The sequence below is a fragment of the Polaromonas sp. AET17H-212 genome (assembly GCF_002379085.1).
Lineage (GTDB): Bacteria > Pseudomonadota > Gammaproteobacteria > Burkholderiales > Burkholderiaceae_C > Polaromonas.
In genome coordinates this window covers 167,599-223,400 of sequence record NZ_NBZW01000001.1, presented here as the reverse complement: position 1 = coordinate 223,400, position 55,802 = coordinate 167,599, and the positions used below count along the sequence as shown (strand labels likewise).

Sequence of the window (55,802 nt, the reverse complement as noted above, 5' to 3'; positions counted from 1 at the left end):
CATACGCGGCGAGGGCCTGTTCGTCGAGCATGGCGACGCGGCCAAACTCCAGCGACACCAGGCCTTCTTGCTCCAGCGTCTTGAGGGCGCGGTTGACCGTCTGCCGCGACAGCCCGGCCAGGTGGCCGAGTTCTTCCTGCGACAGCACCAGCCGGCGCCGGCCCTGCCAGAACACGCGGGTCAGGTACAGGGCCACACGCTGCTCGGGGGAGCGCAGGCGTTCCGCCTCGATGATGGTCATGGCCTGGCCCAGGCGCCGGTTCAGGTGCGCCACCAGGAAGTGGTTGAAGGGCAGGCTGTGGGCCAGCAATTCATCGAACTGGGCGCGCGGCAGGCACAGCAGCAAGGTGTCGCGCAGGGCAATCACGTCATAACGGCGCGGCTCGGTTTTCAGGACCGAGCCCTCGCCAAACCACTCGCCGTCCGGCACCCCGAGAAAAGCCGACACCCGACCGGTGCAGGAGGTGCTTTGCAGCTTGACCAGCCCCGACAACACGGCATACCAGCCCTTGACCGGCGAACCCGCCGCCAGCATGACCTCGCCTTTGCGGCCCGACAGCGTGAGGGTGCGCTCCAGCAGTCGGGTCTGGGTGTCGGCGGGCAGGGCGGCAAACCATGGCTGGCCGCGCAGAAAGCGGTGGTGCGGGAAAACGGCTTCTTCAAGGGACATGGGAGCGATTGTCTCCGCAGCCGCGGGGCATGACCTGGCCGGTCTGGAATGTCCGAGCGCCACGGGGAGTGTCATGGGGTTTGTACCTAGGAACTGTCGGAGCAGCGACATCTCTTGCCGGCCCCGGGCACAGCCGTGCACAGTGCGGCATGGCAATTCGGGTTGCGGGCGCGGTACCTGGCCGACCGTGATGCACGTCAACAAAAACCAAGACACCGTCCCTGCGCTGTCGCCAAGGTGCTGATTGAGGCGCTGGTGCTTCCAGAGCTCGCTTCACGGGCGTTACCATGCGGTTACCAGGCTGCCGAACGGCACAGAATTTTTACCGGACAAAAAAGGAAACAAGACCATGTTGGGTTTGATGCAAAACCAGCCACTGCTGATTTCATCGCTGATCGATTTTGCGGAGCGCCACCATGGCGATGCCGAGATTGTTTCGCGCCGTGTGGAAGGCGACATCCACCGCTACACCTACCGGGACGTGGCGCGCCGCTCGCGCCAGGTGGCCGGCGCACTGGACGCGCTCAAGCTGCAGTTCAGCGACCGGGTCGCCACGCTGGCCTGGAACGGCTACCGCCACCTTGAGCTGTATTTCGGCGTCAGCGGCTCCGGCCGCGTGCTGCACACGTTGAACCCGCGCCTGCACCCCGACCTGGTCGCCTGGATCGCCAATCATGCGGAAGACCAGGTGCTGTTTTTTGACATGTCCTTCCTCCCGCTGGTCCAGGCCTTCCATGCGAAATGCACCACCATCAAGCACTACATCGCGCTGTGTGATGCGGACAAGCTGCCCACCGACAGCGGCATCCCCAATCTGAGCAGCTACGAAGCCTGGATCGCCCCGCATTCGGCCGATTACAAGTGGCCCAGCTTCGACGAAAACTCGGCCTCGAGCATGTGTTACACCAGCGGCACCACGGGCAACCCGAAAGCGGCGCTGTACAGCCACCGCTCGACCATCCTGCATGCTTACGCCGCGGCGCTGCCCGACGTGATGTGCCTGAGTGCACGCGATTCCATCCTGCCTGTGGTGCCCATGTTCCACGTCAACGCCTGGGGTATCCCGTACTCGGCCGCGCTGACGGGCGCCAAGCTGGTGTTTCCCGGCCCGGCACTGGACGGCAAGTCGATTTATGAACTGATCGAAGCCGAGAAGGTGTCCTATGCCGCCGGCGTGCCCACCGTCTGGCAGATGATGCTGGGCCACATGAAGCCCGCCGGCCTCAAATTCTCCACGCTCAAGCGCACGGTCATTGGCGGTTCGGCCTGTCCCCCCGCGATGATCCACGCCTTCCAGGAAGACTATGGCGTCGAGGTGCTGCATGCCTGGGGCATGACCGAGATGTCGCCGCTGGGCACGCTGTGTACGCTGAAGAACAAGCACCTGGCCATGTCCAGGGACGAGCAGATGAAGATCCGGCTCAAGCAGGGGCGGGCGATCTACGGCGTGGACATGAAAATTGTCGACCCCGAGGGCAAGGAGCTCGCCTGGGACGGCAAGGCCTTCGGCGACCTGCATGTGAAGGGCCCGTGGATCATTGCCGAGTACTTCAAGGGCGAGGGCGGCAACCCGCTGGTGGACGGCTGGTTTCCGACCGGCGACGTCGCCACCATCGACCCCGATGGCTACATGCAGATCACCGACCGCAGCAAGGACGTGATCAAGTCGGGCGGCGAGTGGATCAGCTCCATCGACATCGAAAACATCGCTGTGGCGCATCCCGCCGTGGCCATGGCGGCCTGCATTGGCGTGCGGCATCCCAAGTGGGACGAGCGCCCCATCATCGCGGTGGTGAAAAAGCCGGGCGCCGAAGTCACCCGCGAGGAATTGCTCCGTTTCTACGAAGGCAAGACGGCCAAGTGGCAGATTCCCGACGACGTCGTGTTTGTCGATGCGATTCCCCTGGGCGCGACCGGAAAAATGCTCAAGACACGCCTGCGCGAGCAGCTCAAGGACTACACCTTGCCCGGCCTGTGATGCCAACCTTGCCGTGGCCGGCAACGGGCATGGCAGCGCGGTTCATTCCGCGCTGCGGAATGCCCGGATTTTTCTGCCACGGTACTTTGTCACCTGCGCGATAGCCAGGCCGGTTTTTACGGGCAATCCCCTACGCTGCAGCGCACAAAAACTTGTACTCTGCCCTTATCAGTTAACAAGGAGACATTTGATGAAATTGACCATGAAAATTGTTGCAGCGACGGCCATGATGATGGCTGCCGGTGTGTCCTTCGCCCAGAAAGGCGAAACCGTCAAGATGGTCCGCATTGACCCTCTGACCGGCTTGCTGGGACCGGTGGGTGTCAGCCAGATCAAGGGCTACCAGTTTTTTGCCGAGAAGTTCAGCGGCGCGGGCAACCCGGCTGGCGTGAAGTTTGAAGTCACCCCTATCGACAACAAGCTCAGCCCCGCAGAAAGCCTGAACGCGCTGAAAGCAGCCATCGACCAGGGCGCGCGTTACATCATCCAGGGCAACGGTTCCTCGGTCGCCATGGCCCTGACGGATGCCGTCACCAAACACAATGAACGCAATCCCGGCAAGGAAGTGCTTTATCTCAACGACTCGGCTGTGGACCCGGACCTGACCAACAGCAAATGCAGCTACTGGCACTTCCGGTTTGATGCCGACACGTCGATGAAAATGGAAGCCATGTCCAGCTTCATGGCCGACCAGAAAGACATCAAAAAAGTCTACCTGCTGAACCAGAATTACTCCCATGGCCACCAGGTCGCCAAATACGCCAAGGAATCCCTGGCGCGCAAGCGTCCTGATATCCAGATCGTGGGCGAAGACCTGCATCCGCTGGCACAGACGCGTGACTTCGCACCGTACATCGCCAAGATCAAGGCCTCGGGCGCCGACACCGTGATCACCGGCAACTGGGGCTCCGACCTGTCGCTGCTGATCAAGGCGGCCAATGAAAACGGCTACACCGGCAAGTTCTTCACTTACTACGCGGGCGTCACGGGCACCCCCACAGCGTTGGGCACCAATGGTGCCGGCCGCGTCTACCAGATCGCCTACAACCACTACAACATGGGTGGGCAGATGGACAAGTGGATGAAAGAGTTCAACGCCAAGTACAACGACGACTTCTACACCGGCTCGACCATCCGCATCTTCGAGATGCTCGGTGCTGCCATGGCCAAGGCCAAATCCACCGATCCGGTGAAGGTGGCCGCCGCGATGGAAGGCCTGAGGGTCAAGAGCTTCAACGGTGAAGTCGAAATGCGCAAGACCGACCACCAGTTGCAGCAACCGCTGTACATGTCGGTCTGGCAGAAGGCCGATGCCAAGTATCCCTACAGCCCCGAGAAGACCGGCATGACGATGGCTCCGCTGAAGGAATACCCCAACTATGTCTCGAGCACGCCGACCAGCTGCCAGATGAAACGTCCGTAAGCGAGAAATCCTGAACCAGGAGCCCGAGCGGGTCTGCCGTATCGGGCTCTTTTATTTTTACCGATGAGGAAGGTCGACAGGAATGGAGTTTTTCATCATCTCGATGCTGAACGGGCTGAGCTACGGGCTTTTGCTGTTCATGCTGAGTTCCGGGCTCACGCTGATTTTCAGCATGATGGGCGTCCTGAATTTTGCGCACGCCAGCTTTTACATGCTGGGCGCCTATGTGGGCTACACCGTGGCCCAGTTCGTTGGCTTCTGGCCGGCACTGGTCGCCGCGCCCCTGGTCGTCGGCGCGCTGGGTGCCCTGTTTGAGCGCCAGTTTTTGCGCAAGGTGCACAAGTTCGGGCACGTTCCCGAGTTGCTGATCACCTTCGGCCTGTCGTATGTGATTGTCGAGTTGGTGCAGCTGATCTGGGGCCGCATTGCCGTCGAGTTCCACCCGCCCGCCGCGCTGCAGGGGCCGGTCTTCACCCTGATCAACGACTCCGTCAAGGGCCTGAGCATGGTCTGGGGCACCGCGCCTGCGGAGCTTTGCAGCGCGGCCGATGCCGCCGTGCGCATCGTCTGCTCGCCGTTTCCCGCGACCCGGGGCTTCATGATGCTGGTCGCGCTGGTGATGCTGGCTTCCGTCTGGCTGCTGCTGACGCGCACCCGTATCGGCATGGTGATCCAGGCCGCGCTGACTCACCCGGAAGCGGTGGAGTCCCTGGGCCACAACGTTCCCCGCGTGTTCATGATGGTGTTCGGCGCGGGCTCCGCGCTGGCAGGGCTGGCGGGCGTGATCGGCGGCAGCACCTTTCTCACGGAACCGGCCATGGCTGCCACCGTGGGCTCCGTCATCTTCGTGGTCGTCGTGGTCGGCGGCATGGGTTCCCTGTCGGGGGCGTTCGTGGCGTCCCTGCTGATCGGTGTCATCCAGACCTTCGCCGTGGCGTTTGACTATTCGCTGGCGACCCTGGCGCAACAGATCGGCTTGCCGCTCAGTGCGGGCATGGCCAACAACTCCTACATCAAGCTCACGCTGTCGCAGGTGGCGCCCATTCTTCCCTACCTGTTCCTGGTGCTCATCCTGATCTTCAGGCCCCGCGGCCTGCTGGGCAAGCGGGAGGGCTGATTCATGAAAAAACACTACCAATTTGCGCCGCTCAACATCGGTCGCTGGCTCACCTGGGGGCTGTTCGCCCTGGTACTGGCCGTCGCGCCGCTGATGTTTGGCAGCGGGCTGGCCATGACCGTGCTGTCCCAGATGGGCATTGCCATCATCGCCTGCCTGTCCTACAACATGTTGCTGGGGCAGGGCGGCATGCTGAGTTTCGGCCATGCGGTGTACACCGGCCTCGGCTCGTTCCTGGCCATTCATGCGCTCAACAGCGTCGGCGCCGGCTCCCTGTCGCTGCCGGTGTCGCTGGTGCCCATGGTGGGCGGACTGGCCGGCGTGGGTTTTGCGGTGCTGTTCGGTTATGTCACCACCCGCAAGTCCGGCACCACCTTTGCCATGATCACGCTGGGACTGGGTGAACTTGTCTTTGCGCTGTCGCTGATGATCCCGGAATTTTTTGGCGGGGAGGGTGGCGTGGCGGGCAATCGGGTGACCGGCAGTGCCAGGATGGGCATCACCTTCGGTCCGCAGATCCAGGTGTATTACCTGATCGCCGCCTACACCTTCGTCGCGGTCGCGGCCATGTTCGCCTTCACCCGAACGCCGCTGGGCCGCATGCTCAATGCCGTGCGCGACAACCCGGAACGCGTGGAGTTTGTGGGCTACGACACCCAGAAGGTCCGCTATATCGCCTTTATCATTGCCGGCTTTTTTGCCGGCATCTCGGGCGGGCTGGCAGCGCTCAATTTCGAGATCGTCACCGCGGAAGTGGTCGGCGCCGCCCGCTCGGGGGCCTACCTGCTGTTCACCTTCCTGGGCGGCGCCACCTTCTTCTTCGGGCCCATCATTGGGGCCATCCTGATGGTGCTGGCCTTTGTGCTGCTGTCCGAGTTCACCAAGGCCTGGCTGCTTTACCTGGGCCTGATTTTCCTGTTCATGGTCATGTACGCCCCCGGCGGCATTGCCAGCCTGATCATGATGAACCTGCGCGTGGCGCTGTACGGCAAGCTCAGGCAGCTGTGGGTCAGCTACCTGGCGCTGGCGGTCACCGCGCTGGTCCTGCTGCTGGGCGCCGGCGCCATGATCGAAATGGTCTACCACCTGCAACTCAACACCACGCTGGGGTCCAAGCTGGAGTTCCTGGGCGTGGCGCTGGACGCCAAGAGCGTCAACAGCTGGTTCGGCGCGGGACTTGTCATGCTGACCGGACTGGGCCTGTTCGAGGTCACGCGCCGGCAGTTCCTGCATGAGTGGGGCGAGATCCAGGAATACATTGAAAAAGAAATCAAGCGCAGGGAGGCCATGTGATGTCGAGCTACGCTTTAGAGCTCAAAGACCTGCGCAAGAGTTTCGGCAAGACCGAAATCATCCGCGGCGTCAACCTTGCAGTGACCGCCGGCGAGCGGGTCGGCATCATCGGCCCCAACGGTGCCGGTAAATCCACGTTGTTCAACCTGATCAGCGGACGCTTCGCGCCCACCAGCGGCGAGGTGTTGCTCAACGGCCAGCGCATTGACGGCAAGAAGCCGTTCGAGATCAACCGGGCCGGCCTGTCGCGCAGCTTCCAGATCACCAACATCTTCCCCAAGCTCAGTGTCTTCGAGAACCTGCGCTGCGGCGTGCTGTGGAGCCTGGGCTACAAGTACACCTTCCTGAAGTTCCTGGCCGACCTCGATGATGCGAACCAGCGCGCCGACGAACTCATGCAGATGATCAAGCTCGACAAAAAGCGCGACGTGCTGGCCATCAACCTGACCTACGCGGAGCAGAGGGCGCTGGAGATCGGCATCACCATTGCCGGCGGTGCCAACGTCATCCTGCTCGACGAGCCGACCGCCGGCATGAGCCGCAGCGAAACCAGCCGCTTCATCAGCCTGATCAAGGAGGTCACGACGGGCAAGACCTTGCTCACGGTGGAGCACGACATGGGGGTGGTGTTCGGACTGGCCGACAAGATCGCGGTGGTGGTCTACGGCGAAGTGCTGGCCTTTGACGTGCCCGAAGCGGTACGCGCGAACCCGCGTGTGCAGGAGGCCTACCTGGGCTCTGCTGTGGCCGATTCCCAGGCGGGAGGACACTGAACATGCTGAAAATAGAAAACCTCCACGCCTACTACGGCAAGAGCCACGTTCTGCACGGGGTCCACTTTGAGGTCCAGCCCGGGGAAATCGTCGCCCTGCTGGGACGCAACGGCTCGGGTCGGTCGACCACGGCCAAGGCCATCATGGGCCTGGTGGAATGCGAGGGCGACATCCAGTGGAAAGGCCGGCGCATCACCGGGCAGAAGGCCTACGAGATCGCGCACCTGGGCATTGGTTATGTGCCGGAAAACCGCGACATCTTCCCGACGCTCACCGTGCACCAGAACCTCATGCTCGGGCAAAAAGGCAAGGGCAAAGGCAGCCGCTGGTCGTTTGAAGACATGTACCAGATGTTTCCACGCCTGAGGGAAAGGCAGCACACCGAAGCCGGCGTGCTGTCCGGCGGCGAGCAGCAAATGCTTACGCTGTGCCGCGCACTGATGGGCGACCCGGACCTGATCATCATCGACGAGCCGACCGAAGGGCTGGCGCCCAAGATCGTCGAACTGGTGGGCCAGTACCTGCAGACCCTGAAGGCCAAGGGAATCTCGGTGCTGCTGATCGAGCAGAAACTGACCATTGCCATGGCAATTTCTGACCGGGCACTGGTCATGGGTCATGGCAGCATCGTGTTTGAGGGGACGCCGGAGAGCCTGCGCGCCGACGCCTACACCCGCAAGGAGTGGCTGGAAGTCTGAGGCAGACTTTGTCACGACAGGGACAAGGGCGGCGCCGGTCAGGCTTGCAGTGCCCCGCCAGCCTTCTACAATGGCAAATAGAACGGTCGTACTATTTTTGGACGCCCAGCCGTTTGAGAATCATCACCTGATCCCGCCGATGGCCGGGTAACACGCAACAAAGGAAAAGCAAATGACAGCCAAATACGAAGTCCACGGCAGTGTCGCGGTGATCACACTGGACAACCCCCCGGTCAACGGCCTGGGTCATGCCACCCGGGTCGGCATCACCGACAGCCTGCAAAAAGCCAATGCCGATGCGGCCGTCAAATCCATTGTGCTCACCGGTGCCGGCAGGGCCTTTTCCGGCGGTGCCGACATCAAGGAATTCGGCACACCGAAAGCGCTGGCCGAGCCCAACCTGCTGAGCGTGATTCTTGCGCTTGAGAACTCTTCCAAGCCTGTGGTTGCGGCGGTTCATTCGGTCTGCATGGGCGGTGGGCTGGAGCTCGCGCTGGGCTGCCACTACCGCATTGCAGCGCCTGGCTGCAGCGTGGCCCTGCCTGAAGTCAAGCTCGGCCTGATCCCCGGTGCCGGCGGCACGCAGCGGCTGCCGCGCGCGCTCGGTGTCGAACCCGCACTGAACATGATCGTGAGCGGAGAGCCCGTCAAGAGCGAATTGCTGGCGCAGATCCCGGGCCAGAAGCTGTTTGACAAGATGGCCGCGTCCGCAGAATCACTGGCCCAGGAGGCGCTGGCCTTTGCCCAGGCCGTGTCCGACACGCGCCCCTTGCCGCTGGTGCGCAACCTGCCTTGCAAACACCCGAATGGCGACGCCTACTTCCAGTTTGCGCGCAACATGGTCAAGGGCATGGCGAAGAATTTCCCGGCCCCCGTCAAGTGCGTGGATGCCGTCGAAGCCGCGACCAAGAAGAAATTCGACGAAGGCATGGCCTTTGAGCGCGAGATCTTCATCAACCTGATGTGGACCCCGGAAAGCAAGGCGCTGCGGCATATTTTCGCCGCCGAGCGCGCCGCGTCCAAGATTCCGGACGTGCCGGAAGACACGCCCAAGCGCGAGATCCAGTCGGTCGCCGTGATTGGCGCCGGCACCATGGGCGGCGGCATTGCCATGAACTTCCTGAACGCCGGCATCCCGGTCAAGATGCTCGAGATGAAGCAGGAGGCGCTGGACAAGGGCCTTGCCACCATCCGCAAGAACTACGAAGCCCAGGTCAAGAAGGGCAAGCTCAAGCAGGACAAGTACGAGCAGCGCATGGGCCTGCTCAGCACCACCCTGAGCTATGACGACCTGAAAGACGCCGACCTGGTGATCGAGGCCGTGTTCGAGGAAATGGGCGTCAAGGAAAAAGTGTTCAAGGAACTCGACCGCGTGATGAAACCGGGCGCCATCCTGGCCTCCAACACCTCGACGCTGGATGTCAACAAGATCGCAGCCTTCACCAAGCGTCCCCAGGACGTGGTCGGCATGCATTTCTTCAGCCCGGCCAACGTGATGAAGCTGCTTGAAGTCATTCGCGGGGAAAAAACCGCCAAGGACGTGCTCGCCACGGTGATGGCGGTCAGCAAGAAGATCAAGAAAACCGCCGTCGTGTCCGGCGTTTGCGACGGCTTCATCGGCAACCGCATGATCGAGCAGTACGGCCGCCAGGGCGGCTTCCTGCTCGACGAAGGCTGCACGCCGGCGCAGGTCGACAAGGCGATGGAGAAGTTCGGCATGGCCATGGGCCCGTTCCGCATGGGCGACCTGGCGGGCAACGACATCGGCTGGGCCATCCGCAAGCGCCGCTACCAGGAAAAGCCGGACATGAAGTACAGCAAGACCGCGGATCTGCTGTGCGAGAAGGGCCGTTTCGGCCAGAAAACCGGCGCCGGCTGGTACGACTACGTGCCCGGCAAGCGCGACGCGATTCCAAACGCCGAAGTGGTGAAGATGATTGAAGACCACCGCGCATCGCTGGGCATCACGCCGCGCAAGATCTCCGACGAGGAAATCGTCCAGCGCCTGGTTTACGCGCTGGTCAATGAAGCGGCGCACATTTTGGAAGAGGGCATTGCCTCCCGGGCCAGCGACATCGACATGGTCTACCTCATGGGTTATGGCTTTCCGATCTACCGCGGTGGCCCCATGAATTACGCCGACCAGGTGGGCCTGTTCAACGTGGTGCAGAGCATGAAGCGTTTTGCCCAGAACCCGCTGGACGACGCCAAGTTCTGGCAACCGGCGCCGCTGCTGGCCAAGCTGGCCGCCGAAGGCAAGACGTTCAATTAATTCACGGAGATTTTCATGACTTCAGCTGTAATCGTTTCCACCGCCCGCACCCCCCTGGCCAAAAGCTGGAAGGGCTCTTTCAACATGACCCACGGCGCCACCCTCGGCGGCCACGCGGTTGAACACGCGATCAAGCGCGCCGGCATCGAGGCTGGCGAGGTCGAGGACGTGATCATGGGCTGCGCCAACCCCGAAGGCGCGACCGGCGCCAATATTGCGCGCCAGATCGCGCTGCGCGCCGGCTGCCCCATCACCGTGTCGGGCATGACCGTCAACCGTTTCTGCTCGTCCGGCCTGCAGACCATTGCCCTGGCCGCGCAACGCATCATTGCCGGTGAAGCCGACATTTATGTGGCCGGTGGTGTGGAAAGCATTTCCTGCGTGCAACAGGAAATGAACACCCACATGCTGGCCGACCCTTGGCTGGTCAAGAACAAGCCCGAGATCTACTGGAACATGCTGCAGACGGCCGAGCAGGTCGCCAAGCGTTATGGCATCACGCGCGAGCAGATGGACGAATACGGTGCCGCCAGCCAGCAAAAAGCCTCGGCTGCCCTGGCTGCCGGCCTGTTCGACGCCGAGATTGCACCGATCACCGTCACCATGGGTGTGGCCGACGCCGTGATGGGCCTGACCACCAAGCAGGTCACGGTCAGCAAGGACGAAGGCATTCGCGAAGGCACGACCAAGGAAGGCATCAGCGGCATCAAGCCGGCCATTCCCGGCGGCGTGATTTCGGCCGGCAATGCCAGCCAGTTCTCCGACGGCGGCGGCGCGGTCGTGGTGATGGATGAAAAAGTGGCCGAGAAAAAAGGCCTGGCGCCGCTGGGCCGTTTTCTCGGTTTTGCGGTTGCCGGCTGCGAGCCGGACGAAATGGGCATCGGCCCCGTCTACGCCATCCCCAAGGTGCTGGCCCGTCTGGGCCTGAAGGTCAGCGACATCGACCTGTGGGAACTCAACGAAGCCTTTGCCGTGCAGGTGATTTACTGCCGCGACAAGCTGGGCATTCCGATGGACAAGCTCAATGTCAACGGCGGTGCGATTGCCGTGGGCCACCCCTACGGCGTCAGCGGCCAGCGCCTGACCGGCCACGCGCTGATCGAAGGCAAGCGCCGCGGCGCCAAACGTGTTTGCGTGACCATGTGTATCGGCGGCGGCATGGGTGCTGCGGGTATTTTTGAAGTGCTCTGAGCCGATTTTTCGAGCGCAAGCATCGATCAGGGGCTGAGCAGTCGTCCAGTGAAAAACGGACACATGGCTCAGCCCCTGTTTTTTTTCGTTCCCCGTTTCCGGTGAAGCACCATGAGCCTTCGACCCACGCTTGATTTCCTGCTCTACCAGTGGCTGGGCGCCGAGTCGCTGAACCAGCGCGAACGTTTTGCCGACCATTCGCGCGAAACCTTCGACGCGGTGTTCGACACCTGCGAACGCATCGCGCGCGAAAAATACGCGCCTTTCAACCGCCTGGTCGACACCCAGGAGCCGCAGTTCGACGGTGAAAAAGTCATCCTGCCGCAGGCCACACACGAGGCGCACAAGGCCTACGCCGGCTCGGGCATGCTCAGCGCCGCTCAGGACTACGACGAAGGCGGCATGCAGCTGCCTTACACCATCGAGGCGGCGGCCAACTGCTTTTTTGCCATGGCCTCGGTCAGCATAGGCTCCAGCCTGCTGACCAAGGGCAATGCCAACCTGCTGCTGGTGCACGGCACCGAAGCGCAGAAAGAGGTGTTTGCGCGCAACGAGTTCGCCGGGCGTTTTTTCGGCACCATGTGCCTGAGCGAGCCGCAGGCCGGTTCCTCGCTAAGCGACATCACGACACGCGCCGTGCCGGACGGTGACGACTTCGACGCCGAGCCGCTGGGCCCGCGCTACAGGCTCAAGGGCAACAAGATGTGGATCTCGGCCGGCGAGCACGAGCTGACCGAAAACATCATCCACCTGGTGCTGGCCAAGATCCCCGGGCCGGACGGCAAGCTGATCCCCGGCACGCGCGGCATCTCGCTGTTCATCGTGCCCAAGAAAATGGTGGGCGCCGATGGCCTGCTCACCGGTGAGCGCAATGACGTGGCGCTGGCCGGGCTGAACCACAAGCTGGGCTGGCGCGGCACCACCAACACGCTGCTGAACTTCGGCGAAGGCAAATACCCGGTCCCTTCGACAGGCTCAGGACGACCGGTTGCAGGGGCCATCGGCTACCTCGTCGGTAAGCCGCACGAAGGCCTGCGCTGCATGTTCCACATGATGAACGAGGCCCGCATTGGCGTGGGCACGGCGGCCGTCATGCTGGGCATGGCCGGTTATTACGCCTCGCTCGACTATGCGAAAAACCGGCCGCAGGGCAGGCCGGTCGGACCGGCGGGCAAGGATTCGGCCCGGCCGCAGGTGCGCATCATCGAACACGCCGACGTCAAACGCATGCTGCTGGCGCAGAAAGCCTATTGCGAAGGTGCGCTGGCGCTGGAGTTGTACTGCGCGCGGCTGGTGGACGAGCAACACACGGCCGAGGCCGGTGCGGCGGACGATGCCCGCCTGCTGCTGGAGGTGCTGACACCGATTGCCAAAAGCTGGCCCAGCGAATGGTGCCTGGAAGCCAACTCGCTGGCGATCCAGATCCACGGCGGCTACGGCTACACCCGCGACTTCCCGGTTGAGCAGTACTGGCGCGACAACCGCCTGAACATGATCCACGAGGGCACGCACGGCATCCAGGCCACCGACCTGCTGGGCCGCAAGGTGCTGATGGAGGGCGGCAAGGGCCTGCAGCTGCTGGCGGCGCGCATCAGCAGCACGATGGAGCGGGCGAGCCAGGTGCCGGAACTCGCGGCCTATGCCAAGGCGCTGGGCCAGGCGCTGCAGCAGGTCGGGGCGACCACCCAGGCCGCCTGGGCCACCGGCAACCCGCAGGATGCGCTGGCCAATGCCGTGCCCTACATGCAGGGCTTCGGCCACACCGTGCTGGCCTGGATCTGGCTGGATGTGGCGTTGGCCGCGCTGCAGGCCGATGCTACAAAATCAATAGCTGTTACCGCCGGTAAATTGGGCGCGGTCCGCTACTTTTATCACTACGAATTGCCTAAAATCGACGCCTGGCTCCAGGTGGTCGCGGCCCGCGACCTGACCTGCGCCGACTTGCCGGAGGAGGCGTTCTGATGGGTTTTTTCAAGGAATCAGGCAGTACCACGTCGAGCAAGTCGATTGCCCGGCTGCAGCAACTGATCTGGATCCTGATCTACGGCGGGCTGCTCACGCTGGTGCTGGGCCTGTCGGTGCAGCGCAGGGATGACGCCCTCGGCTGGTCCATGGTGGTCGGCGGCGGCGTCGTGGCGGCCATCGGTTTTGTGCTGATCTACGTGCGCTCCCGCCTCACCAGCAGCGACTGACCGGTCCGCCCTGCGACAGCCGGCAGGCGCGCTTTGCGCGACACTCGTTCCCATCTTCCCCCCAACAACAAGGAACCCCTCATGACCCGTACCATCCAGCAGCTGTTCGATCTCACCGGCAAGACCGCCCTCGTCACCGGCGGTTCGCGCGGCTTGGGCCTGCAGCTGGCGCAGGCGCTGGGCGAAGCCGGCGCCAAAATCATGCTGAGCTCGCGCAAGGCCGAAGACCTGCAGGAGTCTGCGGCCGAACTCAAGGCCGCCGGCATCGACGTCGACTGGATCGCTGCCGATTGTTCGAAAGAAGCGGACATCCGCGCGCTGGCCGATGAAACCATCAAGCGCTTCGGCCATGTGGACATCCTCGTCAACAACGCGGGCGCCGCCTGGGGCGCGCCGGCCGAAGACCACCCGGTCGAAGCCTGGGACAAGGTCATGAACCTGAACATCCGCGGCTACTTCATCCTGAGCCAGCACATTGCCAAACACAGCATGATTGCGCGCCGTTCCGGCCGCATCATCAATATCGCCTCCATCGCCGGCCTGGGCGGCAATCCACCCGAGATGACCACCGTGGCCTACAACACGTCCAAGGGCGCGGTGATCAACTTCACGCGCGCGCTGGGCTGCGAATGGGGCAAGTACAACATCACCGTCAACGCCATCTGCCCCGGTTTTTTCCCGAGCAAGATGACCATGGGCACGCTCAAGGCCCTGGGCGAGGAAAAACTGGCCGCCCACGCACCGCTGCAGCGACTGGGCGACGACGAAGACCTCAAGGGCCTGTGTGTGCTGTACGCGTCGGACGCCGGCAAACACATCACAGCGCAATGGATGGCCGTGGACGGCGGCGTGTCTTCGGTAACAGGTGGTTAGAAATGAAGCCCCCACGTTCGCTCGCTTCGAGCCTGCGGCGGCTCTCTGCCCCTTGCACTGGTAAGGGGGCGCTGCGCCTGCGGCCCGGCAAAGCCGGTTCCGCGGCCCCGGCTGGTCAGGAGGGAGCTCCCACCCTTATGGCTTTGCGTGCTGCACTGCCCCCACTGGCGATATGTCTATGAGCTTCGGCGTCGAGATTCCCTTTGTCAACCACCTCGGTTTCGAGCTCGTGCTGTTCGAAGGCGGGGCCTCGCAGATCGACTACACGCCCCGGGCCGAGCACCTGAACTCGTTTCACGTCACGCACGGCGGCGCACTGATGACGCTGCAGGACGTGGTCATGGCGACAGCGGCGCGCAGCGTGCAGCAGGACATGGGCGTGGTCACCATCGAAATGAAAACCAGCTTCATGCGTCCGGCGCCTGGCGACGGCAGCAAGCTGACGGCCAAGGGTCGGCTGATCCACCGCACGGCGACCATGGCCTTCACCGAAGGCTCGGTGTACGACGACCAGGGTCGCATCTGTTCGCATGCCACCGGCACCTTCAAGTACGTCAAACGCCTGGCGGTGGGCCCAAAAGGGGTGAATGCCCTCCAGGCCGTCATTTCGACGGACTAGTGGGCAGAACGTATTTTTGCAAGACAAATCGTGCTCCAGCCCTTATTCCTCGGGCGCCAGTAGCTCTCAAATCAATAGCAAACCTCATTTCCCCAGGAGACACCACATGCCACTCAACCAGCAAATCCTTCTCGACAACCGTCCCACCGGCGAAGCCGTCGCCAGCAACTTCAAGCTGGTCAGCAGCGACACGCCGCCGCTGCAGGACGGCCAGGTGCTGGTGCGCCACCATTACCTGAGCCTGGACCCCTACATGCGCGGCCGCATGAACGACGCCAAGAGTTATGCCCAGCCACAGGCGCTGGGCCAGGTCATGGGCGGCGGCACGGCCGGCGAGGTGGTCGAGTCGAAAAACCCGAAGTTCGCCGTCGGTGACAAGGTGGTCGGCATGGGCGGCTGGCAGGAGTACAGCGTTGTTGATGCGACCCAGCCCGGCGCGCTGCGCAAGGTGGACACCACCCATGTGCCGCTGTCGCATTACCTGGGTGCCGTGGGCATGCCGGGTGTCACCGCCTGGTACGGCCTGGTGAAAATCATTGAACCCAAAGCCGGCGAGACGTTGGTGGTCAGCGCAGCTACCGGTGCCGTGGGCAGCGCTTTTGGCGCCCTGGCCAAGGCGCGCGGCTGCCGCGCGGTCGGCATTGCCGGCGGACCGGACAAATGCAGATACGCGGTGGAAGAGCTCGGCTTTGACGCCTGCATCGACTACAAGCAGCACAAGGACGCGGCGTCGCTGTCGAAAGCGCTCAAGGAAGCCTGCCCCAACGGCATCGACGGCTACTTCGAGAACGTCGGTGGCATGGTCCTGGACGCCGTACTCTCACGCATGAACGCTTTCGGCCGCATCGCGCTGTGCGGCATGATTGCCGGTTATGACGGCCAGCCGCTGCCCATGACCTATCCGCAGCTGATCCTGACCAATCGCCTGAAGATCCAGGGTTTCATCGTCAGCGAACACATGGAAGTCTGGCCCGAGGCCCTGAAGGAACTCGGCACCCTGGTCGCCACCGGCAAGCTCAAGCCGCGCGAAACCATTGCGCAGGGCATTGCGGCTGCGCCGGAATCCTTCCTGGGTTTGCTCAAAGGCAAAAACTTTGGCAAACAACTGGTCAAACTGATCTGACACGGCAGTTTTTTCGCCGCTGAAAGGGATGCCATGAACGCCACCCATGAGGTCTTCAACCAGCCCGCGCCGCTGGCCGACTACAACCTGTTCGACACCAACCAGGGCCTGCGCGACGCGTTGAAGTTCAATGCGCCGCAGTTGGCCACGGCGGAACTGAGTGCGCTGGGGGCAAGCCTTGGCAGCACCGCCATGCAAACCCATGCGCGGCTGGCCAACACCCACACGCCGCAGCTGCACAGCCACGACCGCTTCGGCCGGCGGGTGGACCAGGTGGAGTTTCACCCGAGTTATCACGTGCTCATGGATGCCGCAACCAGGGCCGGACTGCATGGCACGCCGTGGAACGGCGAAGGGCCATCGCCGCACGTGCGCAGGGCTGCCGGTTTCATGCTGTTCACGGAGCTGGAACCCTCCATCCTCTGCCCGATCTCCATGACTTACGCGGTCACGCCGGCGCTGCGCGACAACGCCGCCATCCACGCCGACTGGGCGCCAAGACTCACGAGCCGCGCCTACGATCCGGCGCTCAAGCTGTTCTCGGAAAAAACCGGTGTGACCATGGGCATGGGCATGACCGAGAAGCAGGGCGGCTCCGACGTGCGCGCCAACACGACGCAGGCCGTGCCCGATGGCAGCGACGGTTGGGGCCGGCGCTTTCGCCTGACCGGCCACAAGTGGTTCTTCTCGGCGCCCATGTGCGACGCCTTCCTGGTGTTGGCCCAGGCGCCCGCGGGCTTGAGCTGCTTCTTCATTCCGCGCGTTCTTCCCGACAAGAGCCTCAACGCGATCCACATCCAGCGCCTGAAAGACAAACTCGGCAACAAGGCCAATGCGAGCTCTGAAGTCGAGTTCGACAGCGCCACCGCCTGGCTGATCGGCGAGGAAGGCCGCGGCGTGCCGCAAATCCTCGAGATGGGCACCATGACACGGCTGGACTGCGCACTCGGCACCAGCGGCCTGATGCGCCAGGCGCTCAGCATTGCGCTCAACCATTGCGCCCAACGCGAGGCCTTCGGCAGGCCGCTGATTGACCAGCCGCTGATGCGCAACGTGCTGGCCGATCTCGCGCTCGAATCCGAAGCCGCCACCGCGCTGTCCATCCGGCTGGCCCGGGCCTTTGACAACAGTGCCGACCCGCACGAGCAGGCGATGGCGCGCCTGCTCACGCCGGTCGCCAAGTTCTGGATCTGCAAACGCGGCAGTCACTTTGCGCAGGAAGCCATGGAGTGCCTGGGCGGCAATGGGTATGTGGAGGAGGGCGGCGAAGGCATCATGGCCCGCATCTACCGCGAGATGCCGCTCAACTCGATCTGGGAGGGCGCCGGCAACATCATGGCGCTGGACCTGCTGCGCGCCTTGCGCAAGGCCGATGCGCCCGCCGCGCTGGCGCAGGAACTGGCACCCGCCCAAGGTGCACACCCGGCGCTGGACCGGCTGGCTGCGGCCTTGCCGACCCGAGTCGAGGAGATGGCCAACGAAATGGAGGCCCGGCGGCTGGCGCAGGACGTGGCGCTGGCCGTGCAGGCCGCGTTGCTGTATCAGAGCGCCCCCGCGGCCGTGTTCGAGGCTTTCTGCGATTCACGGCTGGGCGGCGACTGGGGCCAGGCTTTCGGCACCCTGGGCGCCGATGTGGACTTCGACGCCCTGATCACCCGCGCCATGCCGCGATGAACACCTGTTCTTGTCATTGCGGACTTGATCCGCAATCCCTCCCTGGCACGCCGTCATGGATCCCGGGTCAAGCCCGGGATGACGGTCAACTGGAGCTCCCATGGCCGACCTGATTCTTCACCACTACCCGACCTCACCGTTTTCCGAGAAGGTCCGATTGATCCTCGGCTACAAGCAGCTGGCCTGGAAGTCGGTGATCATTCCCGGCATCATGCCCAAGCCCGACGTGCTGGCGCTGACCGGCGGCTACCGCAAGACACCCTTCCTGCAGGTTGGCGCCGACATCTATTGCGACAGTGCGCTGATCGCCGATGTGCTCGAGCACCTGCAGCCCGTGCCCTCCCTTTACCCCGAGCCGGGCAAGGGCCTGGCGCGCACGCTGGCGCAGTGGGCCGACAGCACGTTGTTCTGGACCGCCATGGCGCACAACCTGGGCCCCCGGGGCGCGGCCCACATGTTTGCCGGTGCACCGCCCGAAGCCGCAAAAGCCTTCAGCGAGGACCGCAAGGCCATGAGTGCCGGCATGGTGCGCCTGCGTCCGGCCGACGCGGCCGCGGCCTACAAGTCGTATCTGCGCCGCCTGTCGGACATGCTCGATGAACAGCCTTTCCTGCTGGGCCAGGTGCCCTGCATTGCCGACTTTTCCGCCTACCACCCGCTGTGGTTCACGCGGGTGCGCACGCCCGTGGTGTCCGACATCCTGCAGCTCACACCGGCCGTGCTCGACTGGATGGACCGCATGAGCGCCATCGGTCACGGCACCATGGAAAAATTCGATGCGGCCCAGGCCATCGCCGCAGCGGCAGCCGCCGACCCCATGCCGGTCGGCCACGGCCTGTTGACTGACAGCACCTTTCAGGATGAACACGGCATCCCGCTGGGCAGCCGCGTCAGCATCACGGCCGAAAGTTTCGGGCCCGAGCCCACCGAAGGCGAGCTGATCGCCGCCACCCGCACGCACTACACCTTGAGCCGCACCGACGAGAGAGCCGGCACCGTGCATGTGCATTTCCCGCGCATCGGGTATGCAATGAAGGCAGTCGCCCAGGCATGAGCGGGATCGCCTGGCGGGCCGTCCCATTTGCTGCGTTGACCACCCCCGAGCTTTATGACGTCCTGCAGCTTCGCACGGAGGTTTTCGTGATGGAGCAGGCCGGCATCTATCAGGACATGGACGGCTCCGACCACGCGGCCGTGCATGTTCTTGGCGTATCCGAGGGCCAACTCGTGGCTTATGCACGCTGCTTCCCGGCCGGCGTCAAGTTTGCCGAAGCCAGCATAGGGCGGGTGATCACCCGCGAGATGCTGCGTGGAAGCGGCATGGGGCATGAACTCATGCGGCAGGCCATCGCCTGTGTTTTCGGGCAGTGGGGTGCGCAGCCCATCCGCATAGGCGCGCAAGCGCGGCTTGAAAAGTTTTATCTACAGCACGGTTTTTTGACCGCCGGCACGCCGTACATCGAAGACGGCATTCCCCACGTTGAGATGCTGCGCACCCATTCAAGGAGTTACTGATGATCACGGATTTCAAAGGCAAAACCGCCGTTCTCACCGGTGCCGGCTCGGGCTTCGGCCTCGAGTGCGCACGCATAGGCGCCCGGCTCGGCATGAACCTCGTGCTTGCCGATGTGCAGCAGGATGCGCTCGACAAGGCTGCCGCTGAAATGACGGCCGCCGGCGCGCAGGTGCTGGCTTTCCGCCTCGACGTGTCAAAGGCCGCCGAGGTCGAAGCGCTCGGCGCCGCTGTGCTGGCACGTTTCGGCGCGCCGCATTTTGTCTTCAACAACGCCGGTGTCGGGGCAGGGGGACTGATCTGGGAGAACACGCTGAAGGACTGGGAATGGGTCATCGGCGTGAACCTCATGGGCGTGGCGCACGGCGTGCGTGTGTTCACGCCGATGATGCTGGAAGCCGCCGGAAAAGACCCGGCCTGGCAGGGCCACATCGTCAATACCGCGAGCATGGCCGGGCTGCTTAATGCTCCCAACATGGGCATTTACAACGTCAGCAAACATGCGGTGGTCAGCCTCAGTGAAACCCTGTACCAGGACCTGGCGCTGGTGACCGACCAGATCAGTGCCTCGGTGCTGTGCCCCTTCTTCGTGCCCACCGGCATCAGCCAGAGCCAGCGCAACCGGCCCGATGATCTGCCTGCCGCCAAGCCGACCAAAAGCCAGCTGATCGGCCAGGCCATGAGCGACAAGGCGGTTGGCTCCGGCAAGGTAACGGCGGCCGACGTGGCGCAGAAGGTGTTCGACGCGATCGCCGCCAACCAGTTCTACATCTACAGCCACCCCAAGGCGATTGGCTCGGTGCAGACGCGGCTGGAGGACATCCTGCAGGCGCGCAACCCGACCAACCCGTTTGCGCACAAGCCGGAAATCGGCGAGCAGCTGAAAAAAGCCCTTCGCGAAGCCTAGGCACGGAGCCTGGCTACGCTCAGAAGCTGAAGGGGAACTTGACCCCGATGGTGACGTCCGGCGCGTCGGCGGTGACGCCGATGCCGAGGTTGAACACCATGGACCGCCGGTCCGACAAGGCATAGGTCACGCCGAAGTTGAGCACACCGGCGCTGGAGTCGCTGCCATTGACGGTTTGCCAGCCTTGGCCCTCCTGGCGGATTTTCGCTTTTCTGGCAAAGCGGTGCGAGTACGAGGTGCTCAGGCTCATGCGTTCGTTGAGCGCAAAGGCGAAACCCGCCCCCAGCGAAAACTGGTCGCCAAGCCTGACGCTGCCCGGTGTTCGCGTGTTCGGGTCCGAACTGATGTCGTTGAAGCTGCGGTCAAAGTGGTGCGTGTAGCCCAGGTTGGCGAACAGGATGGCCGGATCCACCGTCTTGATGAAGCTCAACCCGGCCGAGGCGGCCCACACGCCATTGCCGGTTGGCAACTTCGCGGGAACCTTCAGGTTGCCGCCAGAATCCGGCGTATCCGCGAACTTGATGCCATAGGGGCTGGTTCCGGTCGGCGCCTTGACGCGGAAGTTGAGCACGGTGTCGGGGCTGTCTGCACTTTCCTGGATCAGGCGGTAGAACACGCCGGCACTGACGTCGCCCACATCGCCGTTCGAGACATTTCTCTCGGCCACGGCAGAGGTACTGAAACCCGCGCCGACCGACGAAAAGGCGGAATAGCGGTACAGGTAGGGCACGTTGAGATCGAACTGGAGCCGGTCCGTGGGCGCATATCGCCCCGTCACGTCAAAGGTCAGGGTGTCGGCCTTGATGCGGTCAAGATTGATCTGCCCGAGAAAGATCGCATCCAGCGCCAGAAAACCATTGAGGAAAAGGTCCCGCCGGTTCGAGTGCGAATAACTCACGCCGGTTTCCAGGGTGAACTTGCGGTCGAACATGGCGCTCTGTTCCCGGTACACCGCCTCGGCACTGCGCGAAGGCGGTGCCTCCCGGACGACCTTCTCTGCACCGCTACCCTCTGCGGAGGCAGGCTCCTGGCCTGCGGACCCATCGGGCTGGGCGGCATCGACCGTTCTCACCATGCGCGCCTGGCCAGGGCCTGCCGCCTCAAGCTGCTGCAAGCGCGCGGCCAGCACTCGCAGAGACGACTGCTGCGTGTCAACACGCTGGGTCAACGCCTGTACCTGCCGGCGCAGGTCGGCTACTTCGTCATCGTTGTCTGCCAAGCAAGCCAGGGGGAGGCCGGCTGCCATCATCAACACCAGGGGCCGCAGCGGAAAAAAACGTCGCATAAGATCTCCCTCATCAGTTTTTCGATTGCCAAATTTGCTGTCCGCTACAAGGCGGCGCTCCCCTTTTCAGCGCCCTGTGCGGCCCCGAATCTGTGACGGACGGGCGCGGCTGGCCCGTCCGGCGACTTAAAAAGTACCGCTTTGCGGCATGAGCTTCATCCCCAGCAACAGGTTGCCCGACGGGGATGCCGGACCGGACGCGGAATTCATCTGGACATTGAGGTTGATCCGGTTGTGAATCTGGTTGACGTCACCGCCCAGCTGTACCGACTGCAACACCTGCCCCCCGCCCATGCCCACCTGGCGAATCTGTTGCATCGCCCGGCCCTGGTCCGGCACGGCGACGGCGACACTCATGCCGTTGCCGCCGAGGCCGACGGAGGCCACGCTGCCGCTGGCTGTGGTGGTGGATGCCGAGAGCGCCCCCTGGGGCTGGGACTGCAGCGCCGTTGGCCCCGACGCGTTCTGGACGTTGATGCCTATGGTGTTGGTGATTCCGTTCGAGGCGCCCGCCACCTGGATGTTCTGCACCACGCCAGTGACGTCCTGCAGCCCGCCACCGCCGCTTGCCACGGCGGACCCCTGGCTGGCAGTACCGCCCATGGCGGCTTTTTGCTCGACGGTGATGGTTGGTATAAAGCTGACCTGCGGCGTGTTGCCGGCCAGACTGATCTGCAACACGCCGGAGGCGGTAATCGACTGTCCCGAGGACGCGAGCCACTGCGTCACCATTTCGACGCCGAAGTACATGACTTGTCCGGCCGCCACGAATTTGCCGCGCATGTGGCCGAGCTCACCGTCAGGAATCTCGGACGCATGATCAAACACATTCAGGTCGGGCGGCAGCGCGGCGCGTGCCAGGGGCAGGGTAGCCAAAGCGCCTGCCAACGCTGCAACCAGCGCACGCTGCTGCCATGACCTGCAGCCGCCCGCAGGGCGCAGCGGCTTGCCGTGCCACGGTTTTTCCTGTTGCGCCGCGGCAAGCGCCAGTGAATAAATGGTTCGTGTCATCACATTTCCCCTCAAACTGTCCGGACAGCAGGCTGTCCGTCAACTGAAGACCATCAGCTTGCGCATCTGGTGATTCATCGGGCGCTGCGGATCCATTGCACAACGCCTCAGAAAAGCTCTGCGCTGGAGAACCCGAACTCCAGCAACTGGGCATCCGTCAGTGGCCGCCAGGTGTCGATGGTGCTGCGCGCGGTCAGCGGCTCTTTGGGTCGCAACAGCACGGTGTCACGCTCAAAGCCCTGACCGATCACGGCGAACACCACCCGGTTCCAGCCTTTCATAAAATCCTCCCTGGCAACCACCCGGTTGCCCAGTGCAGGATCGGCAAGGTAGACCTTGTCCGGTGTCGTCTTCTTGAGCACCACAAAATGTTTGTACCCCCGGATATCGAGCAACACAATGGTAGGAACCTTGACTTTGTCCAGCATCTCCGGCGACATGTTGTAGCCACGTCCGCGCATGCCCCTGGCCTGCACGTAATTTTTCAGGTCGAGCAGGGAAAATCCCTTCTCCCTGACGATGGCGGGATCACTGACCTGAAGCAGTCCCTGGATGACTTCGTCTTCCGTCAGCTTCTGACCATAGGCGTAATTGAGGATGGTGGCAAGTGCTGCCGCGCCGCAGCTGAAGTCGGTTTTTTGTGGAACCATGTCCACATACCGCATTTCCCGCATGCTCAGGATGTTCTTCTGGATGGCGCCCGCGCCGGGGATCACGCCGCCGAGGCCGATCGCGCCGGCATGACCCGCCCATGGCAGGAATGCAGCAGCATGACCCAACAGCCACGCCGCCGACCGGATCCATCTGTGTTTTTGCGTGCTCATGACAGTTCATCTGTGCCCCGCTGAAAGCCTTCGGCCGCCGGGGGAGGGCGGCCGAAGGTTGATCCAGCAGCGGAACTTCAGCGACGGAGTGCCTCGCCGCCACCGCCGTTGCTGCCACCAGCTTGGGTTGCCGACACAGCCATGCCGTTGTATTGCTGGTTGTTGGTGCCCGAAGCGATGTTCACGCCGATATTGCCCGCCGCGCCCATCAAGGCGTTGCCGCCCAGCGAAGACGTGTTGGTCGTGGCCAGGCTGACACGTGTCACGACGGGGATCGAGCCGGTGATTGAGCCGCTCAGGGCAATGTCGCCCTGCTCATTGAAGCTCAGGGCGCCACCGGCGCTGGAGTCGCCGTTGGGCGTGCCGTTGGCGTTCAGGCCGGACGAGGCCTGGCGACTCTGCGCGCCTTGCACAGCACTGTCGAGGTCGATGTGCCCGGTCTGGCTGCCGCCCGGGTGGCTGTTGCCGGTCCAGGTGTCGGGGTACTGGTCACCCTTCTGGTCGGAGATGCCGGCATAGATGCCGCGGGACTGGAAGGCCAGGTTCACCGGGACCAGGGTCACGACTTCCTGCTGCTTGGGCGTGTTGGACGTGACGTTGTGGTCGTTCATCTGCTTGACCGCCACCGTCGCCGTGGCCATGCGTGCGACCGCGACAGAAGCCGCCAGATCGTTTTTCTGCTGGTTGCTGTTGCCGGCGGAGATGTTGACCCCGATGTTGCCGGTCGCATTCTGCAACGCATTGCCGGCCAGTGATGCCGTGTTGGTGTTGCCGTAGTTGACAGCCCGGTTGGCCTGGACATCCTGGCGTGCAAAGATTTCAGCATCGGACGAACCAAACAGGAAGCTGGCATCGGACGCGGCCAGCGCGGCAGAATTCGCCTGCTGGTTGTTGTCGCCGGCCGTGACGTTCAGGCCGATGTTGCCGGCTGCGTTCTGCAGGGCGTTGCCATTGACCACCGACGAGTTCGTGACTTCGTCGTTGTTGACCTGGTTGAGGTAGTTGATCTGCTTGTCGTCCACCACGGCTGCGGAGCTCGAGTTGACGTCGATGTGACCAGTGACATGCACTCTGCCGCCGACGCTGACATTCTGCCGGTAACGCAGGTCTTTCTCGATGTTGACCCTGGTGCTGTTCTCCGTGGAACTGGTGTCCGTACTGACACTGGTTGCCGACGTGGTCTTGCTGTCCCGGGTGTCCTCTTGCGAAAAAGCCAGCGGAGCGGCGAACAATGCGGCCACGGCCAGAGCCAGGGGAGCGGACTTCATTTTGCGTGTTTTCATGGCATGATCTCCAAAAAGTTAAGTACTGTCTTAAGGTTTCGTCCCCAGCTGAAGCTGGAAGGCGAAGTTGTTGGCCGTGCTGTTGCCCGACCCCGCAGACTGGTTGATCTGGACCAGGCCGCGCGAGCCGCGAAAGGCTGCATCGGAGATCGATACTGCCTTCATGTTTGCGCCCCTGGCCGGACCAGCCAGCCCAACACCGGAAGCAGTCGCAGCGAGCACGCTCTCTGAAGCTGCTTCCACATCAAAGCCCACCGCAACCGCCATGCCGTTGGCCTGGGTGTTCCCCACGCCGCTGGTCTGGTTCACAGAGACTGCGCCCGAGCTGTTTGCAAAGGCACGGCCCCCGATCACTGCGATGGACAGATCCGGCGCGGTAGCGCGAATCCATCCTGTCGCCTGGTGCACACCGACCAAGGCTGCGGCAGTGCCGCCGTCCAGGCCAATGGCCATGGCGCCCGCATTCGTCTGGGCATTTGAATCTCCTGCTGCCATGTTCACGGCGAATCGCCCGCGAACATTGCTCAGCGCATTGCCGTCGATCACGCTGCGCGTGACATAGCCCGGCAACTCCGGTCCGGCGACCTGACTCCAGCAGGGCAACGAGGCCAGCCAGGCCAGCGCCAGAACCGTGTATGACGTGGGTCGAATCTGCAACATGGCCGTCCCCCTACCTGGTGCCGGTGAGGGCGCCGCTCAGGGCCTGACCCATTGCGCCGGTGGCGCGCCCGACAGTGCTTCCCGCCTGCACGCCGAAGCCGCCAGCCAGCGACCCCAGCCCGCCTGCGGGCGCAAAGCCATCGCCCCCTGTACCCGTGAATTTTCCAGACGCCAGGCCCGTCTGTGCCGTTGCCGCCTGCACGGTGGCCGCGACGCTGCCCATGTGGCCCTGCACGCGTCCCGCGATCGCTGCCGACTCTTGATCCGTCAACTCAGTGACTGCGCCTGCGCGGACCGCTGATCCGGCACCCAACATCGGGACATCTGGCGCGGTGCGGACGCCGGTGACCTGCCCGGTATGGCGCGGGCCCGCTGCGGACTGGTAAGGCACATCCCGGGTGATGACCAGGAAGCCATCGCCGGCAAACACCTGCGCGGCAAAGGCGAATTGACCCACCATCAGCACACCAGCGCAAGCCCATCTTTCTGGATTTTGAAACATGATTTTTTTCTCCCCTCGCTGTCGGATGAATCCAGCATCACCCGTCTGCTCGACATCGCGTGGCTACGAAGCGGTCCTTGAGACAGGGCTTCATTGGCCTGCGTTATCGGAAGTCAGTTTCATCGCCTGCGGCTGGTCTGCCAATCCCTTCAATGAGGTAGCCCCGTCTGCCCACTTGACGCTGGGTTGAATGCAGGCGGCATCCGGATTCATCAGGCCCAGCTTGGAGAAGGCGACATTTTTTTGAGAAGCGCAGGGCGCGCCAGCGCCTCCATGGCGAGGTGTAAAGCCGGTAACCGGTCGTATTAAAAAAAACAGCGGAGCAAAGTGTCCGGCAAAGCTGGCAGGCGCTGGTCCCGCCGACCGGTTGCAGTCCCGATCAACCGGTGCATCACCAGTCAGCAGCAGGAACGGCCCGGCGAACGCCCTGCAGCGGGCGTCTGGATGGCCGGGCGTGTTTCGCCCGGGCGGCGGATGCTTGTTTTGCGGCGAGGTTCAGGCCGGCTGCAGTGCAAACGTCACCTTGATGTCGGCTGCTGCCGCCGTGCGCCCGGCGCGGCGTGTGCGTGCGCCAGCGGTGGCCACCAGCAGGCTCAGCGACGATGGCTTCATCGCGTAAATCAGCGCGCGGCGATGCTCCGTCGTCAGGAAGCTGCCGCCGGCGTCCAGCACGATATCGCGCGGATCGTCATCGAGCGTGACCCACAAACTGCCTTCGTGGCAGGTGACCTGTACGCCTGCGGCGTCGGACACGCTGAACATCGCCTGGTGGGCAAGGGTCAGGTCCAGGGGGCTTGAGTCGGTCATCATGGCACTCCTTTCACATTCGGTGTGGAAATGAATATACTGGCCAGCCCCAGAGCGTTCAAATGGTCATTTGGAATCCTTTGCATGCATTCAAGGAATGTGAAACCAGCTTCGCCCGTGGTCCTGGCCCAGGGCTTTCGCCGCAGCGAACTGCCACGCCTGGACCTCCTTCACAGCTTCGAGGCCGCCGCACGCACGCTGAGTTTCACGCGGGCTGCCGCCGAACTGTTTCTCACGCAGTCGGCCGTCAGCCGGCAGATCCAGCAGATTGAAGCCGACCTGGGCACCGCGCTGTTCGAGCGTCGCCATCGCGCGCTGGCGCTGACCGACGCCGGCAAGCTCATGCAGCGCGCTGTCAGCGACTGCCTGGAGCGGCTGCGCGATGCCACCGCCAGCGTGCGCGCCAGCACGCCGGCGCGGCAGGTGGCGATCACGACCACGCCGGGGTTTGCCTCGCTCTGGCTGATTCCGCGGTTGGCCCGTTTCACGGCCAGCCACCCCGGGGTGGATGTGCGGATTTCCGCCACGCTGGAACTGCTGGACCTTGAACGCAGCGGCATCGATGTGTCGGTGCGCCTGAGCCTGACCAGCCATGGCGTGGGCAGCACGCTGTTCGAGGAAACGGTGTTGCCCGTGTGTGCGCCGCAGTTGCTGAAGAACCGTGCGCTGCCTTTGAAAAAACCGGCCGACCTGGCCGGCCACACCCTGCTGGCCACCGACATGCCGCAAGGCCAGCCGCTCACCATCGACTGGGAGCCCTGGTTCAAGGTCATGGGGCTGCCAGAAGTGCGCATGAAAAACACGCTGCGCTTTTCGCAGTATTCCGATGTGGTGGCGGCGGCCGTGGCGGGGCAGGGCGTGGCGATCGGCCGCCTGCCCATGCTGGCCGAGCTGCTGCGTGACGGCCGGCTGGTCGCGCCCTTCAGCGGCGTGGCATCCCGCATGGGCTACTTCGTGAACATGTCTCCGCGCGCCGCAGGCAACCCTGACGCCCAGGATTTCGTGCGCTGGCTGATGGCCGAGGCTGAAATGGCCAAAGTTGCTGAACCTGCGTCAGCCACCTGAGTCAACGTTTGGGCACTCCGCAACCGCGCATCAGGCCGGGACTGCTGACCGGGTTTTCTGCAACACGGCCAAGGTATTTCGCGCGGAGGTCACGCCCATGTTGACGTAGGCATCGCTGGTCACGCCACCGATGTGTGGACTCAGGATGAAGCCGGGCTGGTGATGGAAGATGTGCGGCGCGGCCATCGGTTCGACCGCAAAGCTGTCCAGGCCGGCCATGCTGACCTGACCCGACTGCACCGCTGCCAGCAGCGCGGGTTCGTCGATCAGGCCGCCGCGCGCCGTGTTCACCACCATCACACCCTGTTTGCACTGCGCCAGCGTGGCGGCATTGAGCATCTGCCTGTTGTCGGCCGTCAGTGGGCAGTGCAGCGAAATGGCGTCGGACTCGCGCCAGAGCGTGGCAAGATCAACGGACTGGATGTACGAGGGCAGGTTTTTCGCAAACGGATCGAAGCCGATCACGCGCATGCCGATGGCATCGCACATCTTCGAAAAACGCTGGCCGATCGCACCCAGGCCGATCAGGCCGACCGTCCTGCCACCGAGTTCCAGGCTTTTGTGGGTCGCTTTGTCCCAGTGCCCCGCGTGCATGCGTGCGTTGAGCTGCACCACCGCCTTGGCACAGGCCAGCAGCAGCGCCAGCGCCTGTTCAGCAACCGCCGCGGCATTCGCGCCAACGGCAGCCGTGACTTCGATGCCACGCGCGGCGGCGGCCGGCTTGTCAATGGTGTCGGTGCCGCTGCCGTGTTTGGAGATCACCTTCAGTGACGGCGAGGCGTCCATCAGCTCGGCGGTGATGCTGCTGTAGCGCACGATGTAGGCGACCGGGTCATGGCGTCTGGCCAGCGCGATCAGGTCGGGCACTTGCGGCGTCTTGCCCGCGTAGACCAGTTCGTAATCTTGCAGCAGTTCCACCGCCTGGGGTGCCAGATCCGCGGCGGTGACAATGATCACCGCCTTGGTGTTTGGCGTTGAATGCGCAGCACTCACAGGCGTTCTCCCTCTTTCAGCACGCCGGCCGCCACCAGCGACGCGGTCAGCCATGGCGCGCTGGTCTTGCCTTCCTTGATCTGGGCGATGCGCGTGGCCTCGGCGGTCACCTTGTGCGCAGCCATCGGCAGCAGCGACTCAATCTTCTCGCGCTCCACCACGACCACGCCATCGCCGTCGCCAATGATGAAATCACCGGGGTGCACCGTCACGCCTCCCACCGACACCGGATGGCCGATGCGCCCACCCACCTGCTTGGTCGGTCCATTGGGGTTGGTGCCCACCGAGAACACCGGGTAGTCCATTTCGTCGATTTCCAGGCTGTCGCGCACCGCGCCGTCAATCACCACACCCGCGAGGCCGAGTTGTTTGCACGCCGTCATCATGATGGTGCCCATCAACGCCGCAGTCTGGTTGCCCTGGCCGTCGATCACCAGCACGTCGCCAGGCTGGGCCAGGGCCATGGCCGCGTGGATCATCAGGTTGTCACCGGGGCGTACTTCCACCGTGAAGGCCGGACCGGCCAGCTTCATGCGCGGACGCAGCGCCGTGATGCGGCCGTGCAGCGCGCCACGGCGGCCGGCCACGTCGGCCAGGATGGCGGGTTGGTACTGCGCAGCCTGCGCAACGATGTCGGCGGGCACGCGCTCAAAGGTCTGGATGATGTCGGGCAGATTCATGAAAGAGTCCTGGATGGAAAGTTGGAAAAACGGGCACGCCCGCTCAGTCCAGCCTGGCGCCGGACTCTTTGATGATGGGCGCCCAACGCGAGATGTCGGACTTGATCAGCGCACCAAACTGCTCAGGCGATCCCCCCAGCACGTCGGCGCCCTGGTCTTCGAGTTTCTTCTGGACGTCGGCGGCCTGCAGCGCCTTGTTGACTTCAGCGTTCAGACGCACCACGATGTCTTTGGGCACGGCCGCAGGGGCCACAAAGCCGAACCACGTAACCGCCTCAAAGCCTTTGTAGCCCGATTCGGCCACCGTGGGCACTTGCGCCAGGTCGTCCACGCGTTTCAGCGAGGTGACGGCAATCGCGCGCATCTTGCCGTTCTTGATGTGACCGATCAGCGTCGGCACGGACGACATGTACAACTGCACCTGCCCGCCAATCAGGTCCGTTGCCGCCTGGGCTGAGCCCTTGTACGGCACATGGGTGAACTTGACGCCCGCGGTTTTCTGGAACAGCTCGCTGGCCAGGTGCGCCACCGTGCCGTTGCCCGGCGAGGCAAAGTTGATGGACGCCGGTTTGGCCTTGCTCGCGTTGACCACGTCGGCCAGCGTCTTGTAGGGTGAATCGGCCGCCACCACCATCACGAGTGGTGCGCTGGCCACCAGGCCCACCGGGGCAAGATCCTTGACCGAGTCGTAAGGCATCTTGCTGTAGAGCGTCGGATTGATGGCCAGGTTGCTGGTCTGCCCCAGCGCCACCGTGTAGCCGTCTGCGGGGGCCTTGGCGGCCGCATCCACGCCGAGGTTGCCGCCGCTGCCGGGCTTGTTCTCGACCACGAAACTCCAGCCCAGCGTGGCCGTCAGCTTGTTGGTGACGACGCGCGCAATGATGTCGGTGCCGCCCCCCGCCGGGAACGGCACGAGTACGCGGATGGCTTTGTTGGGATAGCCCTGGGCCAGGGCTGGAGCCGCCAAGGTGGCAAAGAGAAGGGCAGCCAGCAGGCCGCGACGTAACAATTTCATGAAAAGTCTCCGAGTTGTTGTGCTGATGGCGTGAATTTTCTTGTCCTGTTCCATTTAACGCAATATAGTTTCATCAGTCGCAACGCATTTCATTTATGAACCCATCAATCCCCGCATCTGAAGCGCTGCCCGGGACCGACGAGCCCGGTGGCGTGATTGCCGTGACGCGCGCATTGCGCTTGCTGGAAGCGTTTGGCATGACCGATGCCCAGCTGACCCTGGCCGAATTGAGCCGCCGCACCGGCATGCACAAAACCACGGCGCTGCGTCTCGCGCGCACGTTGGCGGCGGATCACTATCTGGTGCAGAAGGAAGACAGCAGCTGGCGCCTGGGTCGGGCGGCAGGCTGGCTGGGCGCGTGTTACCAGGCCACCTTCAATGCGCATGACGTGGTCGAGCCTGTGTTGCGTGAGCTCGCCATCGAGACCGGGGAGAGCGCCTCGTTTTATGTGCGCGAGGGTAACCAGCGCACCTGCCTGGCGCGTGTGGACGGCCCCCGCACCATCCGCCACCATGTGCGTGTGGGCATCGGCTTGCCCTTGGAACTGGGGGCGCCTGGGCGCGTGATTCTGGCTTTCTCAGGCGAGCCCGGCGAGCCTTATGAAACGATTCGCCAGCGCGGCTACCACCTCTCGCAAGGGGAGCGCGAAGCCGAGGTGTCGAGCGTGTCGGCGCCGGTGTTCGGCATGCATTGGCGGCTGCTGGGCTCGGTGTGCATTTCCGGGCCCACATCGCGCTTGTCCGAGACGCGTTTGCTGGAACTGGCGCAAACCGTCATCCGGGCGGCCAATCAGCTGTCGTACGCGTTGGCAGGGGGCCACAAGCCGCCGACCCGTACTGGCGGTGCAGCGACCTGGCATCCGTAGCCAACCCGGGATCCAGGCCACCAGACCAGCACCGTGGGTGGACGCGGGCAGTTTCCGGGCTAACGCTGATGCGTGATTCCGCACCGGTCCATTGAAGCCAGTCGCGGCCGTTGCGCACCACTTGCGGGGTGTAAATGCTGCGCAGCCGGTTCTTGCTGGCCCGCTCGCGCCGCCTGTGAGTGTGGGTGTGCGCGGCGAAACGGTCCACCCAGCCCCAGAACCCGCCGCGCACCGGGCTTGCATGCCAAATGTGGCTGTAGCCCCCGTCCATAAAGCGCAAGATGCTATGAATTTTGGAGTAAAGAGAGCCATGACGGGGGCCGTGTCAAACGGAGACCCCCTGTTGCTCGTGCAACCGCCCGGGTTCTTGGCGGCGCCGGATGTCCCTCAGGCAGGACAGGCCCTCATCAGGCTCAAAGCAGGGAAGGTGTATCCGCACGCGTTGGACGCGGCCCGCTGTCGCGGGTTTCGAGGCGGTCTTCCAGCTCGCCGATATAGGCGGCCAGTGTGTTGCCGGACTGCTCGATCTTGCCGATCAGCACCTGCTGGGTCTGGGCCAGCCGTTCCGCCAGCACCGTGCCGTGGGCGGCCTCGCGCTGCTGGGCTGCTACAGCCTGGGCTTCGAGGTACTGGCGCAGCTCCGTGAACCGCGAAGCTTCGGCCTTGTCGGCAAGCTCACGCTGGGCGGTCAGCGCCCGGGTGGACTGTCGCATTTCCAGCAGGTGGGTGCTCTGGATGTACAGCGTGGTGGCCAGAAATACCAGCAGCACGGCGGCAAGCAGCACCAGCATGACCAGGCCCAGCGGCGCCTGCACGGTGGTGAAGCCCAGGCTCAGCACGTAGGGTCGGCTGAACTCGTCGAGATTGAGCGCGGCAAAACCGGCCATCAGCACAATGGCGACGATCAACACAATGGTTCGGATACGCATGTTCAGGCTCCAGGAATTGAAGTCCTGATCATGGTGGCCGCTGGAAGGCCTGTCTGTAGGAAAAAGGCCTGTCCGCGTGCGCCGGGAAGCCCGTGCTCAGTCGGGTTGCGCGTGGTGTCCGGCCGGTTTTGCCCCGCCCGCAGCGCCCGCACCGGCCGGTTCCAGCGCTTCGGCGGCTTGCTCGTTGAGCGCCTTGCCGGACTGCTTGGGCCTGGTCAGCGGCGCTGGCGTCCAGCGCCCGCCATGCATCAGGTCAATGCCGCTGCTGATGTCGCCGCACAGCTGAAGCTGCAGCCGTTCGGCATCGCGGCGGCGGATGTCTTCGGCGATTTCGGCGACCTCGGCCTCCTGCACGCCCAGTTGCCGAAGCGCCGCGCTGCTGAAGGCCAGGGCCGACTCCAGGGTTTCGCGCAGCTGGTAATCCACCCCCAGATGGATCAGCTCGATCGCGTGCTGGCGGTCATAGGCGCGGGCCAGCACCGGTGTCAAGGGGAACTCATGCTTGGCCAGCGCCACGATGCGGCTGGTCGCCTCTTTCTTGTCAACGCAGACCAGGATGGCACGGGCATGGCCGGCGCCGCTGGCGTGCAGCACGTCCAGCCGCGTGCCATCGCCGTAATTCACCTTGAAGCCGAACTGGGCCGCCGCGCGGATCATGTCGGTATCGTTTTCGATGAGGGCGATGTCGATGCCGCGCGCCAGCAGCGACTGGCTCGCGATCTGCCCGAATCGGCCGAAACCGATGATGAGTACGCTTCCCTTGAGGCCCTGCGCCTCCTCCACGCTCTCCACGCCGTCCATGTCCTGCTCTGGCTTGTCCGGCATGACCCAGCGCAGCGCAAATACGGCCAGCGGCGTCAGCGCCATCGAGATGATGATGGCAGCCGTCAGCACGGCGTTGACACTGGCCTCCACAATGCCGGCCGTGGCTGCAGCCGAATACAGCACAAAGGCAAATTCGCCCCCTTGGGCCATCATGGCGGCGCGTTGCAGGGCATCGCCATGGCTGGACTTGGTGATGCGGGCAACGCTGTAAATGCCCAAGCCCTTGAACGCCATGTAGGCCAGCACGCCACCAAGAATCAGCGGCCAGTCGGCCAGCACCAGCTTGAGGTCCAGCGACATGCCCACACCCATGAAAAACAGGCCGAGCAAAATGCCGCGGAAGGGCTCAATGTCGGCTTCCAGCTGGTGGCGGAAGGTGGATTCGGACAGCATCACACCCGCGGCAAACGCACCGAGCGCCATTGACAGGCCGCCCCACTGCATGGCCAGGGCGGCGCCCAGCACCACCAGCAGGGCGGCCGCCGTCATCACCTCGCGTGCTTTGGCCTTGGCCAGCACGCGAAACAGCGGGTTGAGCAGCCAGCGGCTCACCGCCACCAGGCCGATGATGGCCGCCAGCGCCACGCCAATGCTGACCCAGCGCGACACACCCGCACCGTCGTTCGATTCCGGCGCCAGAAAAGCCACGATCGCCAGCAAGGGCACGATGGCGAGGTCTTCGAGCAGCAGGATGGACACCATGCGCTGGCCACGTGGTGTGGAGGTGTCGCCGCGCTCTTCGAGCAACTGCATGACGATGGCGGTGGAGGACAGCACAAAACCCATGGCTGCGATGAACGCCACCACCGGTTTCAGCCCGGCGCCCATGCCCAGCGCCGTGAGCAGGGCGCCGCAGACCACCACCTGCGCCAGGCCCAGGCCGAAGATCTGGCGCCGCAGCGTCCAGAGCCGGGTCGGCTGCATCTCCAGCCCGATGACAAACAGGAACATCACCACGCCAAGTTCGGCCAGGTGCAAGATGGTGCCGGCCTCGCGAAACAGGCCCAGGCCGAAGGGACCGATGGCCAGGCCGGCTGCCAGGTAACCCAGCACCGAGCCCAGGCCCAGCCGCTTGAACAGTGGCACGGCCAGCACGCCCGCGGCCAGCAACACCACCACCTTGACCAGCTCACTGCCTTGTTCAACTGCCATCACATTCCCGTGGACGCGCCCCGCGGGGGCTGATGCTCAGGATGGTAGCGGAGTTTGGCTGCGCAACAAGACAGACACACCGTCTGGCCAGCCTGCCTCTTTGCCTCCCTTCCTGGCTACTTGCGAAGGTAGGCGGGCAGCATGTCAAACAGCGGTGTCGGCTCGCGGCGCAGCGCGCGGCGAACCGTGGTGCTGTCCAGCGCCGGCGCGCCGCCAGACAGGTTCAGGTAGGCCAGCTGCTGCATCCAGGCGATATCAACCTGGCCGTCAGGGCCGGGCCGGGAAAAGATCAGCTCCAGCATCCTCCTGGCCGGCTCGCTGCCCTGGTTTTGTGCCAGGCGGTAGAGGCGGATGGCCTCCACGAAATTGGCCGGCTGGCCTTCGCCGCGGTGGTTGCGTTGCGCCCGTGCAAAAGTGTCAGCGGCGGAGGCGGAACTGCGGGCGGGTGGCGTGACGCGCAGTCGTTCCGACAGCAGTGCCGCGTTGGCAGAAGCCGCTTCCGACCTGGGTGCGGCGGCGCGAAAATGCTCCAGCGCTTCCGCGGGCCGGTTGGCACTGATACTTTCGAAGCCCAGCTCTATCCGGGCATGCACGTTGCCGCCCCGCGCCGCGCTCAGCAGCAGTTGCCGGTCCGACGCGGGCTTCGCGGGGGCAGGTTCGCCGCGCAAGCCCGGTGTTGCCAGCTGCAGCGGCGACAGCCGTTCGTCAGCCAGCCACTGCAGGTACTGGGCGCGCGGCAGGTCCACCCGGCGCAGCAGCGTGATCCAGCGTTGCGCCGCCGCGGGGTTGGGTGCCGTGCGGCAGCCATCGATCTCGCACCAGGCCAGACCAGCGGCGGCCAGCGGCTCACCCAGCGCACGCGCGCGCTCAAACCACACGGCGGCTTCACTCGGGCTGGCTGTCACGCCGAGGCCGTGCAGGTACAGCAGGCCGAGCAGCCAGGCGGCGCGGGCCTGCTCTCGCGCGACGCGGCCCGGTTGCGGGTCCACCGACAGGGCCCGTGAGCGCAGGCGCGACACCTCCGCCTCCAGTGCCGAGGGCTGCTCCCTGGCCTGCAGCGGGGCAGGCGGCAATTGGGTGGCGCTGAGCGTCTCGGGCGTCGGGTCCGCCGCGCGCAGCGGTGCCGGTGGCGGCGGCGATCCGTCGAACGCCGGCTCCGGCTGGACGCTGCCGGCAGCCTGGACCGACCCCAGCCACAGGCAGCAACAGATGACACGGGAAATGAACCGCAGCATGGCCGGCTTCCTGCAGCGGACTAACGCGCGGCTGCAGGCGGCGCCGCGGCGGCGGCCGCCGGCGCAACTGCGCGCTTGGGCCCGACCTGCCACTGGACACCGGCAAAGGTATAGCCATCTGCCCCCAGGCTGCTGGCAAACGCCTTGTTGATTTCATCGAGGCTGGCCGTCTGCCGCAGCGGTGCCAGCGCCGGGGCCTGCAGGTACTGTGGCAGTTTTCCGGCCACGTCGGTATCGGTCGCAAAACAGCCCACGCGCTCGGTGCCTGCGCTGGTTGAATCCATGATGAAGCCGGGCGTGGGGCTCATCCAGTCCGGGATGCGGATCGCCTGGTTGGCGCTCAGCAAGGCGTTCGGATTTGTGGCATTGGGCAGCAGGCGCATCACCTTGCCGCCCGCCTCATGCAGGAAGCAGTACATGTAGGACGCGCGTGACAGGCTCGCCGACAGGAAGACCTGTTCGCCCACCTCGAAGGCGGAACGCCCCACCAGCACGTTTTCGATCTGCAGGCTGATCCTTCGCGGGGGTGCCGCGCTGCCATAGGCGGCGGGGCCGTAGGGGCTCGTGCCGCCCGGGCGCTGGTAGTCTGCCGCGTTGGCCGTTGGCGCCTCGCTGGTGGAGGACCAGCCGATCTGCACAAGTTTTCCGTCCTTGCCCAGCGAGACGAAATGGCGCAGGGCGCGCTCGTAGGTGGGGAAATCCACTCGCCCGGACACCACCATGCCGGTATCGGCCTGAAAGCGCCCCAGTGCCGTGCGGAACTCCGGGCTGTTCTCATCGAGCTGCGTCCCGTTGTTTCCCAGATAGCCATGGCTGATGAGCGAGCGCTGCACCAGCTTGTTGTGCAGCAACGGCGAACCCTGGTCGTACCAGTCGCGCAGTTGCCGCTGGAAGTCGGGGTGGGTCTGCTCCAGGGTCAGGCACTGCCAGTACGGCACACGCGCCCATTTGCCGACCAGTTCGATGGTGGCGAGCTCCACCAGCGTCCGGATGGCCGCACCGGCCCCCTGCGCATAGTCGCGGCCCACATTGAACTGCACGCCATAGCTGCCGATCCGGCCGGCCAGGTCCAGGCCCTGTCCGCCGGAAGCGATGATGACTTCGTTGGCCGAGTCGAGCCCGGGGATCAGGGTGCGCGAACGGAAGTCGCCGATGTGCAGCTCCAGCCCGATGATGGTGGCGTTGCGGTTCTTGCTGTAGCCGGTGTCCAGCCGCGACGCCGCGGTGCCCACTTCGAAACGGTTGTTGATCACATTCTGGTCGACAAACGCGATCGCGCCGGAGAAATAGAGGGCAGGGCGCTGCAGCTGGATCTGGTTGTTGTTGAGCAGGATGGTGGTCAGGTTCTGCACCGTGTCCTGGCGGGCAATGTCAACCTCATAGTCGACGTAACGGAAGGCATTGCTGAGCCGGGACATCTGCGAGAGGGCCGTGATGATCATGTCTTTCGTGGCTACAGGCACGCGGGTCGAGAAATCGGGGATCTGCTTGCTGGTGATCAGCGTGGTGGAGATCTCCGCCTCGCGGAACAGGTAGTCCATGCACATCAGCGATTCGGAGAAGCTCGAGACCGATCGCACCGGCCGCACCACGGGCCGGTTGGTCGCGCTGGCATAGGACTGGAATTTTGCATCGTCGCGCGGATCGGCCGGCGTCGCGCAGCCGGCCAGCAGGACGGCCCCCGCAAGGCCCAGCATGGTGGCCAGTGAAGTGAAGCGTGACCTGACAGGCGCAAGCCGGATGGATGGTTTCATGTTGTTCTCCTCACGACGACGGATATGAAAATTTTCTGAGATGACGGCCTGAAGACACGCTTGGTCTGCCCCGCGGCAAAGGTCACGGTTACTTGCAGATGTTCACGAGATCGCCCTTGAGCACCACGATCTGCTGGTTGCTGGAAAGACCGTTTTGCCGGGCGCCGGGCGCGGCACTGGCCACCGTCGTGCTGCCAACTTCCTGGATGCAGGTTTTCTTGAATCCGTCGGAACTGGCCGAGCGGGTCGCGTCTTCCTCGGTCTTGATGCCGTTGGTCTGGTCGGAATTGGCCTTGGCCTCGTAGCGCGCGACCTTGGCCTTCATCCATGCCGGCATGTTGTTCATGGACTCCAGCGGCGAGCTGGGACGTGCGCCGCCGATCGGGGCCATTTGCACCGAGATGCGCTTGGTGAGAATCACCGGGTCCTCGCCGGGCGCATTCTGTGCCCACGCCGAGCCCACCAGAAACAGGGCGGCCATGGTGGCTGCGCCCACTACCTGCGATGACGTTTTCATGACGGAATCTCCTCGCGTTAAAGGGAAGGAAAGTGCCGGATCAAACACCGCCCGATCCGGCACGCCCCGCCAGGGCCTTCACGCCGCAGAAGCCGTTGCACCAGCCAGGGCTGGCAGCGGATTCGGCGCCGAAAGAGGCCCTGGAACGGCGCTCTCAGTGCTCGTTGTGGCCGCCGCCGTGACCGGAGCCGGTCGTGGTGCAGGCGAAGCAGGCATTGTTCGAAGCAATGTTCTGCACCGCTGTCGCATCGCGGCCGGTCGCGCTGTTGAGCACATAGCTGTTAGCCAGCAGCGTGGCCTGCAGCGAGTTGCCCTTGACAGTGACGTCACCGACGTTGGACGACAGGTTCTGCTGGGCCACCGTGTCGGCGTTGGCGGTGTTGCCCACATAGCTGCCGCGTGCCCCGACGATCTGCAGCGAGTTGCCGCTGATCGTCACATTACCGGCATTGCTGGCCAGGTTTTGCTGGGCCAGAGCATCACTGCCGTTGGCGGTGTTGACGACGCCGGTGGTTGACAGCACCGCGACCTGGGCCGAGTTGCCGCTGATCGTGATTTCGCTGGCAGGGGTCGGGCCGGTAGCCATCGCGGCGGTAGCAACGGCGGACAAGGCGAGGAGTACAAGTTTTTTCATGACAGTTTCCTTAAAAAAGTGACTTAAGACCTTCTGGCCACCAGGGAATCCGGTGGCCAGCCACAGTGACTTCGCGGCGGAGAACAGCTTTTCCGGAGGGAATCGGCGGGTCTTTTGGCGTTGTCGAGGTGGAGTTTGGGTACGGCGCAGGTTTACGCCAATAACCAGTCGTAAGTACTTCAATCAGGGGAGAGAAAGCCCCCCCTTGATCAGCAGTCCATGCGATGACGCTGACCAAATAAGGAGACAACGCTATCAATTTGTGAGATGCTTGGGCAAAACGAAATAGTTAGTAACAAGTTGTATCCAAGGAAACACGCAGCAATAAACATCAATTGAGTCACCTATTTGGGACCTAATTACTTCGTTGTGTCAAAAAAATCACGGATGCTCGATGTTTCTGCCTCGTGCACCACGTGACTTGATGTAACGAATCAACCGGGTTTCGGCACGATTTTGGAAGGGTCAGGCAGGCAAGTACGCAAGGATATTCAGGGAAGCCACGGGGTCGGTGTCATCGGCCTCTAACCGGGATTCTTTTGACATGGGTCATCCCTCGGCAGGTCTCCGTTCCCCACACTTGCACCGGTTTCACGGAAGAGTAGGTAAAAAACAGTACAGGGAAGCTATGCAAAACATCATCCAGACCGCGGCTGCGTTGCAGCCCCCGCCCCGCGATATTCGCGGAATTCAGCCAGGCCTGCAGGCAGCACACGAGGGCCCACCCTCCCTGTGGCCCAACTTCCTCAACGGCCAGCCCGGGCAACCGGTGCGGGTCCTGCTGATCGATGACGATCCCCACATCCGCAAGGTGATCTCGCAGGAATTGCTGGGTGACCTGCGCACCGACGTGGTGGGAGAGGCCAGCAGCATGCGCGAGGGCCGGCGCCTGATTTCGCAGCTTGAGTTCGACGTGATGCTGGTGGACCTCAATCTGGGCGACGGCACCGGGTTCGACCTGATCGACCACATGAAAACCGTCAGGCCCATGGCCGAGGCGGTGGTGATCTCCGCCCTGGAAGACGAGGATCACGCCTTGCGCGCTTTCACAATGGGTGCCACAGGCTACTTCGTCAAGAACTCCTGGTTCGGCAACTTTCCCGAAGCCGTGCTGCAGGTGGCCAATGGCGGCGCCTCCATCACGCCCCACCTCGCGCGGCGGCTGCTGCACAAGCTGCAAAATGGCCAGGACCCCGAGCATTCCTCCAACGGAACGAGCAACAAGAGGCTGTCTGATCGCGAGAAGGAAGTGTTGAAAATGGTGGCAGCGGGCTACACCAGCAACGAAATTGGCGCGCGGCTTGCCGTCAGTTGCCAGACGGTCAACTCCCACATCAAGAACATCTACCGCAAGCTGCATGTGCGCAGCCGGGCCCAGGCGGTCAGTTATGCGGCGCATCGCGGACTGTTCTAGGGGACCATCATGTCCTTACGCACAGTCCCCGATGGCCTGGTCCCCCGGCACACCAAGCGTGTGCGTCGGACCGCGTCGCCGGCGCGGCCCGGACCCTCAAACCCTGGCCACTTGCAACGCGGTTTTTTCAGCGCCGCCCTTGCCGGGGCTTTGCGGCTGGCACTGCTGCTATGGCTGACCCACTTCCTGGTCAGCATCGGGTTGGGTTTCAAGGCCGGGGGGCCGAATGCGGCCTACGTTGCACTGCTGGCGGCTCAGTTCCTGATCCTCAGTGCAGCCAGTTTCCTGCTCACCGTGGTGCACGTGGCCAGCGCCGGAATTTACTGGATCCTCGGGGTGCAAGCCGTAGCGGGAGCGACGGCGCTGTATTACAACGGCAACGCCGGCGGAGCAGAGGTGCCTGTGTCCTGGATGGTACTGAACCTGCTCTCGGCCATGCTGCTGACCGTCGCCATGGCAGCCTGCGTCTACCTGCCACGCAGCGCCCCGGGCTGGGTGGCCCTGGCGGGCAGCATGCTGGGCCTGGGCATCTGCATCCGGCAGGTGACACTGGCAGACACCACCGACGACAGCGCCATCCTTTTCAGGCACTTTTATGTGCTGCTCCTGCTGGTGGTCTGGCAGTGGGTGACGCGGCGCGTGCGACTGAGAGGTCTGAGCGCGGGTGACTCTCCCTGGACCGGGAGCAGTCACGAGACGGAGGCAACCGCTTCCGCCATTCTCCATGAGCGCCACCGCATTGCGCGCGACCTGCATGATGGGGTCGCCTCCCAGATTGTCAGCATCCTGTCGTCGCTGGACCACCGCACGCCTGAACAGCAGGCCCTGGGCCTGGCGCTCGAACAATGCCTGCTGGACATCAAACTGACGGTGGACGGCATCGAGTCGGAAGACCAGAACATCGTCGAAGCGCTGGGCTCCCTGCGCCACAGGGTGCAACGCCCCTTGGACAAGCTGGGCATCCAGATGGTCTGGGACGTCGAGATATGCAGCGCCCTGGAGACCGTTCACGGCGAGGAGGCACGGCAGGTTCTTCGCATCGCGCAGGAGTGTCTGTCCAATGTCATGCGCCATGCAAAGGCCTCCAGGGTTATCGTGTCCTGCCGCTACGCAGCGGACATGGGCTGCATGGAGTTCGAGGTGCGGGACAACGGCGTGGGCATCGCGCACAACATGGTGCCGGAAGCGCTCGGCAAGGGCCTGGAGAACATGCGCCAGCGCGCCCGGCTGATGGGCGGCGAACTGACGATCGCAAGCAAGTTCGGCGGCGGTACCCGCGTACAGCTGACCTTGCCGCTGGATCCAGAACTCTGCGCCGTGCCGGCAGGGCCTGCCGACGTCTAGGAGCCTGTCGGACTTGGGAATCGTCGGCTGCAAATCGACCGCAGCGGTTCATTTTTTACCGTCTTTCACCGTCTTTTTGTCCCATAGCTTGGTTATGGGCCTGCAAATCCGGCAAAAACTGTCCTCCCTGGGGCCGATTTTCGCTTTCGACGCCCCAAGCCCGACAGGCTCCCAGGAACCCGGCCACGCTGCCAGGCTAGGGCTTTCCGCTGTGGGACAATGCCGACCCTTGACGCCGTGGTTTGAGGCCCAGCCCCTCGCCCGGCGCCAGCCCGTCCCCCATTCACAGCCAACGACGAATCCTCCTCTACATGCAAAAAATCATTCGCCAGATCGCGGCGGAAATCAAGGTCCAGGAACACCAGGTCAAGACCGCCGTCGAGCTGCTCGATGGCGGCGCCACCGTGCCGTTTATCGCCCGTTACCGCAAGGAAGTCACCGGTGGTCTCGACGACATCCAGCTGCGCGAACTCGAGTTTCGTCTCGGCTATTTGCGCGAGCTGCAAGAGCGGCGCGAATCGGTGCTGAAAAGCATTGAAGAGCAGGGCAAGCTGACGCCCGAACTGGCCGCCGCGATTGCCGCGGCACCAACCAAGCAAGAGCTCGAAGACCTGTACCTGCCCTTCAAGCAAAAACGCCGCACCAAGGGCCAGATCGCGCGCGAAGCAGGCATCGAACCGCTGGCCGACAAGCTGTTTGCCGATCCGGCGCTCGTGCCGGCGGACGAGGCGGTGGCGTTCGTGAAAGCCGAAAAAAGCGAAAACGGCGACGACTTCACCACCGTGCAGGCCGTGCTCGACGGCGTGCGCGACATTCTGTCCGAGCGTTGGGCCGAAGACGCCGCGCTGCTGCAGTCGCTGCGCCAGTGGCTCTGGAACGAAGGCCTGCTCTCTTCCAAGCTGGTGACCGGCAAGGACGAAAACAACGCGGACAACAGCAAGTTCCGCGACTACTTCGACTACGACGAGCCGATTGGCCGCGTGCCTTCACACCGGGCGCTGGCGGTGTTCCGCGGCCGCGGGCTGGAAATCCTGGACGCCAAGCTCGTGCTGCCGGTGCCCCCGGAAGCCGGCCAGCCCAGCATCGCCGAAGGAAAAATTGCCGTGCACCTGGGCTGGAGCCACAAGGGCAGGGCGGCCGACGACCTGCTGCGCAAATGTGTGGCCTGGACCTGGCGCGTCAAGCTCAGCCTGTCCATCGAACGCGATCTGTTCAGCCGCCTGCGCGAGGAAGCCGAGAAGGTCGCCATCAAGGTGTTTGCCGACAACCTGCGCGACCTGCTGCTGGCCGCGCCTGCCGGCCCGCGCGTGGTGATGGGCCTGGACCCCGGCATACGCACCGGCGTCAAGGTCGCGGTGGTTGATGCCACCGGCAAGCTGGTTGAAACATCGACGGTCTACCCGCACGAGCCGCGCAAGGACTGGGACGGCTCGCTGCACACCCTGGCCAAACTCTGCGAAAAACACGGCGTCAACCTGATCGCCATTGGCAACGGCACCGCCAGCCGCGAAACCGACAAGCTGGCCGCCGACCTCATCAAGGGCATGGCCAAGCTTGAACAGGTCATCGAAAAAGTCGTGGTCAGCGAAGCCGGGGCCTCGGTCTATTCGGCCAGCGAATTCGCTTCGCAGGAAATGCCCGACGTAGACGTCAGCCTGCGCGGTGCCGCCAGCATTGCGCGCCGCCTGCAGGACCCGCTGGCCGAACTGGTCAAGATCGACCCCAAGTCGATTGGCGTGGGCCAGTACCAGCACGACGTGAACCAGAGCGACCTGATGCGCAGCCTGGACACCGTGGTGGAAGACTGCGTGAACAGCGTGGGCGTGGACCTGAACACCGCCAGCGTGCCGCTGCTGGCACGTGTCTCGGGCCTGAGCAACACCGTGGCCAAGGCGGTGGTGCGCTGGCGCGACGCCAACGGTGCCTTTGCCAGCCGCGCCGATTTGCTCAAGGTCACCGGCCTCGGTGCCAAGACCTTCGAGCAGAGCGCCGGTTTTTTGCGCCTGCGCTCCGGCAGCAACCCGCTGGACATGACGGGCGTGCACCCCGAAACCTACCCGGTGGTCGAAAAAATCATGGCGCACACCGGCAAGCCGGTGGCCGAACTGATGGGCCGCGCCGAGATGCTCAAGACGCTCAAGCCCGAGCTGTTTGCCAACGAGCAGTTCGGCGTCATCACCGTGAAGGACATCATCGCCGAGCTGGAGAAACCGGGCCGCGACCCGCGCCCCGATTTCAAGGTGGCACGCTTCAATGATGGCGTCGAAGACATCAAGGACCTGAAGGAAGGCATGACGCTGGAAGGCACGGTCAGCAACGTGGCGGCCTTCGGCGCCTTCATCGACATCGGCGTGCACCAGGACGGCCTGGTCCATGTGAGCCAGCTGTCCAACAAGTTCGTGACCGACGCGCGCGAGGTGGTCAAGACCGGCGACATCGTGAAAGTGCGCGTGACCGAGGTGGATGTGGCGCGCAAACGCATCGGGCTGACCATGAAGCTGGACGCCGCACCGGCGCGCCAAGGCAGGGAAGGAGGCCCGCGCGACAACCGCTTTGAGAGCGCACGGCCGGGGCAGGGGCAGAGCCGCGGCGGCAACTATGGTGGCGGGCAGGGCAGGGCACCGCAGCCGGCTGCCTCCACCGCCATGGAATCGGCCTTCAGCAAGCTGGCCGCCCTGAAGAAATAACGTTCGTCGCGCAGAAGGCTGCAGGGCGCCGGGTTTTGATGTCAAATTGGCATCTAGCCCAATCAACACGGGCGCAAGCTGCTACCAAAACAATAGCGTACAAAATCTTTCATGCGAGCCCTCCGCCTTTACGCCGGCCCCCAGGCCCGACGCCACATCGAACAGCACGGCCTGCGTCCGCAGGACGTGCGTGTGGTGCCGGGCGCGGCGGGCGGGCCCAAGGGCCTGGTGCTCGGGCCGCTGGACCGCTTCATCTTCGGCGACTGGCTGGCGGGCAGCAGTCAGCCCGTGCATCTGGTCGGCGCATCGATAGGCGCCTGGCGCATGGCGACCGCCTGCCTGGACGAGCCGGTGGCGGCCTTCCAGCGCCTGGAAGACGACTACATCCGCCAGCACTTTGATTGGCAGCCCGGCCAGAAGCGGCCCAGCGCACAACACGTCAGCGCGCAGTTCGGCCAGAGCCTGCAGGACTTTTACGGCGGCCGCGTGCAGCAGGTGCTGCAGCACCCGCGTTACCGCCTGCACATCGTCACCTCGCGCGGGCGCCACCTGCTGGGGCGTGAACACAGGCTGCGCACGCCTCTGGGCTACCTTGGCGCGTTCCTGACCAACACCGTGCACCGCAAGGCCATGGGCGCCTGGCTGGAGCGCGTGGTGTTTTCCAGCCAGGGCGCGCCTTTGCCCTTTGCCACCAGCGACTACCGCACGCGCCAGCTGGCACTGACCGAGGCCAACTTCAACCCCGCGCTGCAGGCCAGCTGCTCGATTCCCTTCATGCTCCAGGCCGTGCACAACATTCCCGGCGCGCCCCCCGGCGCCTACTGGGACGGCGGCATCACCGACTACCACCTGCACCTCAACTATGCTTCTGATTTGATAGCTGCTGGCGCAGGCGGGACGGGGGCTGAAGGCCGAAATGACTCCAAACTTCCGGGCCTGGTGCTGTACCCGCACTTCCAGAAAGCCGTGGTGCCCGGCTGGCTCGACAAAGGCCTGAAATGGCGCCACGGCGCCACACACTTCCTCGACAACATGCTGCTGCTGGCGCCCGACCCGGCCTGGGTCCAGACCCTGCCCAACCACAAGCTGCCCGACCGCAACGACTTTCTGCGCTACGGCGCCGACCTGCCCGGACGCATCAAGGCCTGGAGCACGGCGGTGGCGGCAAGCCGGCAACTGGCCGATGAGTTTCAGGGGTGGCTGGCGAAGCCGGATGTGGGGCGGGTGGAGGTGCTTTGACAAGCGCGTTGATATCCCGAAATAGCAACCGGGTGGTGTTCAATATCAAGGGCAATGATTACCGCCTGGTGGTGGCGGTGGCCTACCGATTTGCGGCCCTATACATCAAGTTTGTTGGCACCCATGCGCAATACGATGCCATCGACGCCGCCACCGTGGAGAACCAGCCATGAAAAAGAATGTCTATCCCATTCACCCGATTCGCACAGAGGCCGATTACCATGCCGCGCTGAAATTGGTGGCGCCATATTTTGACAACGAACCCGAGGTCGACGGCGATGCCGGCGCGCACTTTGAAGCCATGCTCACCTTGATCGAGGCCTACGAAGCCAAGCACTACCCGATAGATCCCCCCGATCCCGTGGAAGCCATCAAATTCCGCATGGAGCAGCAAGGCCTCAAACCCAAAGACCTGGAGCCCATGATCGGACAGCGCAACCGGGTTTATGAAGTGCTCAACGGCAAAAGAAAACTAACCATGGCCATGGTGTGGAAGCTGCACATCGGGCTGGGGATTCCGGCTGAGAGTTTGATTCGGCAGCCTGCTGAGGGTTGATGTACTTACGAACTAGCTTCGCGGAGGTTTGATCGCAAATAGAAGTTGCGAAACTTCACCTATGAGAAGTTCTTTGTCTTTAAGTCCTAGAGACCGTCGGATATCAAGGCAGAACCGCGTAAATGCCAAAATCTCCGATTCCGTTTCCAGCGACGCTCCGGCTGCCCAAAAAGAGGCCAATTTTCGAACTACCGACTCTTCTCCGAAGATGCATATCCGCGCCTTAGCGTGCGTAAGACGAGCAAGTTGCTCAATTTCTTGTTCTTTCTTCCCTAAGCGCTGCGCGGCTACAACGAGCGATACGGCCTCCAAAAAATCGACATAAGCTTGATTGCGTGAATCCAGGAGCTGCTTTGACTCGTTGTTCTGCTTCGCGAGGTAGTTTTGAAGAAATGCACCAACTACAACCCCCAGAATTGAAAGCAGAGCAACGACAGCAGATGACATGGGTAGGTCTCAATTAGCGGTTAAGTCACTGTACTACCAGCAAAGCAAAAATCTGTCGCTTAAAGCGAATCCCCCAACATCTCCGCATACTCCTCGGCCGTCGCAATCCGCGGATTCGTCTTGTGGCAGTGGTCGGCCATCGCGCCCAAGATGATTTGATCGAACTGTTCGCGCTGCACGCCCATCTCGGCCAGGCCCTTGGGCAGGCCCAGTCGGGCGTTCATGTCCTTGATCGCTTCGGGAATGTCGCTGCCTGAAGCCAGGCCCATGGCTTGCGCCATGCGGTTCAGCCGGTTTTCTTTCTGGATCGACTCGGCACTCGCGTTGAAGCGCACGACCGCCGGCAAAAACATGGCGTTCAGCGTGCCGTGGTGCAGGCGCGGATCGACGCCGCCCAGGCTGTGGCTCAGGCTGTGCACGCAGCCCAGGCCTTTCTGGAAGGCCATCGCGCCCTGCATGGAGGCGCTCATCATGTTGAGCCGGGCTTCGCGGTCGCTGCCGTCCTTGGTGGCGCGCTCGATGTGGGCCCAACCGCGCTGCAGGCCGTCCATGCCGATGCCGTCGGCTGGCGGGTTGAAGGCAGGCGCCATGAAGGTTTCCATGCAGTGCGCAATCGCGTCCATGCCGGTGGCCGCCGTCAGTTTGGGCGGCAGGCCCAGTGTCAGTTCGGGGTCGCAGATCGCGGTTTTGGGCACCAGGTGCCAAGAGTGGAAGCCGACCTTGCGGTGGTCGTCCAGGATGATGATGGCGCCGCGCGCCACCTCGCTGCCGGTGCCGCTGGTGGTGGGCACGGCAATCAGCGGTACCGCGCGGTCGGTGATCTTGAGCGAGCCGCCCTCGATGGTGGCGTAAGTCTTGAGCGGGCCTTCATGGGTGGCCGCAATCGCCACGCCCTTGGCGCAGTCGATTGCCGAGCCGCCGCCGACGGCGATCAGACCGTCGCAGCCCTGGGCCTTGTACATGGCGACTGCGGCGCGCACGGCGGCTTCGGTCGGGTTGGAGGGCGTCTGGTCGAACACGGCCACGGTCATGCCGGGCAGGGCGTCGAGCGCTTTTTGCAGTACGCCGGCCGCCTTGACCCCGGCGTCGGTGATGACCAGCGGCTTGCTGATGCCCACACGTTCACATTCCTGCTTGAGGAGCTTGACCGCGCCGTACTCGAACTGGATCTGGGTGACGTAGTAAATGAAGGCCATGGTTTGCTGTCTTTCGGCGTTGTACGATGCAGGGCGGTTGGCGTATTTCTGCCCCAACCTGAATACGCTACTTTACCGGCTGGAGACTTTCTTGACTTGCATGCAGACCCGGATGATGGTCACTTTGGCGATAGCGGGCGCCCAGCCGATGTTTCTGGCTTCCCGGTAAATGCGGGGACAGGCTGCACACGCCCTGCTGACGCCCGCCATGCGCGACGTGATCAGCCGCATGGGGCGGGCAGGACACCCGGCGTTTCACACGCTGACGGCCACCCAGGCCCGCGCGGCCTACGCAGCCGGCGCCGGCGTGCTGGAAATTCCCAAACCGGCACTGGTGCGTATCGAAGACTTCAGCATCCCGGCGCGCGACGGCCATGCCTTGCCGGCCCGGCTGTACGCGCCTTCGGCCGAGGCGTTGCCGGTGCTGCTGTATTTCCACGGCGGCGGGTTCACCATAGGCAGCATCGCAACACATGACATCCTGTGCCGCCAGCTCAGCCACCTGGCGGGCTGCGCCGTGGTGTCGGTGGACTACCGGCTCGCCCCCGAGCACAAGTTTCCGACGGCTGCCCATGACGCGGAGGATGCGCTGCAGTGGTTGGCAACCCACGCGAACAAGCTTGGGCTGGACAGTGAGCGGCTGGCCGTGGGCGGCGACAGCGCTGGCGGCACGCTGGCCGCAATGTGTGCGGTCCTGGCCCGTGACGCCGGTTTGCCGCTGACCCTGCAGTTGCTGTTTTACCCCGGCTGCTCGGCGCACCAGGACACGCCCTCGCACCGCCAGTTTGCACGCGGCTTTGTGCTCGAGGAGCGCGAGATCAACTGGTTTTTCAGCCGTTATGTGCGCAGCCCGGCCGACCGCGACGACTGGCGTTTCGCGCCCCTGAATGCGCCCGATGTGGACGGCGTGGCGCCGGCGTGGGTGGGCCTGGCCGAATGCGACCCGCTGGTCGACGAAGGCGTGATGTACGCCGACAAACTGAGAATGGCCGGCGTGGCGGTCGACCTGGAAATCTACCGCGGCGTCACCCACGAGTTCATCAAGATGGGGCGCATCCTTCCCGAGGCGCGGCAAGCCCATGCCGATGCGGCCGGTGCCTTGCGCCGTGCATTTTTGAAAGAGACCGACTCATGAAACGACAGGACTTCCGATTTTTTCACCGCCTGCGTGTGCGCTGGGCCGAAGTGGACATGCAGAAAATTGTCTTCAACGCGCACTACCTGATGTACTTCGACACCGCGGTCACCGACTACTGGCGCGCGCTGGCCCTGCCGTATGAACAGGCCATGCAGCAGCTGGGCGGCGAGTTGTATGTCAAGAAAGCCACCATCGAATTCCATGCCTCGGCGCGCTGCGACGATCAGCTCGACGTCGCCATGAAATGCTCGCGCATCGGCACCTCGTCCATGGTGTTCACCGGCGCCATCTTCCGCGGCGAGCAGTTGCTGATCACCAGCGAGTTGATCTACGTGTTTGCCGACCCGGTGACGCAAACCTCCCGGCCGGTGCCCGACGGCTTGCGCCGCATGTTGACCGCCTACGAAGCCGGCGAGCCCATGGTCACGCTCAAGCTGGGCTCCTGGGCCGAACTCGGCACCCATGCGGGGGCCATCCGCTCCGAAGTGTTCATAGAAGAGCAGGGCATTCCGCTGGAGATGGAATGGGACGAAGCCGACCAGAGCGCCGTGCATGCCGTGGCCTACAACGGCCTGGGCCAACCGGTGGCCACGGGCCGGCTGCTGCAGCACGCCCCCGGCACCGGAAAAATCGGGCGCATGGCCGTGAGCCGGGTGCTCCGGGGCACCCGCCTGGGACGCGACCTGCTGCACGCCCTGATGGCCCAGGCCCGCCAACGCGGCGACACCGAGGTGCTGCTGCACGCCCAGCGCAGCGCCGAGGGTTTTTACAGCCGGCTGGGTTTCACCCCGCGCGGCGAGCCGTTCGATGAGGTGGCCATTGCCCACATCGAGATGTTTCGCCAACTCTGAGGCCTGCGCGTGGGCCGGTGACAATACAAAGCAGGGGGCAAGGTACTTTCCCCTTCGCACCCCCCAAGCACGAAAACTGACGTTCCATGGCCAAGAAAAAGAGAGCTTCCACCGGCAAGCCGGCCGCCCTCACCGCGGGGGCCGACGTGCTGCTTTCCGCGGAACAGCCGTTGCCGCTCGGACAGGCGATCACATCTCCAGCAACCAGTGAGGTCCGGAGCGGCGCCGCGGTGGCCGTGTTGGCGGCCATGCTGTTTCTGGTGCCGGCCATCGGCGTTCCTTTTCAGGAAATGGTGCAGGACACCCTGAAATCGATGGTGGTTGCGCTGATGACCCTGGCCGCAGCGCTGCTGTTTTTCTGGCACCAGCGCAAGCGCCAACAGCCTTTGCGCTGGCATGTCCTGATGTGGTTTCCGCTGATCCTGATGGCTTATGCCCTCGGCAGCATGGCCTGGTCCCATACCTATCTGGCCGGCGTGGAGGCGATACGCTGGTTTGTTTTCAGCCTGCTGCTGTGGCTTGGGTTGAACACGTTTTCACCGGCTGCGCTGCCCTTGCTGGCCCGGGGCATCCACTGGGGAGCCGCCATGGCTTCGCTATGGACCGCATTGCAGTTCTGGGTGAATTTCAGCTATTTTCCGCAAGGCCCCAACCCCGCCTCGACCTTTGCCAACCGTAATTTTTTCGCGGAAATGGCGGTGTGCGCCATCCCGTTTTCCGTCTATCTTCTGGCCCAGTCGCAGCGCCTGTCGCAGATTGTCCTGATGGCCTTCAGCACGGGCTTTATCGTGGTCGCCCTGTTGATGACCGGCACCCGGTCGGCGCTCATCACCTTTTGGTTCATGCTTTTTATGGTCTTGCCGGCGATTGGTTTCATCTACCGTCGGCAGTTCAATTTTTCGCACTGGTCCCCGGTCTGGCGCGCGCTGGCACTCATGGTTCTGTTCGGCACGGTGGTCGGCCTCGGCCTGATCGACACCGGCAACCCAAACATTGCAGGCGAACAGAGCGGGAGCAACGCCCTGGAACGCAGCATCTACCGCAGTGCCTCGGTGGCCCATGAACTCAATAACGAGCAGGCGTTTGCAACGGGCTCTGTCTCGGTGCGACTGATCATGTGGAAAGCCACAGGGCGCATGATTGCCGACCGGCCTTTCAGCGGGGTCGGCGCGGGGGCGTGGGAAGTCGACTCCCCCCTCTACCAGACCGCAGCCTCGCCGCTGGAAACCGACTACTACGCACACAACGAAAGCCTTCAACTGATCGCCGAATACGGCCTTGTCGGCTGGATCACCCTGATGGGCTTGTTCGGCTACCTGCTGCTTTCGGCCTGGCATACCTTTCAGGACCGGAGATCCGGGGCCCCCTCCGAGGCTGGGGCACGCGCTATTTTGCTCACCAGTTTGCTGGCGCTGCTGCTGGTCAGCAACGCCGGTTTTCCATGGCGGCTGGCGTCGACGGGCGCCATTTTTGCCACGGGTCTGGCCCTGCTTGCCGCTTCCGATGCCCGGCGTGGTGCGTCCCGCTGGGGCTGGAGCCGCCCACTGCCCTGGCGGCCGGCATTTTCACGGGCAGGCTTTTTTGCCAGCATTTTTTGCCTGATGCTTGCCGGCTACATCAGCCAGCAGGCCGCCGTGAGTGAATACAAGATCATCACCGCCGTCAAACGGGCGCTCATGATCTCGCAGTCCGGCGATCCCACGAACCCGCGCTGGAACAAAAGCAAAAACGAGATGCTGGTTCTGATGGATGAGGGCACCAGGATCAACCCGCATTACCGCAAGATCACCCCCATGGTCGCGGACCATCTGGCGCGCTGGGGGGATTGGGACAACGCAATCTGGATCTGGGAGTCGGTGGTGGCGTCCAGGCCGCATGTGGTGGCGATGTTGTCCAATCTCGTGCGCGGCTATTCCCAGCTGGGCCAACACGCCAAGGCACTGGAGTTTCTGGAGCGCTGCAAGAAGCTGCAACCAGAGTCCCCGGCCGTGCGCGGGCTGGAGTTGCTGGTGCTGGCCCATGCCGGACGCGAACCGGAAGCCGCGAAGCTGGCGCGTCGCTACCTGGACGAAGGCTTCTACGACTACAACCTCGTCAATGTCGCGGTGAGCCTGGGCCTGCGCACGCAGGACTACGACCTTGCCATCAACGGATTGACTCTGCGCAACCAAGGCTGGCCGGAGGGGCAGGTGGAGGCGTTGCTGGAGCTGGGACGGATCTACGCCGAACACAAGAAGAACGACGCCCTGGCGCTGGAGGCCTACCGCGCAGCGCTGGCGGCCAGCCCCGACGCGACCAAAGAAAAGGAAGCGACCCGGCAGAAAATTCCGGCGGCGTACCTGACACGGCTTTAAGCCGCTGCGCTCCAGTGCAGGCGAAAAGCCGCTTGCGCGGGCGCATCGGCCAGACCACCGGGCCGCAGGTGAGTCTGTTCCTGGATCAGCACGTCGTGGCAATGGTTGTCATTGCGGCTGCTGCCGCGGCTTACCACCAGCAAGGTGCTGCTGCGCGTGCCGTAGGCATGCTCGGGAAATTCGACAAACACACTCGACAGCGCGCGCTCCAGGGCCAGCGGCACCCCCGTGCGCGGCAACTGCTCGTCGCCGGGGCGCTGCCTGTCCTGCAGGGCCGACCAGAGTCCGGCCTGCAGGTCTTCCTGGCTGTCGGAATCCAGCGCTTGGCGCAGCGCTGTTTTCAATGCGCGGGTTTTGGGCCAGGGCGTGTCCAGCGCGCCATTGGACAGGCCGTAAACACCGGGCTTGAGGGCGCGCGACTGCCAGCCCTCAACCGGCCTGCCGTTGGCGTCGGACTGGTTGGTGAGCCAATGCCAGGCCGACGACCGAAAATCACCGAGCACGAGGTTAAAGGCGCCATACAGGGCGCTGTCTGTCTGCGCCATGAACTGGCTGGCATCCATCCCGCCTTCGAGCCAGCGCATGACCAGCTCACCGCGGGACCGTTCGCCGGCGACCGGGTGCGGCTCGCGCACATTGGTCAGCATCGCCATCCGCCCGCCGGGGTTCAGGCCCAGCCAGGTGCCGCCGGCGCGCAGGTCGCGCCCGGAGATCACTTCCTTGCCCGCATCGGTGTGCCAGCGCGCCAGCGGCGCCGTGGGGCGGTTCATGAATTCATCGCGGTTGGCGGCTACCACCAGCGGCCAGCGCGGCGAAGCGCCAATGGCAAAGGCGATCAGGCACATCGCAGGGCGTCAGATATCTTCAAGCAGGGGGTAGGGCAGGGGCAGCAGCGCTAGGGCGGGACCGGCGGCACTGCCCAGGGTCAGCCGGCCGCCATCGGCATCGGCCGCAGCGGCGGTCTGCAGGGACACGATCAGATCAAAACCTGCCGCCGGGTGCGGGGCACAGGCCGCGACCAGGCCGCAAGGTTGTTCCGCGTCGGCGGCATGAAACACCTCCTGGCCCACCTGCGGCGTGCCGTCGGTGTGCGCCAGGTAAGCGCGGCGCTTGAGCGTGCCGCGAAACTGGCTGCGCGCCACGATTTCCTGGCCGGGGTAACAGCCTTTCTTGAAGCTCACGCCGCCGACCGACTCGTAGTTGAGCATCTGCGGCACCAAGGCTTCGAAAATCGGCTGCGTGATCATGGCGATGCCCGACTGCACGTCGAGCCAGTGCCAATGCGCCAGTGGCAACGCCGCGCCCGCAGGCGCCGGGGTGCCGGCCGGGGCGCACCACAGGCCGCGCGGCTGGCCGGCGCCGGGATACAGGAACACCAGACTTGCAGCATCCAAATCAAGCTTGGCCCAGGCAGGATGTACGCCGACAGCTATGGTTTCGATAGCATTACCAGCCAGACCGCAGAGGGTGTACTCCGCCGTGGCATCGCTCAACCTGGCTTTGGCACGCAGCACAAACATGGACAGGCGCTTGAGGGTGGCGGGCAGGATGTCGCGGCTGCAGACCAGCAGGATCTCGTCCTCGCTGCGTTTGAAAACAATGAAGCTGGCCTGCATGCGGCCCTTGGCATTGCAGAAAGCGGCCAGGCGCGCTGCGCTCAGACCCAGCAGCGCCACGTCCTGCGTCAGCTGGCCCTGAAGGAATTTGGCGGCCTCTTCGCCGGCAACACGGATCACACCCAGGTGCGTCAGTTCGGCAACGCCGGACGGCAGGGTGGTCAATGGCAGGGAAACAGGAGGGGAATCGGAAGGGAGGGTCAACATGGGCTGAATTATCATAGACCCATCGTTTTCCGGAAGGTAACAGGGTTGTGCGTCGTTTCTTGATGAGTTTGCTCGTGCTGGCGTTTCTCGCCGGTCTGGTGGTGTTTGGTGCCGTCGGCTGGTGGCTGCACGAACCCCTGACCCTGAAGCCGCAGCCCGGCAGCCTGGTGCTGGACCTGGAGATCGAGCCCGGCACCCCCGCCCAGCGCGTGGCCGGCGTCGTGGCCGCCAGCGGCGTCGATGTGCAGCCGGTGTTGCTGTATGCCTGGTTTCGCCTCTCGGGCCAGGCGCGCCAGATCAAGGCCGGCAGTTACGAGATCACGCCGGGCACCACGCCACGCAAGCTGCTGAGCATGCTGGTCCGCGGCGAGGAAAGCCTTAAAAGCGTGACCTTGGTCGAAGGCTGGAACTTCCGCCAGGTGCGTGCAGCCCTGCAAAAAGCCGAAGCCCTCAAACCCGACTCCCAAGGGCTGGGCGCGGAAGCCATCATGGCGCAGCTGGGCAAGCCCGGGGTGCATCCCGAGGGCCGGTTTTTCCCCGACACCTACACCTATGCCAAGGGCTCCAGCGACCTGGCGGTCCTCAAACGCGCAGCCCGCGCGATGGACAAACGCCTGGAAGCGGCCTGGGCCCTGCGCAGCGCGGACACGCCCCTGAAGACGCCCGACGAAGCCCTGATCCTGGCCAGCATTGTTGAAAAGGAAACCGGCAAACCCTCGGACCGCCCGGAGATCGGCGGGGTATTCAGCAACCGCCTGCGCATCGGCATGCTGCTGCAGACCGACCCGACCGTGATTTACGGCATGGGCGAGCAGTTCGACGGCAACCTGCGCAAGCGTGACCTGCAGGCCGACACACCGTACAACACCTACACCCGCGCCGGCCTGCCGCCCACGCCAATTGCCATGCCCGGCAAGGCGGCCCTGCTGGCCGCGGTGCAGCCGGCGCAAACCAAGGCCCTGTATTTTGTCGCGCGCGGCGACGGCACCAGCCACTTCAGCAGCACGCTGGACGAGCACAACCGTGCCGTCAACAAGTTTCAACGAAACAACTGATGACAGGCCTGTTCATCAGCTTCGAAGGCATAGACGGCGCGGGCAAATCCACGCACATCAGCGCGCTGGCCGAGGTCTTCAAGGCGCAGGGCAGGGCCGTGACCCTGAGCCGCGAACCGGGCGGCACGCCCCTGGCCGAGAAGCTGCGCGCCCTGATCCTCAACGATCCCATGGACGCGCTGACCGAAGCCCTGCTGATTTTTGCGGCCCGGCGCGACCACCTGACCACCGTGATTGCCCCGGCACTGGCACGCGGTGATGTGGTGCTGTGCGACCGGTTCACCGATGCGACCTTTGCCTACCAGGGCGGCGGGCGCGGCTTCGACCTCGACGTGCTATCAAAACTGGAGCTGTGGGCGCAGGATGCACGGGGGCTGGGGAATGGTTTTGTTCTTGAACTCGGCCAAAAGGAAGAAGTTGCAGCGATTGTCCAGCCCGACCTGACGGTCTGGTTCGACCTGCCGCCCGAAAAAGCCGCCCAGCGCCTGGCCGGCGCCCGCGTGCCGGACAAGTTCGAAGCCCAGCCGGTGGAGTTTTTCCGCCGTGTGGCCCAAGGCTACGCCGACCGCATGGCCGCCGACCCCGGACGTTTTGCCCGCATTGATGCCGACCGGACACGCGAGGCCGTGTGGCAATCGGTGCATCAGGTGTTCACCGGCAAGGGCTGGCTCTGATGACCAGCGATTCCGTCGCGCCCAGCCCACCGCTGGCCCCCTGGCTGCAGACCCAGCTGCAAACCCTGCTGGCCCAGCGCGGCCATGCCTGGCTGCTCAGCGGTCCGTCCGGACTGGGCCAGTTCGATCTGGCGCTGGCACTGGCACGGGCCTGGCTGTGCGAGCAGGCCACGGCGCAGGGCGCCTGCGGCGTGTGCGGCAGTTGCCATGCTGTCGATGTCCACACCCATGCCGACCTCTGCATGCTGATGCCCGAAACCCTTTCCTTGGGCCTCGGCTGGCCGCTGGACGAAAAAACCCAGGACGACCTGGACAGCAAGAAACGCAAGCCCAGCAAGGAAATCAAGGTTGACGCCGCGCGCGAGGCCGTCACGTTCACCCAGTTCACACGTTCGCGCGGCAGCACCAAGGTGGTGCTGGTCTACCCGGCCGAACGCATGAACGCGATCACCGCCAACACCCTGCTCAAGACGCTGGAAGAGCCGCCCGGCGCGGTGCAGTTCATCCTCGCCACCGAGGCCGCGCACCAGTTGCTGCCCACCATCCGCAGCCGCTGCCAGGGCCACACCATGCACTGGCCGGATTTTGACCAGGCGCTGGCCTGGCTGGCAGAACGGGCCGGACCGGAAGGCAAGGCCGGCAAATTGCCGGCCGCCGCCGACCTGCACACC

At 64.0% G+C, this 55,802-nt stretch carries 52 protein-coding genes and 1 pseudogene (2 of these 53 only partly in view); 31 read left to right on the top strand and 22 right to left on the bottom strand.

Annotated features, from left to right (window positions below):
- On the bottom strand, positions 1–670 hold the 5' portion of the coding sequence (locus tag B7G53_RS01045; protein ID WP_096662410.1) for a Crp/Fnr family transcriptional regulator. 20 nt of this gene lie to the left of the window's left edge; only the first 670 of its 690 coding nucleotides appear in the window; its start codon is at positions 668–670; its stop codon lies beyond the left edge, outside the window.
- A gap of 349 nt (positions 671–1,019) precedes the next feature.
- Between B7G53_RS01045 and B7G53_RS01040 the strand changes: the two genes are divergently transcribed.
- The 17 genes from B7G53_RS01040 (at position 1,020) to B7G53_RS00960 (ending at position 20,316) form a co-directional block, all read left to right on the top strand.
- Positions 1,020–2,648, top strand: coding sequence for a 3-(methylthio)propionyl-CoA ligase (locus B7G53_RS01040; RefSeq protein WP_096662409.1), 1,629 nt, complete (start codon positions 1,020–1,022; stop codon positions 2,646–2,648).
- Positions 2,649–2,838: 190 nt separating this feature from the next.
- A complete protein-coding gene (locus B7G53_RS01035; RefSeq protein ID WP_096662408.1) occupies positions 2,839–4,071 on the top strand; it encodes a branched-chain amino acid ABC transporter substrate-binding protein in 1,233 nt (410 codons plus the stop codon).
- Positions 4,072–4,153: 82 nt separating this feature from the next.
- Positions 4,154–5,188, top strand: coding sequence for a branched-chain amino acid ABC transporter permease (locus B7G53_RS01030; RefSeq protein ID WP_096662407.1), 1,035 nt, complete (start codon positions 4,154–4,156; stop codon positions 5,186–5,188).
- Positions 5,189–5,191: 3 nt separating this feature from the next.
- Positions 5,192–6,481 carry a branched-chain amino acid ABC transporter permease gene (locus B7G53_RS01025; protein WP_096662406.1) on the top strand — a complete coding sequence of 430 codons (1,290 nt, stop codon included), beginning with the start codon at positions 5,192–5,194 and terminating at the stop codon, positions 6,479–6,481.
- Positions 6,481–7,254, top strand: coding sequence for an ABC transporter ATP-binding protein (locus B7G53_RS01020; protein WP_096662405.1), 774 nt, complete (start codon positions 6,481–6,483; stop codon positions 7,252–7,254). The genes B7G53_RS01025 and B7G53_RS01020 overlap by 1 nt, the downstream gene beginning before the upstream one ends.
- A 2-nt stretch (positions 7,255–7,256) precedes the next feature.
- Positions 7,257–7,952, top strand: coding sequence for an ABC transporter ATP-binding protein (locus B7G53_RS01015; protein WP_096662404.1), 696 nt, complete (start codon positions 7,257–7,259; stop codon positions 7,950–7,952).
- 172 nt (positions 7,953–8,124) lie between these two features.
- A complete protein-coding gene (locus tag B7G53_RS01010; protein WP_096662403.1) occupies positions 8,125–10,224 on the top strand; it encodes a 3-hydroxyacyl-CoA dehydrogenase NAD-binding domain-containing protein in 2,100 nt (699 codons plus the stop codon).
- A 15-nt stretch (positions 10,225–10,239) separates the two neighbouring features.
- On the top strand, positions 10,240–11,415 hold the full coding sequence (locus B7G53_RS01005; protein ID WP_096662402.1) for an acetyl-CoA C-acyltransferase: 1,176 nt from the start codon (positions 10,240–10,242) through the stop codon (positions 11,413–11,415).
- Positions 11,416–11,526: 111 nt separating this feature from the next.
- Entirely contained in the window at positions 11,527–13,377 is a 1,851-nt protein-coding gene (locus B7G53_RS01000; RefSeq protein WP_096662401.1) for an acyl-CoA dehydrogenase, read from the top strand.
- Positions 13,377–13,607, top strand: a complete 231-nt coding sequence (locus B7G53_RS00995; protein ID WP_096662400.1) for a hypothetical protein — start codon at positions 13,377–13,379, stop codon at positions 13,605–13,607. The genes B7G53_RS01000 and B7G53_RS00995 overlap by 1 nt, the downstream gene beginning before the upstream one ends.
- 81 nt (positions 13,608–13,688) lie before the next feature.
- Positions 13,689–14,480: an SDR family oxidoreductase gene (locus tag B7G53_RS00990; RefSeq protein WP_096662399.1), complete on the top strand. Its 792-nt coding sequence runs from the start codon at positions 13,689–13,691 to the stop codon at positions 14,478–14,480.
- Positions 14,481–14,658: 178 nt separating this feature from the next.
- Positions 14,659–15,099 (top strand): PaaI family thioesterase, encoded by a 441-nt coding sequence (locus B7G53_RS00985; protein WP_096662398.1) that lies wholly within the window; start codon positions 14,659–14,661, stop codon positions 15,097–15,099.
- 106 nt (positions 15,100–15,205) lie between these two features.
- Entirely contained in the window at positions 15,206–16,222 is a 1,017-nt protein-coding gene (locus B7G53_RS00980) for an NADP-dependent oxidoreductase (RefSeq protein ID WP_096662397.1), read from the top strand.
- A gap of 33 nt (positions 16,223–16,255) precedes the next feature.
- Positions 16,256–17,896 (top strand): isovaleryl-CoA dehydrogenase, encoded by a 1,641-nt coding sequence (locus B7G53_RS00975; protein ID WP_096662396.1) that lies wholly within the window; start codon positions 16,256–16,258, stop codon positions 17,894–17,896.
- A 100-nt stretch (positions 17,897–17,996) separates the two neighbouring features.
- Positions 17,997–18,950, top strand: coding sequence for a glutathione S-transferase family protein (locus tag B7G53_RS00970; RefSeq protein ID WP_096662395.1), 954 nt, complete (start codon positions 17,997–17,999; stop codon positions 18,948–18,950).
- Positions 18,947–19,411: a GNAT family N-acetyltransferase gene (locus B7G53_RS00965; RefSeq protein WP_096662394.1), complete on the top strand. Its 465-nt coding sequence runs from the start codon at positions 18,947–18,949 to the stop codon at positions 19,409–19,411. Before B7G53_RS00970 ends, B7G53_RS00965 begins: the two co-directional genes overlap by 4 nt.
- The gene (locus B7G53_RS00960; protein ID WP_096662393.1) at positions 19,411–20,316 is read left to right on the top strand and encodes an SDR family oxidoreductase; all 906 of its coding nucleotides are present in this window, start codon (positions 19,411–19,413) and stop codon (positions 20,314–20,316) included. Before B7G53_RS00965 ends, B7G53_RS00960 begins: the two co-directional genes overlap by 1 nt.
- A 19-nt stretch (positions 20,317–20,335) precedes the next feature.
- On the opposite strand, the gene B7G53_RS00955 is transcribed toward B7G53_RS00960, so the two are convergent.
- The 7 genes from B7G53_RS00955 to B7G53_RS00925 all read right to left on the bottom strand — a co-directional run bounded on the left by B7G53_RS00955 (position 20,336) and on the right by B7G53_RS00925 (position 26,688).
- The gene (locus tag B7G53_RS00955; RefSeq protein WP_096662392.1) at positions 20,336–21,601 is read right to left on the bottom strand and encodes a transporter; all 1,266 of its coding nucleotides are present in this window, start codon (positions 21,599–21,601) and stop codon (positions 20,336–20,338) included.
- A gap of 126 nt (positions 21,602–21,727) precedes the next feature.
- Positions 21,728–22,612 carry a hypothetical protein gene (locus tag B7G53_RS00950; protein WP_096662391.1) on the bottom strand — a complete coding sequence of 295 codons (885 nt, stop codon included), beginning with the start codon at positions 22,610–22,612 and terminating at the stop codon, positions 21,728–21,730.
- A gap of 107 nt (positions 22,613–22,719) precedes the next feature.
- Positions 22,720–23,436: a C39 family peptidase gene (locus B7G53_RS00945; protein WP_096662390.1), complete on the bottom strand. Its 717-nt coding sequence runs from the start codon at positions 23,434–23,436 to the stop codon at positions 22,720–22,722.
- A 77-nt stretch (positions 23,437–23,513) separates the two neighbouring features.
- Complete coding sequence (locus tag B7G53_RS00940; RefSeq protein WP_096662389.1) at positions 23,514–24,719, bottom strand: hypothetical protein; 1,206 nt, start codon at positions 24,717–24,719, stop codon at positions 23,514–23,516.
- 30 nt (positions 24,720–24,749) lie between these two features.
- Positions 24,750–25,379 (bottom strand): hypothetical protein, encoded by a 630-nt coding sequence (locus tag B7G53_RS00935; RefSeq protein WP_096662388.1) that lies wholly within the window; start codon positions 25,377–25,379, stop codon positions 24,750–24,752.
- A gap of 10 nt (positions 25,380–25,389) precedes the next feature.
- Complete coding sequence (locus B7G53_RS00930; RefSeq protein WP_141396262.1) at positions 25,390–25,881, bottom strand: hypothetical protein; 492 nt, start codon at positions 25,879–25,881, stop codon at positions 25,390–25,392.
- A 495-nt stretch (positions 25,882–26,376) separates the two neighbouring features.
- A complete protein-coding gene (locus tag B7G53_RS00925) occupies positions 26,377–26,688 on the bottom strand; it encodes a DUF2917 domain-containing protein (RefSeq protein ID WP_176491244.1) in 312 nt (103 codons plus the stop codon).
- Between the two features lie 84 nt (positions 26,689–26,772).
- Between B7G53_RS00925 and B7G53_RS00920 the strand changes: the two genes are divergently transcribed.
- A complete protein-coding gene (locus B7G53_RS00920) occupies positions 26,773–27,753 on the top strand; it encodes a LysR substrate-binding domain-containing protein (protein ID WP_096662385.1) in 981 nt (326 codons plus the stop codon).
- Between the two features lie 30 nt (positions 27,754–27,783).
- On the opposite strand, the gene B7G53_RS00915 is transcribed toward B7G53_RS00920, so the two are convergent.
- The 3 genes from B7G53_RS00915 to B7G53_RS00905 are packed head-to-tail and all read right to left on the bottom strand — an operon-like array spanning position 27,784 to position 30,441.
- Entirely contained in the window at positions 27,784–28,746 is a 963-nt protein-coding gene (locus tag B7G53_RS00915) for an NAD(P)-dependent oxidoreductase (RefSeq protein ID WP_255249870.1), read from the bottom strand.
- Positions 28,743–29,426 (bottom strand): RraA family protein, encoded by a 684-nt coding sequence (locus B7G53_RS00910; protein WP_096662383.1) that lies wholly within the window; start codon positions 29,424–29,426, stop codon positions 28,743–28,745. The genes B7G53_RS00915 and B7G53_RS00910 overlap by 4 nt, the downstream gene beginning before the upstream one ends.
- A gap of 43 nt (positions 29,427–29,469) precedes the next feature.
- Positions 29,470–30,441: a Bug family tripartite tricarboxylate transporter substrate binding protein gene (locus tag B7G53_RS00905; protein WP_096662382.1), complete on the bottom strand. Its 972-nt coding sequence runs from the start codon at positions 30,439–30,441 to the stop codon at positions 29,470–29,472.
- Between the two features lie 95 nt (positions 30,442–30,536).
- Here B7G53_RS00905 and B7G53_RS00900 point away from each other — a divergent pair, with 95 nt between their 5' ends.
- Complete coding sequence (locus tag B7G53_RS00900; protein WP_096662381.1) at positions 30,537–31,307, top strand: IclR family transcriptional regulator; 771 nt, start codon at positions 30,537–30,539, stop codon at positions 31,305–31,307.
- Here the strand turns inward: B7G53_RS00900 and B7G53_RS23340 are convergent.
- From B7G53_RS23340 to B7G53_RS00870, 7 genes are all read right to left on the bottom strand, one after another.
- Positions 31,216–31,578, bottom strand: a complete 363-nt coding sequence (locus B7G53_RS23340; RefSeq protein WP_369680264.1) for a DUF1223 domain-containing protein — start codon at positions 31,576–31,578, stop codon at positions 31,216–31,218. The genes B7G53_RS00900 and B7G53_RS23340 overlap by 92 nt on opposite strands.
- A gap of 142 nt (positions 31,579–31,720) precedes the next feature.
- Positions 31,721–32,236 carry a hypothetical protein gene (locus B7G53_RS00895; protein ID WP_096662380.1) on the bottom strand — a complete coding sequence of 172 codons (516 nt, stop codon included), beginning with the start codon at positions 32,234–32,236 and terminating at the stop codon, positions 31,721–31,723.
- A 96-nt stretch (positions 32,237–32,332) separates the two neighbouring features.
- Positions 32,333–34,213: a monovalent cation:proton antiporter-2 (CPA2) family protein gene (locus B7G53_RS00890; RefSeq protein WP_096662379.1), complete on the bottom strand. Its 1,881-nt coding sequence runs from the start codon at positions 34,211–34,213 to the stop codon at positions 32,333–32,335.
- Between the two features lie 116 nt (positions 34,214–34,329).
- The gene (locus tag B7G53_RS00885) at positions 34,330–35,448 is read right to left on the bottom strand and encodes an SEL1-like repeat protein (RefSeq protein ID WP_096662378.1); all 1,119 of its coding nucleotides are present in this window, start codon (positions 35,446–35,448) and stop codon (positions 34,330–34,332) included.
- A 20-nt stretch (positions 35,449–35,468) separates the two neighbouring features.
- On the bottom strand, positions 35,469–37,202 hold the full coding sequence (locus B7G53_RS00880) for a DUF4384 domain-containing protein (RefSeq protein WP_176491243.1): 1,734 nt from the start codon (positions 37,200–37,202) through the stop codon (positions 35,469–35,471).
- An 88-nt stretch (positions 37,203–37,290) separates the two neighbouring features.
- On the bottom strand, positions 37,291–37,719 hold the full coding sequence (locus tag B7G53_RS00875) for a hypothetical protein (protein ID WP_096662377.1): 429 nt from the start codon (positions 37,717–37,719) through the stop codon (positions 37,291–37,293).
- 154 nt (positions 37,720–37,873) lie between these two features.
- Positions 37,874–38,353, bottom strand: a complete 480-nt coding sequence (locus B7G53_RS00870) for a hypothetical protein (protein ID WP_096662376.1) — start codon at positions 38,351–38,353, stop codon at positions 37,874–37,876.
- Positions 38,354–38,981: 628 nt separating this feature from the next.
- On the opposite strand from B7G53_RS00870, the gene B7G53_RS00865 reads away from it, so the two are divergent.
- From B7G53_RS00865 to B7G53_RS00840, 6 genes and pseudogenes are all read left to right on the top strand, one after another.
- Positions 38,982–39,767, top strand: coding sequence for a LuxR C-terminal-related transcriptional regulator (locus B7G53_RS00865; protein WP_096662375.1), 786 nt, complete (start codon positions 38,982–38,984; stop codon positions 39,765–39,767).
- Between the two features lie 9 nt (positions 39,768–39,776).
- The gene (locus B7G53_RS00860) at positions 39,777–41,111 is read left to right on the top strand and encodes a sensor histidine kinase (protein WP_096662374.1); all 1,335 of its coding nucleotides are present in this window, start codon (positions 39,777–39,779) and stop codon (positions 41,109–41,111) included.
- 311 nt (positions 41,112–41,422) lie between these two features.
- On the top strand, positions 41,423–43,798 hold the full coding sequence (locus tag B7G53_RS00855; RefSeq protein ID WP_096662373.1) for a Tex family protein: 2,376 nt from the start codon (positions 41,423–41,425) through the stop codon (positions 43,796–43,798).
- Positions 43,799–43,909: 111 nt separating this feature from the next.
- The gene (locus B7G53_RS00850) at positions 43,910–45,037 is read left to right on the top strand and encodes a patatin-like phospholipase family protein (RefSeq protein ID WP_096662372.1); all 1,128 of its coding nucleotides are present in this window, start codon (positions 43,910–43,912) and stop codon (positions 45,035–45,037) included.
- Positions 45,038–45,060: 23 nt separating this feature from the next.
- A pseudogene (locus B7G53_RS00845) lies at positions 45,061–45,210 on the top strand (type II toxin-antitoxin system HigB family toxin); the annotation flags it as partial.
- Positions 45,207–45,593 carry a helix-turn-helix domain-containing protein gene (locus tag B7G53_RS00840; protein WP_096662371.1) on the top strand — a complete coding sequence of 129 codons (387 nt, stop codon included), beginning with the start codon at positions 45,207–45,209 and terminating at the stop codon, positions 45,591–45,593. The pseudogene B7G53_RS00845 and the gene B7G53_RS00840, both read left to right, overlap by 4 nt.
- Positions 45,594–45,605: 12 nt before the next feature.
- Here the strand turns inward: B7G53_RS00840 and B7G53_RS00835 are convergent, their stop codons facing one another.
- Positions 45,606–46,040 carry a hypothetical protein gene (locus tag B7G53_RS00835; RefSeq protein ID WP_096662370.1) on the bottom strand — a complete coding sequence of 145 codons (435 nt, stop codon included), beginning with the start codon at positions 46,038–46,040 and terminating at the stop codon, positions 45,606–45,608.
- Between the two features lie 59 nt (positions 46,041–46,099).
- Entirely contained in the window at positions 46,100–47,236 is a 1,137-nt protein-coding gene (locus B7G53_RS00830; RefSeq protein WP_096662369.1) for an iron-containing alcohol dehydrogenase, read from the bottom strand.
- Between the two features lie 169 nt (positions 47,237–47,405).
- On the opposite strand from B7G53_RS00830, the gene B7G53_RS00825 reads away from it, so the two are divergent.
- The 3 genes from B7G53_RS00825 to B7G53_RS00815 all read left to right on the top strand — a co-directional run bounded on the left by B7G53_RS00825 (position 47,406) and on the right by B7G53_RS00815 (position 51,579).
- A complete protein-coding gene (locus B7G53_RS00825; protein ID WP_096662368.1) occupies positions 47,406–48,371 on the top strand; it encodes an alpha/beta hydrolase in 966 nt (321 codons plus the stop codon).
- Positions 48,368–49,225 carry a YbgC/FadM family acyl-CoA thioesterase gene (locus B7G53_RS00820; protein WP_096662367.1) on the top strand — a complete coding sequence of 286 codons (858 nt, stop codon included), beginning with the start codon at positions 48,368–48,370 and terminating at the stop codon, positions 49,223–49,225. Before B7G53_RS00825 ends, B7G53_RS00820 begins: the two co-directional genes overlap by 4 nt.
- A gap of 86 nt (positions 49,226–49,311) precedes the next feature.
- Positions 49,312–51,579, top strand: coding sequence for an O-antigen ligase family protein (locus B7G53_RS00815; RefSeq protein ID WP_096662366.1), 2,268 nt, complete (start codon positions 49,312–49,314; stop codon positions 51,577–51,579).
- On the opposite strand, the gene B7G53_RS00810 is transcribed toward B7G53_RS00815, so the two are convergent.
- The gene (locus B7G53_RS00810) at positions 51,576–52,424 is read right to left on the bottom strand and encodes an NRDE family protein (RefSeq protein WP_096662365.1); all 849 of its coding nucleotides are present in this window, start codon (positions 52,422–52,424) and stop codon (positions 51,576–51,578) included. The two genes, B7G53_RS00815 and B7G53_RS00810, sit on opposite strands and share 4 nt — an antisense overlap.
- Before the next feature lie 9 nt (positions 52,425–52,433).
- Positions 52,434–53,402: a CAF17-like 4Fe-4S cluster assembly/insertion protein YgfZ gene (ygfZ, locus tag B7G53_RS00805; protein ID WP_096662364.1), complete on the bottom strand. Its 969-nt coding sequence runs from the start codon at positions 53,400–53,402 to the stop codon at positions 52,434–52,436.
- Positions 53,403–53,464: 62 nt separating this feature from the next.
- Here ygfZ and mltG point away from each other — a divergent pair, with 62 nt between their 5' ends.
- The 3 genes in view from mltG to B7G53_RS00790 are tightly spaced (each overlapping or abutting the next) and all read left to right on the top strand, a layout consistent with a single transcriptional unit that may run on beyond the window.
- Complete coding sequence (gene mltG / locus B7G53_RS00800; protein ID WP_096662363.1) at positions 53,465–54,457, top strand: endolytic transglycosylase MltG; 993 nt, start codon at positions 53,465–53,467, stop codon at positions 54,455–54,457.
- A complete protein-coding gene (gene tmk / locus B7G53_RS00795; protein WP_096662362.1) occupies positions 54,457–55,131 on the top strand; it encodes a dTMP kinase in 675 nt (224 codons plus the stop codon). Before mltG ends, tmk begins: the two co-directional genes overlap by 1 nt.
- On the top strand, positions 55,131–55,802 hold the 5' portion of the coding sequence (locus tag B7G53_RS00790; protein WP_096662361.1) for a DNA polymerase III subunit delta'. Its footprint extends 420 nt past the window's final position; the window shows 672 of its 1,092 coding nt (coding positions 1–672); its start codon is at positions 55,131–55,133; its stop codon lies beyond the right edge, outside the window. Before tmk ends, B7G53_RS00790 begins: the two co-directional genes overlap by 1 nt.

Excerpts from the sequence above, each read along its gene's own strand:
- B7G53_RS01040 (WP_096662409.1), top strand. The coding sequence starts at position 1,020 with ATGTTGGGTTTGATGCAAAACCAGCCACTGCTGATTTCATCGCTGATC.
- B7G53_RS01035 (WP_096662408.1), top strand. The coding sequence starts at position 2,839 with ATGAAATTGACCATGAAAATTGTTGCAGCGACGGCCATGATGATGGCT.
- B7G53_RS01030 (WP_096662407.1), top strand. The coding sequence starts at position 4,154 with ATGGAGTTTTTCATCATCTCGATGCTGAACGGGCTGAGCTACGGGCTT.
- B7G53_RS01025 (WP_096662406.1), top strand. The coding sequence starts at position 5,192 with ATGAAAAAACACTACCAATTTGCGCCGCTCAACATCGGTCGCTGGCTC.
- B7G53_RS01020 (WP_096662405.1), top strand. The coding sequence starts at position 6,481 with ATGTCGAGCTACGCTTTAGAGCTCAAAGACCTGCGCAAGAGTTTCGGC.
- B7G53_RS01015 (WP_096662404.1), top strand. The coding sequence starts at position 7,257 with ATGCTGAAAATAGAAAACCTCCACGCCTACTACGGCAAGAGCCACGTT.
- B7G53_RS01010 (WP_096662403.1), top strand. The coding sequence starts at position 8,125 with ATGACAGCCAAATACGAAGTCCACGGCAGTGTCGCGGTGATCACACTG.
- B7G53_RS01005 (WP_096662402.1), top strand. The coding sequence starts at position 10,240 with ATGACTTCAGCTGTAATCGTTTCCACCGCCCGCACCCCCCTGGCCAAA.
- B7G53_RS01000 (WP_096662401.1), top strand. The coding sequence starts at position 11,527 with ATGAGCCTTCGACCCACGCTTGATTTCCTGCTCTACCAGTGGCTGGGC.
- B7G53_RS00995 (WP_096662400.1), top strand. The coding sequence starts at position 13,377 with ATGGGTTTTTTCAAGGAATCAGGCAGTACCACGTCGAGCAAGTCGATT.
- B7G53_RS00990 (WP_096662399.1), top strand. The coding sequence starts at position 13,689 with ATGACCCGTACCATCCAGCAGCTGTTCGATCTCACCGGCAAGACCGCC.
- B7G53_RS00985 (WP_096662398.1), top strand. The coding sequence starts at position 14,659 with ATGAGCTTCGGCGTCGAGATTCCCTTTGTCAACCACCTCGGTTTCGAG.
- B7G53_RS00980 (WP_096662397.1), top strand. The coding sequence starts at position 15,206 with ATGCCACTCAACCAGCAAATCCTTCTCGACAACCGTCCCACCGGCGAA.
- B7G53_RS00975 (WP_096662396.1), top strand. The coding sequence starts at position 16,256 with ATGAACGCCACCCATGAGGTCTTCAACCAGCCCGCGCCGCTGGCCGAC.
- B7G53_RS00970 (WP_096662395.1), top strand. The coding sequence starts at position 17,997 with ATGGCCGACCTGATTCTTCACCACTACCCGACCTCACCGTTTTCCGAG.
- B7G53_RS00965 (WP_096662394.1), top strand. The coding sequence starts at position 18,947 with ATGAGCGGGATCGCCTGGCGGGCCGTCCCATTTGCTGCGTTGACCACC.
- B7G53_RS00960 (WP_096662393.1), top strand. The coding sequence starts at position 19,411 with ATGATCACGGATTTCAAAGGCAAAACCGCCGTTCTCACCGGTGCCGGC.
- B7G53_RS00955 (WP_096662392.1), bottom strand. The coding sequence starts at position 21,601 with ATGCGACGTTTTTTTCCGCTGCGGCCCCTGGTGTTGATGATGGCAGCC.
- B7G53_RS00950 (WP_096662391.1), bottom strand. The coding sequence starts at position 22,612 with ATGACACGAACCATTTATTCACTGGCGCTTGCCGCGGCGCAACAGGAA.
- B7G53_RS00945 (WP_096662390.1), bottom strand. The coding sequence starts at position 23,436 with ATGAGCACGCAAAAACACAGATGGATCCGGTCGGCGGCGTGGCTGTTG.
- B7G53_RS00940 (WP_096662389.1), bottom strand. The coding sequence starts at position 24,719 with ATGAAAACACGCAAAATGAAGTCCGCTCCCCTGGCTCTGGCCGTGGCC.
- B7G53_RS00935 (WP_096662388.1), bottom strand. The coding sequence starts at position 25,379 with ATGTTGCAGATTCGACCCACGTCATACACGGTTCTGGCGCTGGCCTGG.
- B7G53_RS00930 (WP_141396262.1), bottom strand. The coding sequence starts at position 25,881 with ATGTTTCAAAATCCAGAAAGATGGGCTTGCGCTGGTGTGCTGATGGTG.
- B7G53_RS00925 (WP_176491244.1), bottom strand. The coding sequence starts at position 26,688 with ATGACCGACTCAAGCCCCCTGGACCTGACCCTTGCCCACCAGGCGATG.
- B7G53_RS00920 (WP_096662385.1), top strand. The coding sequence starts at position 26,773 with ATGCATTCAAGGAATGTGAAACCAGCTTCGCCCGTGGTCCTGGCCCAG.
- B7G53_RS00910 (WP_096662383.1), bottom strand. The coding sequence starts at position 29,426 with ATGAATCTGCCCGACATCATCCAGACCTTTGAGCGCGTGCCCGCCGAC.
- B7G53_RS00905 (WP_096662382.1), bottom strand. The coding sequence starts at position 30,441 with ATGAAATTGTTACGTCGCGGCCTGCTGGCTGCCCTTCTCTTTGCCACC.
- B7G53_RS00900 (WP_096662381.1), top strand. The coding sequence starts at position 30,537 with ATGAACCCATCAATCCCCGCATCTGAAGCGCTGCCCGGGACCGACGAG.
- B7G53_RS23340 (WP_369680264.1), bottom strand. The coding sequence starts at position 31,578 with ATGGACGGGGGCTACAGCCACATTTGGCATGCAAGCCCGGTGCGCGGC.
- B7G53_RS00895 (WP_096662380.1), bottom strand. The coding sequence starts at position 32,236 with ATGCGTATCCGAACCATTGTGTTGATCGTCGCCATTGTGCTGATGGCC.
- B7G53_RS00890 (WP_096662379.1), bottom strand. The coding sequence starts at position 34,213 with ATGGCAGTTGAACAAGGCAGTGAGCTGGTCAAGGTGGTGGTGTTGCTG.
- B7G53_RS00885 (WP_096662378.1), bottom strand. The coding sequence starts at position 35,448 with ATGCTGCGGTTCATTTCCCGTGTCATCTGTTGCTGCCTGTGGCTGGGG.
- B7G53_RS00880 (WP_176491243.1), bottom strand. The coding sequence starts at position 37,202 with ATGAAACCATCCATCCGGCTTGCGCCTGTCAGGTCACGCTTCACTTCA.
- B7G53_RS00875 (WP_096662377.1), bottom strand. The coding sequence starts at position 37,719 with ATGAAAACGTCATCGCAGGTAGTGGGCGCAGCCACCATGGCCGCCCTG.
- B7G53_RS00870 (WP_096662376.1), bottom strand. The coding sequence starts at position 38,353 with ATGAAAAAACTTGTACTCCTCGCCTTGTCCGCCGTTGCTACCGCCGCG.
- B7G53_RS00865 (WP_096662375.1), top strand. The coding sequence starts at position 38,982 with ATGCAAAACATCATCCAGACCGCGGCTGCGTTGCAGCCCCCGCCCCGC.
- B7G53_RS00860 (WP_096662374.1), top strand. The coding sequence starts at position 39,777 with ATGTCCTTACGCACAGTCCCCGATGGCCTGGTCCCCCGGCACACCAAG.
- B7G53_RS00855 (WP_096662373.1), top strand. The coding sequence starts at position 41,423 with ATGCAAAAAATCATTCGCCAGATCGCGGCGGAAATCAAGGTCCAGGAA.
- B7G53_RS00850 (WP_096662372.1), top strand. The coding sequence starts at position 43,910 with ATGCGAGCCCTCCGCCTTTACGCCGGCCCCCAGGCCCGACGCCACATC.
- B7G53_RS00840 (WP_096662371.1), top strand. The coding sequence starts at position 45,207 with ATGAAAAAGAATGTCTATCCCATTCACCCGATTCGCACAGAGGCCGAT.
- B7G53_RS00835 (WP_096662370.1), bottom strand. The coding sequence starts at position 46,040 with ATGTCATCTGCTGTCGTTGCTCTGCTTTCAATTCTGGGGGTTGTAGTT.
- B7G53_RS00830 (WP_096662369.1), bottom strand. The coding sequence starts at position 47,236 with ATGGCCTTCATTTACTACGTCACCCAGATCCAGTTCGAGTACGGCGCG.
- B7G53_RS00825 (WP_096662368.1), top strand. The coding sequence starts at position 47,406 with ATGCGGGGACAGGCTGCACACGCCCTGCTGACGCCCGCCATGCGCGAC.
- B7G53_RS00820 (WP_096662367.1), top strand. The coding sequence starts at position 48,368 with ATGAAACGACAGGACTTCCGATTTTTTCACCGCCTGCGTGTGCGCTGG.
- B7G53_RS00815 (WP_096662366.1), top strand. The coding sequence starts at position 49,312 with ATGGCCAAGAAAAAGAGAGCTTCCACCGGCAAGCCGGCCGCCCTCACC.
- B7G53_RS00810 (WP_096662365.1), bottom strand. The coding sequence starts at position 52,424 with ATGTGCCTGATCGCCTTTGCCATTGGCGCTTCGCCGCGCTGGCCGCTG.
- ygfZ (WP_096662364.1), bottom strand. The coding sequence starts at position 53,402 with ATGTTGACCCTCCCTTCCGATTCCCCTCCTGTTTCCCTGCCATTGACC.
- mltG (WP_096662363.1), top strand. The coding sequence starts at position 53,465 with ATGAGTTTGCTCGTGCTGGCGTTTCTCGCCGGTCTGGTGGTGTTTGGT.
- tmk (WP_096662362.1), top strand. The coding sequence starts at position 54,457 with ATGACAGGCCTGTTCATCAGCTTCGAAGGCATAGACGGCGCGGGCAAA.